Raw genomic sequence first — 54,317 nt, 5'->3', positions numbered from 1 at the left:
GAACTCGATAATTTGAAAAACAAAAAAAATATGCTTCCCTAGAGGATAATCACAACCTCAAACAAGAAAGGGAAGCGTAATGATGTTAACAAAAATTTTTTGTGAAGTTTATGATTTTTTAAAAACAGCTGACTTTAAAAGTCGAATATTGGCCCGTGAAGAAAGAAAAAGCCTTGGTAGAAAACAAAAAATGACAAAAGTTGATGCGATAACAATTCTCATTTTTTATAATTTTTCTAAGCGCTCAACATTCAAAGATTACTATGAAATGGATGTCTTAGGGTGGTTGAAAAGACTCGGCCGCAAGCGACCGAGATTCAAATCTTCAGTTGTAGCCCTTTTTGTTCTTCCTCATCCATTTTTTTTAGCTGATTTTTTACATATTTTCTGATTGCCTCTTCATTTGCATTTCCAATTGTCTCCACGAAAAAACTTTGCGTCCAAAGTTTACCTCCCCAAAAATATTTCCTTCTTATAGTTGGGTATGCTTTGAAAAAATTTCTTGCAGATAGACTCTTTATGATTTGCATTATTGCTGATGGGCAAACTTTAGGTTCTGATCTTACTACCATGTGAATATGATCTCCTGGTACCTCCAGTTCTACAATTTCAATGTTATAGTCATAACCTATCTTACGTATAATATCTTTTAGCTTTGTACGATATAGTTCGTCAAAAATTTTGTGTCTGTACTTTGGTATCCATACAAAATGGTACATTATACGAAACACATGATGCGAATTCCGGTCTAGTTCCATGAGCTTGGATAGCTTTATAATGAGCTTGCGCTCATTATAAAGCTATCCAGCTCGGGAGCAAGCTCCCGAGATTTCCGCTTTACGGGTTAAATTTGACCTGCTAACACAAAAAACATATTCAAAAAGCCTTGATTTTCTTATGTACAAAGTGCTATTCCCTGAGTAGAAACTTTTTTATCTACTCAGGGACCTTTTGCATGAAAATACGTTTTTTAATACTTAGTCTATTTTTTGGAGTATCAGCCTGGAGCACTCTTTTTGGGTATACCATTCCAGCTGATTACATTCATATCGAATGTACTATGAAGCCTTTTGTGCGCAAATCAAAAAAGATTTCACAACCGCGCCGACCTAAACAAGCAAAGCTTGGGAAGCAAGGAAAAGTTTGTCAGACAAATCAAAAGCTTCAAGTAATAAACGAAAAACTCAAGCGCTCTGTTGAGCAATTAAATACCATCTCACATCCAAATATCCCTGGCCCAAAAGTTGCTCGCGTAGAAACTCAAAAAGCGCAGGAAACGAGTACCAATTGGTCTGGATATGTTGCTGCAACTAATTTTAACAATCCAGCACGAGGCTCGGTAACCGGCGCTTATGGATCTTGGATAGTGCCATCAATTATTCCTTCTGGTAGAAATACCTACTCCGCAATTTGGGTTGGAATTGATGGCTACAATAGTCCAACAGTCGAACAAATTGGTACAGCTCATGATTATGTAAACGGAGTTAGATATCACTATGCTTGGTTTGAAATGTATCCAAGAGCCAGTTACACCATACAAGGATTTCCCGTTAATGTTGATGATGTCATCAGTGCGATAGTAGAATATGCTGGAAATGATACCTTTATTCTCCAGATCATTAACAATACTCAAAGAATTGCTACGACTATTCCAACCAGGTATACAAAAATGAGTGGAACTCAACGAAAAAATGCTGAATGGATCTTTGAAGCTCCTTCAAGCAATCGAGTACTCCCTTTAACCAATGTTCAAAGAGTGTATCTATCAGGCTGCATGGCCAAAATAAATGGGATTAAACGGCCATTAAATAGCCCTTTCTTTGCAAATAACTCTATAGAAATGGTAACCAACAATGGAACCTCAAAAGCTATGCCTTCAGCTATCTCAAGCGGAGGAAGCTCATTTTCAGTTACTTGGCTCCATGAATAAACAAATACTCTCTGTTATGCCTAAATAATCTGATGCCAGACTTCCTCGTAAAGCAGCATCTGACGAGTCAAATCAACCGTGCAAAATAAAGCTTTATAAATCTTTTTCAGTGATTATTGACAGATTGAATTTGTAATTGGTACTCTAAAATTAGGTTTTTGGTAAATATCTTAATTAAAAAAATGAAGAGGAGGAGAATGCTATGTTTGGTAACTATAAAAAGATAATTGCGCTCAGTATATTGGCTCTAGGGCTTAATGTCCTAGATGTTCACGCAAAACAAAATAAAGTAAACAAAGTCAAAAGACAGTCCAAAAAGGCACGGAATGAAGCACTGGGGCTTACAAACAAAACACAAGAAGTTCTTTCCTCAGAAGCCAATGCAGCCCGCAAGATAGCAGCTGACGCCGCTGAAGAAGCACAGTTAGCACTTGCTACAGCACAACAACGTGCACAGGAAGCCCTTCTTAAAGAAGAGGAAGCTGTTCAACAGGCCCGTCAAACCGCTATCATTAAAGAGCAAGAAGCGCTCCAGGCGAAGAAAGTAGCCCAAGAAGCTGCTGATAGAAAACGTGATCAGGCACGACAAACTGCTGAAGAAGCCCTGCAAAGAGCTGAACAAGCAAAAATGGTTGCTGAAAAATTGGCTGATCAAGCTCGAGATGAAGACGAAAATTCAGATCCAAAGGTCAATACAAAGATCTTAAGACCTGAAGGAATGGAAAAAAAGGTTCGTAGCCAAAAGAGACTTAAACGACTGAGTGTTATTGCTCCTGCAGCATAAAGAACACGCTCAATATTCTAGAAAACGTCGGGGATAGTTGCAAGACTGTCCCCGTATTAATTTTCTTCAAAATCCCATGATCAAGTCGGTATTACCTTAATTGCTCAATAACAGAGTAAGCAATCATCGCTAACAGTAAATAAAATCACAAATATTTATCCAATTCAACGCCCTTAAGCAGGGCTTTTTCTTATTAAAACACTGCATTCAAAAGGCCTTTGACATAAAACCTCTTTTTGTTAAATTACTTGTCCTACTCATATACGGGGACGGGGCGAATACTCTATCTGAATTTTACACATTGTCTTAAGGGCTCATACATGAACGATCTCGGTCTCATTGGAAAAAAACTTATTGTCGGTTTTTTGATTCTTCTAAATCTCTCCACACTGCAAGCAACAAGCATCAGTAATTATGCTGAAATGGGGCTGGCTCTTGCAGCTATTCCATTTGATATGGCTGCGCAAAAGCATGATCTTGAAAAGGATACAAAAAAGGCCGCATTCCATCACCTCTACGCAAACTCAATCAACATTCTCAAAAATAGTCTTTATCTTTTTAACAACTTTAAATTTCAACGCCAATTGGGCCGCATAAACTTAGGCAGTAGAGATGTACTGGTACACTATGCACTGATAGTTGCTGATTTAAAAAGTTTATATAAAAACTTAAAAGAGCTTGCTCCCGCTCGAAAACAAACGGCATCTCATCAGGTTGGTTCTGAAGATCTGCTTAATTTTGATTTTGATGAAGAAGAATCTATCGAAGATTTTTTTGACTTTGACTTTGATGAAGAAGAATCTATCGAAGAAGCTACCCCAGAAACAACTTTCGATGAAGCTGATGAAATAGTAGATGATGAAAAACTTTCTGAACTTGCTCGCAGAGTCCGCCTATTCATATTGCCAAGCCTTAAAGGGTTAACTTCCTTTGCGCTTGCTTGTGCACAAAGTGGAGCTACCCCGTATGAAAGCATCTCACGAAAACAGGCTCGATACCTTGCTGCAGCGGCTCACCTTTTCACAAGGCTTTTTGCTGAATACTCAGTATCAAAATCAACTGCTCGATATAAAAAATTACTTAAAGCGGCATTAATACTGAATAGTGCTTGGCTTGCTTATGAAGCAACACGCTATGTTGCAACACTCCCAATACTTAATCGACAGCCAGAAGATCTACGAAATCTTAATGAACGACAAGAACCTTTTGTACCTCTCCAAAGACAAGCTGGTGAATGCAGCGTCTGCTATGATGATGCAGACTTATTGCGATTACACTGCGGACATGCCGTTTGCTGTCAAGATTGTTTGGATCATCAACTGAATGCAAATGCGCTCAACACAGTAACGTGCCCTCAACATGGATGTACCGAGCGAATCAACAGAAATGAATTCAGAGACATTACCAATAATAATGAACAAAGACTTGCGGCATATGATGCAGCCATGCAACCTGTAAGGCCAACCACTCCAGAAGCTGCTGCTGCACTGGGAGCTAAGCCTTGCCCTGGTCGTGGATGCGGAGTTCCTATTTACAGAAATGGAGGATGCCAGCATATGACATGCCGAAGATGCGACCATCAATTTTGTTGGGTTTGTTTGGGAAATTGGAATAGAGGCAATGGCCCTTGTAGTTCATATCAGTGCTGGAGACCATTTAGTTTTGAAATTTAGATTTTAATGATTAACACAAAGTTATAGAAAAATTAAGTTATATTTTAACCCGAACTTTAGAGGCTCATAGATGAATTATATCGTACTCATTGGAAGAAAGCTTATTGTTGGTCTTTTGATTCTGCAGAATCTCTCCACGCTGCAAGCTGTAACGCAAAGTAACTATGCTGAAATGGGTTTGGCATTGGCAACCATTCCATTTGATATTACAGCACAAAAGCACACGCTTGCAAAGAATACAAAAAAGGCTGCACTCTATCACATGGCTGCTCACTCGCTGAGTATCGCTAACAAAATATTGTATCTTCATAACAACATCAATGCTCAACAAATCAATGGTCGCCTTAATCTCACTAACAGAGATATACTCGTAAATTGCTCAATTGCGCTTCTTGATCTAAAAAACTTATTTAAATATTTTCGAGTTCTTGTTCCTGCTCCTCAAAAAGTTAATCCGGTAGCCACCGAAGATCTTCTTGATTTTGATTTTGATAACGATACAGATGACCTTCTTGATTTTGAATTTGAAGAAGATGAAGCTGTTCAAGAAGAAATTTTTGATGAGGCTGAGGCTGACGCTGAAGCTGAAATAGCTGAAGAAAAAATATCCAGACTTGTCAAAACATGGCGCACCGTTGCACTTCCAAGCCTTAAAGGCCTCACCGCCTTTGCCCTTGCTTGCGCGCAACAAAACGCAACATCCTATGAAAATTATTCAAGGACTCAAGCTCGAAATATGCTGACCGCAGCTCACTCTTTAACAAAGTTACTTGCAGAGTACTCAGCACTTGAGTCAAATACTGGGTATCCAAAACTACTGATTGCTGCAATGATGCTTAACGCAACATGGCTTGCTTATGAAATTAAGCGCTACATTGAAACGATGCCTGAACCATTCAGAATGCAAACGTCACAAGGACACTGCGAAGTCTGCATAGAAGATGATGTAGAAATAAACCATTTACGTTGTGGGCACGGATATTGCAGAGACTGCTTAGCAGGTACTATCAATGCACGATATGGTGATCGAGGAGCGCAACCATTCAACAGAACTCCATGTCCTCATCAGGGATGCCAGGAAGTGATATCTCGAGATGAAATGGCTATCATCATGAACAACGATAGAACAATCATGGATGCGTATGACGAAGCGCAAGCTCGCTTTGGAAGACCAGCAATGTCTCCTTTGAGTGATGCTGAAATTAGAGCGCAAGGCTTTAAGCGTTGCCCAAATCAAGCATGCAGAAGAACTATTGAAAAAGGGAATGCTTGTCGCCATGTAATCTGCACCTGTGGGCATCAATTCTGCTGGTGGTGCTTAAGAGATTGGCCTCATTATTATTACAATGATTGTGGTAATCAAAATCCTGGACAAAATCCACATGATCGTCACCAACGTTGGGATATAAATGACCCTATGTGGTAATTGTAATTTAATACAGAATTTAAACCGATAATTTTTGCCCGCTTCACCGCGGGCTTTTTTTATGCACTATCATCTTGCTATTCGCTATCTTCGATTTCTTCTCGCGTCACTAAGCCACTGATAGCAAATGCACGCTTAAGCGCCATAGCCTCTGCAACCTTAAGAATCATTGCATTGGTGTATTGCTGCCAAATTGGAGCATCTTTTTTATAATATTCTTTGATGCTGACAAACACCGTTGTTGCTTTTTTACGATCTTTACGAAAAACGCTACAAAATGCTCCAGACAATTTTGATTTATCAAAACTCAGATGCTCTTGACCATAAGTAATCAGGAGACTGCCATCGTCTCGCTTGGTCAGCAGATCACCCTGATACACCACATCGCTTTCAATACCATCAAAATGCTCATTGCAGTTGGCTATTTTCAGGTATCCGTCTCTGCTGGTAATGATCGTAGACTTGCCACCATATTTGATAAAATAGATCTCTTTTTTGAGTGGATCTAAATTGTACATATTGCACAGATACATGAACGTTTTAAATTCATCATCGGTTGCGCCTAGTGCAGCAGTTTTTCTGATGTGATTTTGATCTTCTTGAACAAGATTCGTTTTTGATTTTGTCGTCATTTTCTTTTCAATCTTCTGTGTTTGAGAAGGAGGTAGTCGCTTTAATGTACTTGACAAGAGAGGTTACCGTGAATAGAAAAGAAATCAAATAAGTACGATTTTAAAAGCATTATTGAATCAAAGCAACAGGTGCGAATCCCATACCCCATCAAGCGTCTTCACTGGATTATGAAATACCGGAACACAGTTTTTAAGACCATGATGCGGTAAGCCAAGAGCACTTTGAATAATGCGATACACGCCACCATGACTCACAATCAAAGGAGTTTTTGAACCGGATAATGCAAACACAAGCGCTTGAATTACGCGATTGGAAAAATCGTCATAATGCTCTACATCTTCAACATGGGCACCCTTTTCCCAGCCCTGAACGCGTGGATCAAATAATAAATTTGTTCCTTCCAAAACCCCAAAAAAGCATTCCTTAAATTCATCAACAATCTGAACAGCAGTATCTCTTTTTTCAGCAATAATTTGAGCTGTTTTTAAAGCTCTCCTTAATGGACTTGAAATAATACAATCAAATTGAATATCTTTGAGCAACTCGGCTGCAAGCACGGCCTGCTCGAGCCCATTTTGATTAAGCGGAATGTCAGTATGCCCCATAGCTCGATATTCTTTGTTCCAATCGGTTTCGCCATGTCTAATAAAGTAAAATGGCTTATGAGGAATAATAAGTCGCGTCATAGCTCACAACCAACATCAACGAGGAGTTGCAGACCAACTAACCCTTCGGCAAGTAAATCTTGATCATCAACGTCATGCGCATAAACAACAATTGATAAGGTATGTAAAAGTGCTCGAGCCAAAGCAAGTTGTTCTGTTTGTTCATCAATAGTTCCATAGGTTTCTAAAAATACAGATCGTGCTTGCTGTGGTAAAAAGCTAAAAATAAGTTGTAAATCAACGGCAGGGCTTGCAATGCGAACATCGCCCCAATCAATAACCCCACATATTTCACGCTTTTCGTTAATCAAAAAATGGCGCGCATACAAGTCACTATGAACCAAAACTTTTCGTCCGGTATCAGTAACATTTTTAAGATTTTCAAGCATTGCTTGCAACCTATCACACTGTTGAAATAAACCAAGCTCTCTAATTTTTTCTATATTTTTGAGTGCAAGCGGCAATCGCTTGTGCATATTTAATTTCTCAAGAACGTCAGACCCTGCTCCAAGCTTAAGCGCTTCAGTTTCATCAATTGCATGAAGTACTTTCAAAAATTGTGCCAACGGCTCAGCACAATGAACACGTTCCTGCATGGTTAAACCTGCACCACAGGCAGACTTACCTTCAAGAAAGTAATACCCCAAAAATGGCCACTTGAACAGCTTGCTTGGTTTGCCATAAAACAATGGTTTTGGAATAGGTAGAGGAAGGCGCTGCGCAAGAGCATGAAGCAAATTCCACTCTACATCAACAAGATCTGCACCCATTTGACGACGAGGAAAACGAAAAAGATAGTTACGATTAACGCGGTACGCAACGTTGTCCCAACCTTCTCCTATAAATTCAAGCATAACAGGTTTGAGTTGTGGAAATTGAGATTCGATTAAATGCTTTGCCAAATTGGGTTCAAGCTTAAATTCTGCAGACCACTGCTGACTCATAACGGGCCTTTGTTCTTTATAACTACTCTATTTATTGTATTTAAACCGAATTAATCGAGCAGAATTTACTAAAATAAGAATATCTGAAATAGCGTGAAAAAGGGCTGCTTGGATTGGATTAACCAAGTTAAACAATGCCAATATTATCCCAAGAAGATGAATTAACATAAACCCAAAAAATATATTTTGTTTAATCAAACGCATAATTTTTTGTGAAAGCGCATGGATAAAAACGATGTCTTCTAACCTGTTAGACATAAGCACAATGCCGGCAGCTTGAATTGCAGGCTCCATGCCCATTGCGCCCATTGCAATACCCACATCAGCTTGCTTAAGCGCGGGAGCATCGTTAATGCCATCACCGATCATAGCCACACGGTGGCCCGCTTTTTGTAGATCTTTAATCACCGTTAATTTTTCATCAGGAGCAATCTCTCCATAAGCCTTGTCGATCCCGAGCTGAGTTGCAACATGCTGTGCCACTTCATGCCGATCTCCGCTCAACAAAATAACCTCTTTAATTCCTGATCTACGCAATAAATTAATCGTTTCTTTTGCATCCGACCTAATGGTATCGGCAAGATAAATTTTCCCACACAAAGTTGGTCCACAACTTAAATAAAAAATTGAGTACGGCAAATCAGCCTGCTCTGAAGAAAGGCTTTCTGGAATAGGCACATTGCCATGTTCGGGTGCTTCAATAAAATGCCTACTTCCAAGTAAGTATTTCTGGTTATTGTAGGTAGCTTCAATCCCATGACCTGTTACCGATTCGTAACTTTGAGGCTCTGGAACTTCAATATTTTGTTCCTGTGCTTTTTTTAAAATAGCTTTTGCAAGAATATGCCCTGATCTTTTTTCCATCATAGCAGCAAGCATTAAAACATCGTTGGAGGTGTAGGAACTATGCAGTGCTTCAATTTTAATAACTTGAGGCTCACCAATTGTGAGCGTTCCTGTTTTATCAAAAATAAGTGTATCAACAGAAGAAAACCGCTCAAGCGAAATGCTTCCTTTAATCAAAATTCCGTAACGAAAGGCGGCTGCGGTTCCCGCCAAAATTGCCAATGGAGTGATAAGCGTAAGCTCTATAGGTGAACCAAAAACAAGGAGTGTCGAAACTAACTTAAGATCTCGAGTAAAAAACCAAACAAGCGCTATGAAGGCAACAAGCACTTGCACGATAATTAATGCGGCCTTATTTGAGACGGTAATAATTTTTGCTTTTTCTTGTTCTGCTTGCTCCAATAATTTGCTAATTTTTCCAAAATTCGTTGATTCACCAACTTTTTGAGCAAGAATAATGATAGCACCAGCCTCAACAAATGTTCCTGCAAATACTTGATCCGATTTGCTTTTTTCCTGGGGAATGCTTTCACCGGTCAAGAATGATTCATTAATGCTCGCTTCCCCATCAAGGATAACGCCGTCAATCGGGATCTGCTCTCCCGTTTTAATAATAACCGTCATCCCCTCTTGAACTTCTTCAAGAGCAACAACTTGCTCTTGGTTGCCAACTCTTATCGTTACTTTTGTTGGAATAAGGTTAATTAAACTCTCAATAGCTTTGCCCGTTTTCTCTTCAATAAATCCTTCGAAGTATTTTGCAATAAGCATAATCAAAAGGACAACGGTGATCGCCTGTTTTTCGTTTGCTGCAAAGGCAGCAGCTGTTGCAAGAATAAGAAACAGCTCTGTTGTTATTTTTCTTTCAAAAAGATCTTTTATTGCATCTATGCAGATAGGTATAAATGCTAAAACAAAAGGAATAAGAATAAAAAAATGAGGCGTCTGATTACTCAAAGTAAGAAGAAATAAAAAAGCAGCCGTCAGAACATAAGCTAAGTAGCCAAGACGGTATTTAAAAATTGATAATGTATGCACAAAGTACCTTTTTGTATAAAAATTGCTCTATAAATTTAATAAGCCTTTAGTCTATCTCAGGATCAAAAGAATTAAAGTGGCAACCAGCGAACAAAACACTCAAAATTTGTAATCCCAAAAAATATTTTTATTCTCTTCTTTTAATCGAGCAGTTCACGCTATTATAAAAAATAAATTAAAATCTTTTTGCTTCAGGTCCAATTACGCCAACCAAAATTAATAATTATGAGGGCGATAATGAAGTACTTTTTTTTAGCGCTGCTCTTTATTTTTTGTATAACCTCACTCTACGCCATGGATGATGAAGCAAACAATATTTCAAATAATTACAAGCAAATCAGATGTAGCCTCGTAAACCCCCCTGCCGATAAACGAGAAACATGCTTAAAAGAAGAAAAAGAACTCTTTATACAATTTTACTTTCAATATATCGAGCAATACTCCCAGCAAGCAAAAGATGAATATTCTGGTATTAACGACGCAACCGAAGATGATATTAAAAGATCTGCTGGAAAAGAATTTTTTAATATGATGGTAAAATTTCGTAACAAGCAATTGCTTTTTGCATCAGCTAAAAATGAAATCGGCCAGTTATTAGGTGGATGCTTTTTTTATGCCTACAACACGCAAGTTATTATCCAGAGCCTCTTTATTCAAAATATTTATGACCTTACGCTTTTTGAAAAAGTTTATTATGGAATGATGGCGGTTATTCAGAAAGCATACCCTTACACAACAAGCATTGTAATCTTCAGAAGGACTGTTCCTGAACTATCTATACCTCAATTACAAAGTTATGGCTTCAAACAAATTTCACTACAATTTTATAAATATTATTCCCTCGACGGACACTCTACATGGTCGATTGACGCATACGAACATCATTTGAGCACGTACGAACGCTGGTGCATTATTTCATAATAAATTTTGAATCTACAAACATGTATGTTGAGCAATATAGAGAGCAAGCATCTGCCCATAATCATTCTTTTTTGACTCATCTAAAAAAGAACTTTTAAAAGAATTGCGGGCACACATTACAAGTTCACCACATGAAAGTTTGAGTGCATCAGCAACCGCTTGATAATTGTCTGCAATATAACCACCAAAAAATGCTGGGTCGTCAGAATTAATTGAAACCATCAATCCTGCGTTAAGCATCTGCTTAAGAGGATGATCTTCAAGCTTTTCAAAGCCTCCGAGCACAATATTTGAAAGTGGACAAACGGTTAGAGGAATTTGCTTGTAAACAAGTTCTGTAACAAGGTCTTGATCCGCCATGCATCCAACTCCATGATCAATACGCTCGGCCCCAAGCAAATCTAATGCTTCGCGAATCATGGCCGGACCCGCATCGCCTTTTTCTGCCGCATGAGCAACAACGTGGTAGCCATACGATCGGGCTTGAGCAAAAACACGCTCAAATTTTGACGGTGGATTACCTTGCTCAGCGGAAGCAAGTCCAACTCCAACAATTTTACTATGCTTTGCATGAGCAAGCTCAAGTGCTTTGAATGCATCACTTTCGCTCAAATGCCTGATAAAACACATAATCAAAAAAGCAGAAATTCCAAACTGTTTTTGACCATCAACAAGCGCCAGCTCAATGCCATCAATAATTATTTCTGGCGCAATGTTGCGCGGCATGTAGGTTTGTAAATCAAAAAATATCTCGCTGTGCAACACGCCTTGTTCATGAGCCTTTTTGAGATAGGCCATCGTTACATCATAAAAGTCTTGTTCATGCTGTAAAACATTGGTTGCAAGAATGTAGGTATCAATAAAAGATTGGTAATCATAAAATGCATATTTATTTTCTTGAGTAATCAGATTAGATGGTACTTGTATCTTGTTACGATCAGCAAATACAAAAAGCTGCTCCGGCTCCATGGTTCCTTCAATATGAACGTGAAGCTCAGCCTTAGGAAGCTTTTTTATAAATTCTGAACATGTGATATTTTTCATGATACACCCCTTACTACTCTATGAACTCATGTTTGAAATAAGAATTATTTTACTTTAAGCTCATCGAGTATTTCAATGAAAACTCCATAAAGCTTTTTAGGCTCAATGAAAAATTATGAATGATATTTATGCTTTTTTAAAAGATAACAACATAGCGTATGAACGCTTTGACCACCCAGCCGTTTTCACTTGCGAAGAGGCAAAAGAGCTTTGCCCTCCTATGCCCGGTTGCTCAATTAAAAATTTGTTTTTGTATGACAGTAGAAGTGGACAACACTTTCTTGTTGTTATCTCAGAAGATAAACGGATTGATCTTAAAAAGCTTAAAGATCTTCTTAATGTCTCAAAGCTAAGCTTTGGTTCTGAAGAACGCTTAAAAGAATACCTTGGTGTTGAACCGGGTTCGGTCACCATTTTAGGATTAATGAATGATACAGGTCATGCAGTAAGGGTTATTTTTGATCAGCAGATTTGGGGGCAACCTCTGCAAAGTCATCCACTAATTAATACGGCAACGCTGGTAATTCAACCCCAAGACGTAGAGGCATTTTTGAAAGCAACTGGGCATAGCTATGAAGTTATAGACATTCAAAGTCGAGAGTAACGCAGTCATAAAATTTTATTTTGAATCAGAAAATCAGGTCCAAAAAGTAAACTGCTCTGAAGAGCCATTCTAAAGTACTCTATACGCGTGCAGATTGATGCCATACAACACCTTCTTTTAAAATAACATTACGAAATTCTTCTACTCTCCTATCTTAATGGGATAGATTGACTGGGTTTGGTTTGACCTTGCAGCTTTGCAGGGTGCTTATCACCACTTTAAATTTAGGGGAGGCGCTCATGACTGAAACACAAAAATTTATTATTGTTGTAGCAATAATAGTTTTAAAAAATCTTTTTTTTCTATCAGAACTTGTTGCAATGCTCAGCGCAGCCAGCCTTCAAAAACAGCTTCCACTTCCTATTAATTGGTTACCACAAGAAGTAAGCCAATCAAGTGAAGATAACCAAATTGACAATCCAGAAAATAAAGATGGAGGGTCTTTGGAGCAACATGATCAAGATCCAGATGTTTCAAATATTCAATGCGCAATTTGCATAAGCTGCTTTAAGGTTGGAGATGCTCTGAGCATATTTTCGCAATGTCGCCATGGATTTCATATCGGCTGCATCATCCCCTGGCTTGCAGCATCTCAACTATGCCCTTATTGCAACCAATCTACATCTGACATGCGCATTCTTGTTCTCACCAAAGCACAAGCTGGCATTCCACTGATTATTGCGCAAGGGGAACAAGTATTTCGGACCATGCTTGCAAAGCTTGGAAGTTGGGGGCAACCGCTTGTTCATTATTTCAACGCACTTCCAGCAAAGAAGAAAGCTTTTTATTCGATTATGAGTGTGCTTGGAATTGTTCTTGTGAGCTATCTTGCCTATAAATGGTGGACCAGTGATCCCATTGAAGCTGGAGGAGGTAACGCTCTTGATGTAAATCCTGAATTGGTAGATCTTGCAATATCGTACCAATCAAGCTCATAAAAATGTTTTCTGCATATTGGGAAAAGCCAATACTCGTGCTATTATCGAAGATGGTTTTTTAGATGATAAAACAGATAAAAACATTGTCTTAATTAATTGGAAAAATAATGATATTTTTTATTGTTCTCCTATTTAACTTTATGACAACTTCACTTGAAGCTGAACACTACGACTTTTCGCAACTCATAAAACCACGTTACGCACAAGATATGATCTCTTTTGTCCAGCTACTTTCAAATGATCTTTTGCTTGTTGGTGATAGAAAAAATAGAATAGAAATGTTTGATCTAAAAAATGGTGAATTGGTTAATAAAAAATCGATTACTTGTGGAACGAATCTTCTGGGATATCCTATTAAAGCAATCCTTGAACCACAACAAGGTAGTACGGTTAATTTAATAATCTTAAATCTGTTCTCTGATCACCAGTATTTTTATTTAATCCCTGAGATAGCAACTTCAATCCTTCAATCAAAATATATCCAAAAATCAAAACCTTCCGAAGAACAAGAGAGTATCATTTTAAATATGCCTAGTATTGCCGATGATGAATGTGGAAGCTGGTTTCCTAATGAAGACGCTGTTATAAACAACAGAGAGATAATCAAAGCATCACTAAATATGGAATCCCTAATAAATGCACGTAATGAAGGAAAAATAAATAGCAGTGATTTTTCTCGCTTGGAAGATCCAATTATTTATTCTTATCACAAAACAGCATCTATTCTTTTTTTGGGGCATGATGGAAGTATATCTATATGGAATCTTCCACAAGAATCTTAAAAAATAATAATACTTGCCTTACCACAAGCCTCATTGTCCGCACTTAAAAGATATATCGTGTGCTCTACAAATTTTATTCTTGCTCAATTGCTCGTTCAAATACGTCATATATTTCACGATCAATGAGGCTACCGGTATATTCGCACTGCTTCATTTTTGCAGGATGGATAAAACCTTTGTCCATGACCGGAGTTGCAGCCTTAGGAACTCCTAGAATGAGTACCAGGGAATCGACACAAAAATTGCGTGCAATAATATCCCATACTCTGGGAAGAACTGTAAAAGTGTGTTCTTTTGGAACATCAATTAAACATTCTCCGCAAATAAGAAGTGCTTTATTAAAGGTATTATCTACGGTAAAAAAGAACACGCCTCGCACTTCTCTGACCGCATTTACACAAACAAGAAGCTGAGACTTTCCTTGCACAAAATTTTCATATCGAGCTGTATAATACTTACGAATATAACTTTGTGCATCAACTTCACCCTCTAAAAAGTACTTACAAATGTAAGCCTCTCGATCTTCTTCGTTTAACTCTTGATACTGAGTTCTCAAATAGTTAATTGCGCCTTGCACATTATCTTTTTGACGTGCAACAATCATTTCCAAAATTCGATCAAAAGGCTGTGCATCACCTGACTCTAGTGGAAATAACCGTAAAAGATCTTCTACGGTCGTACAATGAAAACAATTAAAGCTTTCATAATTAATAACAAAACAAGCAACAGGTTCGCCCAAACCAAAAAGGCTTCCCTGCGCCAAAGCAAATGCTAAAACAAGAATACTGAGTAATTTTTTCATACGCATCTCCTTAAACTTGAAAAAACTTCTTTCAAGTTTTACACAAAGCATCTGCGTATTCAAGTTTACGGAAAACAGCAAAAATCCTTTGTACGTTTAAAATTCAAAATCGATTTAATTAAGATCATTGAAGATCCAAACAGGTATGTGACAATGTAAAAATACAGAATATGATCTTGTAATCGAAAATATTTACACATATTTGAGAAAAGGAATGCATATAAAAATGTTTAATACTTCATCAAAAAATCACCCAAAAACTGTTACCAATATAATTGAATTGAGGAGAGCCGATGAAAATATACAAGAACTTAATGATATTTATAGCGACTATATCCATACTCTGCTCAGAATCTGCTTTGCCGATGAAAGAAGCGCAAGCACAAAATCCAGTTATATGTCAGCTCAAGGAGCGCCCAGAAGTGACAAAAATTGGCTACTTGCAGGGCGATGGAGGAGAATTAGAGCTCTTTGAATCATTTATTAAGCAACTCATGCATGATTATTCTGATAATGAAAAAAATATCTACTGTGGCTTTAATAACCACTTTGTTGTTACTCAACAAGATCGTAAGCAAGCCATAGGCAAAGAATTTTTGAAAATGGAAACGCGCTTTAGAAAAAATGAGCTTAATTTGGTTGTTGCATATGACACAACATCAAAACTTCTTGGCGCATCCTTTTTTAAGATTGAAAATAATGGAGCTGAAATTTTTATCGAAAGCTTTTTTATCAATGATATTCATAATTCAGACCTTTTTAAGGCTCTCTACAAAGAGATGGTTACCATCATGGGCAAGAATGCTCCAAATGCAGTTAAAATCAGAATTAAAGCTCGAACAGTGCCTCGGCCTCTAGAGTCTACCATAAAAGAGTTTGGGTTAAGGTACTACAGCGACAAAAGAGAATGGGTCCATGAAGCACAAGAAGAGCAGCAGAATGAAATTCATACTCAGCCTCAATATTGGTATAGCCCATTCACTGCTTTGGTTCCGTTACCAAATTTTTACACCACGTGAGAAATATAATCAAAAATTTTTTGTGCAGCCTGCTCTGGAGTAACAGTACTTGAATCAATAACCAAGTTTTTAACGAATGGAATTTGAGGAAACGAGCGTCTTTTTAAAAGATCGCGCAGCGTTTGAATATCATTTACTTTATAAACATGTTGCTTGCGTGATGGTAAAGCAATTCGCTTTTCAAGCTCATCAAGTGGGCAGGTTACATACACAAAATTAATTTCACCATTATAGCGCTCCATGAGATCGATAAGGCTTTGAATAAATGGAGCATTATCATGATGCGAATAACCATGTGTTAAAATAACCCCAGGTAAATTATCTTGAGCTGCCGACTCAAGAAGCTGACCGCGAAAACTTCTATTGAGTTCGCGATAGCGAGGGGTTCCCATGGGAAACAGTTGCGTTACTGCTGCAAGTGTAAGATTCATATCCATAACGCGAAAGCTCGTAAGCTTTTCAAGCTCACGAGCTATGGTTAATTTCCCAGCGGCCGGTGGGCCATACAGAACAATCAATTTCATTATGTATTCATTTTTTTCTTGTTTTCAATTACTCACTATTATCAAGATATCATCAAAATGTCTTCAGCGTTTTCTTGAAAGCTAAAGACTACTAGTTTTAATTTTTGATTGAGACCCACAACTAATGTCATCTCTCCCGCTTTAAAGCTCTTGTATTTTTTTTGGTGCTGAAGGTTCTTCCGAATGCTTTTTTCTAAGTCACTTTGCAGAAACGGAGAAAGCTCTGTCATTTTTTTATACAATGTAACGTGGTAAAAATCAATGCCTTCAACTGAACCAATAAACTTTGAACAAAATAAAGTGCTTGAATAACAGAGAATCATGCAAAAAACTATCAACTTTATTAGCATTTTCATAAAATCATCTCGAGAATTGATCGAACATACATATTTTTGATGCACAATATTTTATCTTATTTAAGTAAATAAGGAATAAAATACTGTATAAAATACAAAGGCTTATGGGACATAGGAAAGCCTTTTTGAGCAAAGCTTAACCTGGCATTCAAGAGAAAATTCATCATTCATAACGCTACAAACCCAACTATCATCTCTTTTAGACTTTTTAAGCAAAGATTTTTTAAGCGATTGAGCATATTCTGGCAGGTATAAATGTACTTCTTTATCTCGGGAATCTACACGTTTAATGATACAGAGAAGATCTTTCAAGAGTCTCATCAATTTATTTGCTGAATTATTCTTAAAAACTAGATGTGATATATAGAGAGTATGCGGAGTAGAATCGTCTACTTCAAGGAAAAAAAGTATGTTTATAAGTTGATCCAAGCTGCTCACACCAACAAGGATAGACGCTGTGTTGTTTTGGAATTTTTCGCAAAGGATCGTATAACTTTGCTGTAAATCATTATCCAGTAAAAAATAAGAAAGCTTGGGCTCTAAATTCTTTGAAGAAATCATTCCCGATTTAAAGTACTGAAATGTAAATTTTTCTTGCCCAAAAGGGAGATACCCGATACTCAACAATGTCCCACAAAACAATGCACTAATAAAAAAAAAACCAACAAAAGCTTTTTTCATAAAGCTCCCCTTTTTTATGAAAAACTACTTTAATTCTATGCCTTAACAAGATAACTTTGTAAGTTTATCGATTGAAATATTGAAGCAATAACCTTTTTCTTCGATGTTAAACTTAGTAACCCAACCATCAGCATTGAGATATTCTTTTTTTAAAGCACCTTTAAGAAGTACTGCTCCTGTTGGTAAATAAATAACAACTTCAGAATTATTTGTTTTGCTTTTAATAAGTACGCTGATACTTTTTAAAAAAGGTATTAGATTATTACTTGAGTTCAGGATGAGAAGATTGTGCGCCACATGCAAGAGATTAGAACAAGCTATATCTTGACTGATAAAGCAAAATAATTGGAGAACTCCTGCTTTATTCAACCCAACAACAAGCGATGCTTGTCCTTCTTCAAACTTTTTATATGCTTGCTCATAAAAAGTTTGAGCTATTGCTTCACCAGTTTTTTCATCATCACTATCAGGATATGCAAACTCCACTTCAGCAGAACCTTTTATGGTACTGATATTGTCATATATATCAGAAAAAAGAGATTCAAATTCTTTTTGAGGATCTAGTACCTGATCGTCAAAAAGAGAGTTCAGCTCATTATTTAACTGCTCATTTAGGCCAGTTTCTGATATAAATTCTTGAAAATTTTGAAAAAAATAAAAGCTAATTTTATCTTGCTGAAATGCAATTGTTTCAAGCTTTTGCGCTTCAACCGTTGCGCTCAGCAACATAAGAGTACAGAACGCAACACTGATAAACTTTTTCATACTACTCTCCTTCTCCTAAAAACTATTTCAATTGAGTCCCGTTATCAACTGGCCCGATAACTGATGCAAGACGGAAGTTGCCACTGTTATCACCAGCGTACAGCAACATCCCCTCAGAAACGCCGCCCGGCATTTTGCGCGGTGGCAGATTGGCAACGACAATACCCTGCTTACCAATGAGCTCTTCTTGAGTAACATTTTTTCGCACGCCGCTAAAAATTTGCCGAACGCCATGCACACCACAGTCAACCTGCATCTTGTATAATTTGTCAGATCCTGCAACCTCTTCACAAGTGAGGATAGTTCCAACAACAAGCTGACATTTAACCAAATCTTCAATCGAAATAAGATCTGTCTTTGGTCCCTCAGATTGAACCTTCACAGCCTTTTCAGGCTTTACAGCAGGTACTTCATCTTCTTTTGGCACTCGAGTTTCTGGTCGGATAAAAAGAGGCTCTTCAAGCTTGGTAAATTTGAATACTCGGTTCCAATCATTTTTTCTTAAAACTTCATCATAGTTCACTGATGAGTCGTACACTTTGCCCAGAGAACTCAAAAGAGCGTCCATTTTTTTTGGCATAAAGGGAACAAGCATAATTGCTATTGAATAAAGGCTATTGCACGTTGCAGCAATCACTTCGGCAAACAATTCTTTATTTTGTTTTGCCAAAACCCAGGGCTGCATTTCATGAAAGTATGCATTGGTCAACGCAATAAATTTCCATACTTCACTCAGTGCCACATGGAAATAATGCTTGTGCATTTCATCCCAGTAAAAGCGATAGGTTTCTTGGCACATCTCACGCAAGTGGCTTGATTTAGCTTCCCAGCTGACAGGTGCTTCGACTTCATGCAAACCATTATTGAGTGCAAGCATAACCATGCGGTTAAGCAAATTGCCAAGGCTATTTGCCAGATCGGCGCTTACTCGATTTTCAAGGTCCTTGAGATCAAAGTGTCCATCTTGTGATACCGGCATCTGGCGCATGAGATAATAACGAACGGGTTCAACGCCATACCAACTTGCAAGATCTTCAGGGCTTACCACATTACCCAGTGACTTGGACATTTTGCTATCACCCATAAGAATGTAGCCATGGACCAACAGCTGTCGAGGGAGCGGTAATCCTGCAGCAATCAAAAATGCTGGCCAGTAGACGGCATGAAAGCGAACAATATCTTTTGCCATCACGTGTACATCGGCAGGCCACCACTTTGCAAACTCTCGACGAGCTTGTTCGGAATCTTGGCCGTAACCAACACCAGAAATATAATTATTGAGTGCATCGCCCCACACATAAACGGTATGTGATGGGTCACCTGGAAATGGGATTCCCCAACTCACGGTTTTGCGAGAAATACTCAAATCCTTGAGGCCTGATTTCACAAACGAAACCACTTCAGCCATACGTTCTTTGGGCATAATAAAATCTGGATTATTTTCGTAAAAAGCAAGAAGGCGCTCTTCATACGCTGAGAGTCTGAAAAAATAACTCTCTTCTGCTACTTCACGCAAACCTCGCTTGCAGCTTGGACAAACATGATTTCCCTTTTCATCTTTTGGTGAATCAGCTTGAATATTCACAAATGTTTCACACGGTACGCAATAAAGGCCGGTGTATTCAGACTTGTAAATGTCACCCTGTTCTTGCAATTTTTCAATCCAAAAAGCAACCGCTTGTTCATGTTCAGGATCGGTCGTACGAATAAATTTGGTATAATCAATTTCGTACGTTTTCCAAACATCAGTAAACGCGGGAATCATTCCATCAATAAACTTTTTTGGGTCCATCTGCATTTCAGCAGCTTTTTCTTGCAACTTTTGACCATGCTCATCGGTGCCGGTTAAAAAGAAAACTTCTTTGCCCATGAGCTTTGCAAAGCGCGCGGCAACATCTGCAATTAACGTTGAATAGAGCGTGCCGACATGCGGCTTTGAGTTTGGATAATAGATCGGTGTTGTAATATAGAATTTATTCTTTTTTGCCATTGTATTTTCCTAATCCTGTGAAGAAGCGGTTGAGTCGTAATTTCTTGGTCCAAAAATCGATTGGGTGTTTTATGAGTTCAAATAACCATAAAGACTCTTCGCTATCAATTGAATAAATAACAAAGCTTGCTCGTCCATGAACTAAACTTTTATCCAAGAACTGCCAATAGCGACTGTCTCGGCTGTTTTTTCGGCTATCACCCATCATCCAATACTTACCTTCTGGAACAGTTATAGGACCAAAAGTATCAACGCTGTACACCAATTCATGGCCCGTCAGGTCAACAACATAGCAAGGTGATGATGGTTGCAATAAAACTTTTTCGCCCGTTTCTGGATGCAAGACAATTTCATCTTCTGTGAAGCGGTAAAAAGGCTGATCTTCATAAGCAACACCTGGAACATAGGTATAATTAACATGCTTACTTTGTTGTTGCAAAAATGATGGTACACGCAACGGACCGAATGATGCAAAAGGAATAAGTCCTGTTTTTTTGTTCAATCTAATCAATGGATATTGATTAACATAAGGTTCATCAAGCTTTTTCCCATTCAGGTAAATAACTGTTTTGTTATTTTCAATTTTTCCTTGAATGACATCTCCAGGCAGAGCAATAACGCGTTTAACAACATTGTCAGGACCCATGCCAAGCCCAAGCAGCGGAATAGGAAACCCTACATATTTTTGCCAAAAGCGATTGAAGGTACTTGAACGATCGTAGTTAAACTCTGGATTATCAAAAATAACCAACTCACCACGTTTTACATCGCTCATGTAGTAGGCCATTTTATTGCCCCAAATGCGATCACCAACCAAAATATTGTGTTCAGCAGATCCGGTTGGAACATGATAGAGACCAAAAACAAAGTTCCGTAATACAAGTGCCAAACCAAGCGCAATAATTATAGCTTCTGCCCATTGCTGCAAAATTGGCTTTGAAAGCTCATTGAGCTGCTTGTAGGTTTTTTTGAATTCTTTAATTTTTTCAGAAATCATTGCATCATCAACCTGTGTTGACGATGCATGTAAGGCTTCATGTAAAAAGCCAAGAAGATTTTCAGCTCGATCAAAAAGTTCTTTCATTTGACCAGCAACTTCATCATTACCGCTGAGCACCATTTTTTCCATGCGCGCTTTGAAATGATCTTTTTTTTGCTGATATTTTTCTTTCCATGAAAGAAAAGATAGCTTTAATTTTTCACGATTCATTTATAGACTCCCTAGGCTTTTTAAAAAGCGGTTCCAGCGTAATTTTTTTGTCCAGAAATTGATTGGATGTTTGAGTAACTCAAAAATCCAAATCGGCTCTTCGGTATCAATTGAATAAATAACAAAGCTCATTCTACCGCGAATCAGTTTTTCATCAAGCAGCCCCCAGTAGCGACTATCGCTGCTGTTCAGCCTATTATCTCCCATCACCCAGTACTTACCTTCGGGAATGGTCATGGGACCAAATGTATCAATTGATTGTTCTTGATCGTGAACAGAGTAAATAGGTTGCTTGCGTATGCGCAATGATCCAGTCTGCTTATTACGGATCAATTCATGCTCTTCAAGGGAATAAAAGGGCTGGTCTTGTGGTGATTTTGTTGTATCAAAAGTGTAATAAGTTTTTTTTATCTTACGTCTTAAAAAGTCTGGTACTTTAAACGGACTCAGTGCGCGTGCAGAGAAAAATCCAATCTCTTTGCGCACTCTAACTAGAGGGTACGTGTTAACGTACGGCTCATCAAGCCTTTCGCCATTAAGATAAATAACGGCTTTGTCGTTTTCAATGCGCCCTTCAACAACATCACCCGGCACACCAATTACCCGCTTGACCACATTTTCTGGCCCAGCAGGAATGCCAAGCAACGAAACTCCAAAACCGACATTTACTTGCCACCAATACTTGCAGCTATCAAGGTAGCTATCAGATTGTGAGACGTAATCAAAGGTTGGATTATCAAAAATTACATAGTCATTACGCTGTATCGGCTGGAAATAGTAGACCAACTTATTGCCCCAAACCCGATCACCAACCAACAGGTGTGGTTCAGCAGATCCGCTTGGTACATAGTAAAGACCAAATAAAAATTTTTTGATGATAAATAAAATAACAAGTGCTTCGATAAGCGCTCGTGCCCAATCTTTTAGTTCAGATGATTTTGACTGTTTCAAGTATGTATCCTCTATCGCTACAGACATATCTCCAGGAAAATTCTACTCAGACAGCTCAGGAATAGGATACAAAATTATTTTGAAAGCATCGAACAAATAAAAAATCAATCGAGCAATCTCTGGCCAAATGAAAAAAATTCAAAATACTATGAATTGTCAGATTTACTGTTGTCGATAGAGACAAATATATGGCTCGCTTGAAGGCTGCGTGACATCACTAATCAATACCTGCGTACAAACTCCGTCATTATAGTGGTACCAAGCTTGATCGCTATCTTTAACGTACGCAGTATAATGCCCTGCTGTAATCGAGTCTTCATGTCCTGAATGATGCAAAATAACACCACATAGTTGATATGTATTATCGTTTACTACAAGAGTTTCTTGTAGAGAAACTTTTACATTCAACCTTATCGCTTGTCCATTTTGATACGTAAATCGCTTAAAAGAAATTATTAAATTTTTAGGAAGAAAGCTCAACGCAATTGATCTAACAATACCACGTGCATTACATGCTTCACACGTACCATCCTCAATAAATTCTTCTTCTTTAATCTCATTGATAAGTTCTTCAATAGATACAAGATTTGCATGAGTATAAGCAGATAAATGCAATGGAAGAAGTAATTCTTTATGATCAGTACTCTTCCAATCATGTCCACAAGAAGCACATAAAAAGCTTTGCTCAATGTCCAAACCAAAGTTTTTACTGATGTCCTTATCGTCTTGATTCAGCTCTGTTAAAAGTCCTGAAATAAATTCTTGCGCATCGTGCTGACCAAATTTCATTTCTTTAAGATAATCACTTGTCGTTAGATGAGCTCGTAATGTACTTATTCCCGAAACAGGAAGTTTATTATCATGCACATTGCGCATAAAGCTCTCGAGCGCTTGATTAAAACTCGTTTTTGTTTTGAGAACATCTAGAAATTCTGGAATATTTTTTAAAACTTGTAGTGATGAGATTATAAAACAATCAGATCCATTTTCATTCAAAATCCCTTTCTTCGTGCAAAAATCTTCGTCTTGAAAACATGGAGCAATTGGGATCGATCTGATAAAAAAGTCAGAATCATCATTGAGCCCTTGAACGTCAAAGCGCTTGCCTAAACTGGGAAGAACATCATAGCAGCTTGCAGCATAAGCTTGATAGTCTCCACCAAAGTTATCATCATGATTAAAATTATCAGTGTCACTATTTCCTTGAAAGATTACATCTGAGAGATTAACTTCTTTTTTCTCTCTATTCACTCCCTCTGTAAGATTTTGGAATGAATTTAAAATATCATCATCATTACAATCATTGAGCGATTGCTCATTCATTGATAAAAGTGGATTTGCTATCCGTATAAACATGAGCATAAGAATTACTAACTTTTTCATGATCTCAACCCCCAATGCATTAATTGTTAATTAACTATATATTTTTTTAGCTTTACAATAATAGTATATTTATCACATTAAATTCAATCTGTCGATTTTGATAAAACAATGAACATTTAAAGAAGGTATTAACTGCTTATGTTAGAAGGGAAGATTTATGGGGCCATTCAGCCCGTATGAAATATGAAAAAGAGATTTTCACTTTTTAAAGAATTATACGCCCATGATGTATGCCTAAGCTATCCTCAGTTGCCTTCGAGAATATGCTTTGGAACAACGCAAGATAACATTTCATGTATTTTTTGAGTTTTCTCAGTTGGTGGCCTAATGGGCCTAATGCATGTATCACCGCGCATTTTGTAACAACTTATATCCCAAGGGGATTGGCCACCGCCACCATATCTTTTTGATGAATCTGGTTCACGGCCATAACAAATCAGAGGATCTGCACCGCACTTGAGCAGAAGCTCCACCATAGGAACATCACCATATCGAACAGCTCTATGAAGCAATGTATCTCTATCATCGCAACCTTGTCTTAATTGACAGTTTACATCAAAGCCATATTCAAGAAATAGTTCAATAATTCTACTTCCTTTATCGGTATATATCAATTCCCAATTATCAAATTTACAATTTTGATCAGACCAAGCAAGAATATGATTCATAAAAAAATAGGGGTTCTGCAGCAAAAAAAGATGATCATGCAAATCAATTGCACCAAGCTCTGGATAAGTTTCCTTTATATCTTGATGGCATTTAGTAATTTCTTCTTCAATCTCGTAGTTTGTCATACAAGATAATCTTGTCTTCAAATATTTTAAATATGGTATAACTTTCAAAAACTTTGGTAAAGACACCAAGCAACTTAAATTTTTTTTAGTTAAAAAATTCTTATATTTTTTGAAAAATACATCACCAAAGTTATATCGAATTAAAGCGTCTCTAAAATTTATATGAGAGGGATATTCAGAGCCTAGACAAGAAAATACTTTCAACATAAATTGTGGACGGGCTGACCAACAGGTAAGAACAGTCTGTTGCCCGATTGTAAGATTACCTAGCTTATCTTTATCAATGATCCAAGCGTCTATTTCATCACTAACGCAAAGCGTATCAATAATTTTTTCGCTATAAAACCAATGATTCACTAGACTTGCCGCTTTTTCAGCTTCTTGTTCAATATCAAGACGCAATTGAGTGTATTCATCGATATGGCAGCATGGAGCATGCCCGACTCCGAAATGAGGCATCCCATCAAGATTGTTAAAATTTTGTAAAAACAAAACAAGTGCGAGATAAAAGAAAAAATTTTTCATGAAACCCTGATAATAAGAATATCATTTTAAAAACTTATTTTTATGCAAATTTGACGGCCAGCCAGATCTCTTCAACCTTATCCCACGGCAAATTATTATGCGTGTGGAAGAGCTTAGCAAAGCGGTCATCGGTCGGAAAATAGTGAGGGTTATTGGCAATTTCAGGATCAAGCAACTCGTACGCTAAGCGGTTAGTCGGATTAAAACCGTACATTTCGCTATGACGAGCGGCCATTTCTTTTGTGAGCAAGAAGTTAATAAACTTATAAACCATATCGATTTTCTTGGTTTGAGCAGGAATGGCAAAGTTTTCAACAACCAGCATGCTTCCTTCTTTGGGAATCATAAATGCAAAGTTTTTAAATTCGCTTGCCAGCTTGCGCATAAAAATTCCGGGGGTTAAAGCAAGAGGAACAATTTTGCCCAGGAGATAGTAATATAAGCTTGAGTTGCTGTAACACTCTATCCACTCTTTTTGCTTAATTAAAAGTCTTTTAATCGCTTCGAATTCTTGATCAGAAAAATTATCAACTTTTCCAAATAAATATAAACCTGCATACATAAGCGCTTCAAGTGGATCTTCAACCATACAAATACGCATTCCCTTTCGAGTCTGCGCACCAAGCTTCCATGCTTGAGCACCTTCAAAGATGACATCAAGGCTAACTTCATTATTGCGCACATCAAGAAATGAGCGATCAAATGCTATGCCATAAACATTCCACACTGCCGGAATAGAATAGTTATTGTGAGGGTCAAAATAGCGCCCCATCAAGCGAGGATCTATTTCTTTAAAGCACGTTAATTGTTCGTGATCAAGTTTATGCAAGAGTTTTTCATGAGCGAGCAACTCAACCATGTAGTCTGAAGGGGTGATGAGATCGTACCCTTCACCACCAGTCACTTTAAATTTGGTGTACAAATCTTCATTAGTTTCAAAGTAAGTCATGACAACTGAAATGCCGGTTTGTTTTTCAAATTCTTCAATTGCTTCGGGTGAGATAATTTCGGTGAACGAATAAACGTGAAGAGTGTTTTTTGAGCGTCCCATCCAATCAAGAAGACGTGGAAAGTAGAGAAAGAGGGCAAGGAGTGCTAAATAGACGCCGATGATAATCGCCTTGCCTGCAAGGGATTCAATAATTTTTCTACTCTTCGATGTTTTTTCACTCATTAAGATCACCCGATCATTCGTTGTTTATTATAGGCCTTTGTATTCATCATACGCAGGCCACATTCAGCCAAATTTTACTGCAAGCCAAATCTTCTCAATGATATGCATTGGAAAATTATTATGAATTTGATGCAATTTATCAAACCATTCATCTGGTGGAAAGTAGTGCGGGTTACCGATAATAGATTTATCAAGCATCGGATACACCATTCTATTTCCAGGATTCGAACCATACTCAACCGTATGAAAATGTGAAATTTTACGCGAAAGCAAAAAATTCATAAGTTTATGTGCAAGTACAACTTTTTTACTTCGAGCAGGAATTGCAAGTGTTTCAACTCCAAGCAAACTACCTTCTTTAGGAATCATAAATGAAAACCGATCGGTCTCCTCTGCCATTTTTCTCATAAAAAGACCCGAGGTCAATGCAACAGGAACAATGTTCCCCTGTAAGTAATAAAATAGGCTAGAATTAGTATAACATTCAACCCACTTTTTTTGCTCAACCAGCAGCTGTTTAATCCGCTTATAATCTTCTGTTGATAGATTATCAACTCGCCCAAAAAGATAAATTGCTGCCAGCATAACCGCTTCAAATGGATCATCGAGCATACAAATTTTTGAATCAAAACCAATCTTGCCAGAATTCTTCCATACCGATGGTCCCTTGAAAATAACATCAAGACTCAACTCGTCATTTTTTACATCAATCACATCTCGGTCAAATGCAACTCCATAAACGTTCCATGCAACCGGAAGGGAATATCTATTTTTAGGATCATAAAATCGATTGAGAAGGCGCGAATCAAGTTCTTGTATATTTGAAATCTTTGTATGATCAAGTGTGTGTAACAAATTTTCTTGAACAAGGAGCTCAACCATGTAGTCGGAAGGGGTAATTAGGTCATACCCTTCACCACCGGTTACTTTAAACTTAGTATAGAGATCTTCATTTGTTTCAAAATAGGTAATAGAAACTGATATGCCGGTCTGTTCTTCAAATTCTTGAAGAGCTTCGGCTGAAATCATTTCAGTAAAAGAATAGACATTGAGAGTCTTGCTCTGCTTCCATATCAGATCAGTAAAACGTGGTAAATATAAAAATATTGCTATAACCAACGTATACATAACAACAATTCCAGCTTTAATCAGCAATGAATTGAGCATGTGCAAAGTCTTACGTGAAAGATCATTCATAAGGAATTACCTGATCAACAACTTTGAAGTAGCATAATAACAGAACAAGGATACTGCTGATAGCCAGAAAGCATGCTGAAATTGCATTAATTGTGGGCTCTATGCCAGTTCGAACCATTGAGTATACATAAACTGAAAGAGGCTCAACAGTGGGACCAGAACAAAAAAATGAAATTAAAAAGTCATCAAGTGAAAGGGTAAATACTAAAAGTCCGCCCGCCAGCAATGATGGCATTAGAAGCGGTAGAATAATTTTAAAAAATGTCTGAATATAAGTTGCACCTAAATCAAGTGATGCTTCTGTTAGAAATGGATCAAGCTCAATAAAACGAGCTCGCACAATAGGGATCACAAACCCTAACCCAATGAGCGTATGGCCCGTAATTAAGCTTCCATAACCAACCGGTATTTGAAAAAAAGTAAACGTGCTTAAAACGCAAATTGCAAGAATCATATCGGGCAATAAAATGTTTGAATAAAAAAGATTAAACGCCCATGATGACTTCCACCACTTGCTTGAGAAAACAAAAAATGTACCAATAAGCAAACTCAACATCGTTGCGGATGTTGCAACAATGAGTGAAACTTTAAATGCATTTAAAATCTCTGGCGATTGAAAAAGCGCCTTGTACCAACGAAGAGAGAAGCCTTCCCAACGGACTGAAACAGCTGCATCATTAAAAGAAAAAAGTACCAATACAATAATTGGTAAATACAAAAACAAATAGGTTAATGCAACAATAATCGGATAAAAGAATTTTAAAAAGAATTTTTTGTTTTCTACCATAACCGTTACCTGTTTACCAGGGCTCCTTGGAGATGCTAGCTCTTTGTCGAGCATCATTGTTTTTTATAATTTCCCGAATGCGCGATGCACAGTAAAAAAAGAAGATTACCAATGCGGGGAATAGTATACCGATATTTGCAAGCGCTGCGCCTGAGGCCCAATCACGCGATCTCAAAAATTTATCAACAATCAAGTTACCCCAAAAAACATTTTTTGCTCCACCAAGCAATGTCGGTATTGCAAATTCACCAAATGCAGGAATGGTCACCAACAAAACTCCTGCGTAAACGCCAGGAAGCGAAAGCGGCCAAATAATACGCTTAAATGTTTCAAATCGATTTGCCCCCAAATCTGCGGAAGCTTCGATAATAGATTTATCCATACGCTCAAGTACCGCGTAAATTGGTAAAATCATAAATGGTAAAAAACATGAAACCATGCCAACCAAAATTGCAAAATAATTATTCAGCAGATGAACCGATTGAGGCAAAATACCTAATTTATAAAGAAACTGACAGAAGAAGCCATTACGCTCGAGCATGAAGAACCATGCATAAATTTGCACAATCAAACTAGTCCAAGATGGCAATATAACCGAAATCAACAAGAACGTTCTATACCGTTTATTTGCTTTAAGCGCAAGAAAATATGCAACAGGATACGCAATTAAAAAACAAATAAATGCCGTCACAACCGCAGTAAAAAAAGAGTTAACAATCACTTTAAAATAGAGTGAATTAAAAATAATTGCATAGCGCTCAAGTGTGAAGTGATAGGCCTGATCAATCTCTGAAAAATCAAGGATGCTATAACAAAGCAGCATAACCAGAGGCATGTAGAGAAAAAAAATCTGCCACAATATTGCTGGGCATGCAAAGAGAAGCCCGAGCTCTTTAGTAACAATTCTGCTCAAAAACTTCATTAATACTCCAACAATACAACGTTCTCTTTTTGAAAATAAAGATGAACTTCATCATCATAATCGATGGTTTCTTCTGGAAAATGCTCTTCGTTTTGCTCGAATACCATAAGCACCTGCCCACTCTTAAGCTTGACATGGTATTGAGTTGTTCGGCCGTAATAAATCATGTTAATAACTTTACCGGTCAAATGATTAGAAAAGCCTTCGCGTACTTTTTTGCTAATTTCAATTTTCTCTGGACGAATACTGATATACAACCTACAGCCTGGAATCATCCAATAACGCTCAGTTGTGATATCAACAAGAAAATGACCCAAGCCCTCAACTTCAATTTCATATAGATCATCTTTAATGTGCAAAACGCCTTCGATAATATTGGTATTGCCAACAAAATTAGCAACAAAGCGTGATGCTGGGAATTCATAAATCTGCTTAGGAGTACCAATTTGTGCAACACTTCCGCGTTTGTCCATAATCGCCATTTGGTCGGAAAGCGTGAGTGCTTCGAATTGGTCATGAGTAACATAGACAAATGTTGTTTGAAGTTTGTCTTGTAAGTTAACCAATTCAATTAACATCTCTTCTTTAAGCTTTAAATCAAGGGCTGCAAGGGGCTCATCAAGCAGGAGAACATCTGGTTCATTAATAATAGCTCGAGCAAGCGCTACGCGTTGCTGTTGACCACCTGATAAGCTGCGTGGAAGCTTTGAATCAAATCCAGATAGTCGAACTGTTTTAAGAGCATCTAAAACACGTTGTGCAACTTCACTTTCTGAAGTTTTTCTGATGCGAAGACTATAAGCAACATTCTCAAACACTGACAAGTGTGGAAAAAGTGCATAATGCTGAAAAACTGTGTTAACACGACGCTTATAAATAGGAACATCGGTAATGTCTTCATTACCCAAATAAATTTTTCCTGAATCTACACGCTCAAGTCCTGCAAGCAAGCGCAAGAGTGTTGTTTTACCGCATCCACTTGGTCCAAGCAGCGAAAAAAACTGCCCAGCCGGTATTTCAAGATTCAACCGATCAAGAATAAGTTCACCATCAAACGACTTACAAACGTTTTCAAATCTAATTTTCCTCACGCCCGGTTCCTTATTTGAATCTGTAAGATTTATTTTTTACGTCCTAAAGGTCGTAACGCTGCAAAGAGCATAGGGACAACAATATCCGACAATGTGCATGGAATGAGCACTGCTCCAATCAGAAACATAAAAACAAATCCCATTCTGTCCCACCAGTTGTGAAATCCAAAGCTAATTAAATAAAGCAAAGAAGCCATTGAGCTGATAAGAATATGGGAAAAATGGAACCCAATTGAGTAAAAAAGCTGAACACTTGGAGCATGATTACTCATAACCCAACCATTAAGCACTCCTGCAAGTAAAAATGGAGCAACAGTTCCTATATGCTTTAAAATACACCAATGAAAATGCATATCTAAAGCAACAAATTTTCCTCCTACATAGGGCAAAAACGCATCTGAAAAGGTACAGAAAATTATTGGTACCAAAAGACTTGTTAAAATACAGAGGGGAACATTTTTTGAATATTTTCTAAACGTTAAAACAGTTCCAGTTCCTGCAAACAAAAGATGTAAGAAATGAAAATTATGAAACAATCGATATGCAATCGATGTCTTTTTATACCCAACTTCAAGGTTCGGAATAAAACTTAAAAAAATCATACACAAAGCAACTGAAAAAATTGCATATGGAAGATGGCAAAGAATTTCAGACCAGACTGAATGATGATGCTCTAAAACATCATTTTTTTCTACTGGATTATCAACGTGATAATCATGGTTATGATTACTGTGATTATGATGGTCATGATGAGACATTTTGGAGCCTTTTTTTAATTATATATGACTTTTGTTAAGTATATATAAATTGAACTATTTGAAGCTAAAAAATAATGAATTACTACTCTAACTTTTTTTCACTAATTCATCAATAAAAATCACTTTTAAAGCTGAATGATTCTATAGAAACGCCTATAGCTATCTTTCAAGCTATTAGGAATCTTTAACACTGAGTTGTAAAACTAATCGCTCAGAAGTTTTAACAATACTTCCAGCGGCTGGTTGCTGACTGACAACAACACAATCATTACAGGTATGATCAACATCGACTTGCTCATGAAAAATTTCAAGTACAACATTTTCTTGCTTGAGCGAACGCTTAACCTGAACAACAGGTAATCCCTTAAGTCGAGGAACCAAACAGGCATCGTCTTTTTGAGCCGCTATGAGTACTAACATCTTCTTGTGATCAACAAGCTCGCCAGCTTGTGGATATTGCGCCAAGCACTTTCCAGTTATTTGATAGGATGGAATTGAATGCATTGAAAGATCAAGACCTTGCTTATGACAGATGGCCTGAATATTCTGAGCAGTCGCACCACAGAAATCGGGTAACGCGAATGAAAGAGGTTTTTGTGAGAGCGTTACATAAATATTTTGATTAACCCTCATAAGCTGACCGGACTTGGGTAACTGATCAAGAATTACACCCTCAGGAAGCGTTGCATCTTCCCGCACAGAGCGCACACGCATACTCAGCCGTTTTTCAGACAGCAATACAATTGCTTGATAAGCTGATTTGCCGATGATATTAGGCACAGTAAGTTCTGTTTTCTGAACCCAAAGATAACAAATCCAATATCCACCTAAAAAGGAAATAAATGGTACGAGCCAAAGATACCAGGTAATTTTTTGAAGAAGTTTTTTGATCATGAGTAAGACAATATTTCTTTAAATTTTTGTGGAATTTTTGGGTCCGCTTATAAGCTGGATTCTGTGCCAGCACAGCGCGAGCTGAGCTGACGGCAATCATCTATCTATGCGACATACCCGCAGGCAAGAACAGAATACTTATAGCCCGCTGTTTTGTCTTGCTCGAGGCAGGGTTTTCCCACATACCTATCACTAGGCATATGCGTGCGCTCTTACCACACGTTTTCACCCTTACCGGCTTTTTACCACCGGCGGTTTATTTTCTGTGGCACTTTCCGTAGACTTACGCCTCCCTCACTTGCATACCGGGTAAACCCGGCACCTTGTAAGGCGCCTCTTCTGTTATGAGTCCAGACTTTCCTCCATCTATCGAGATGAACTCGACAAACAGCGATTGCCCCGCAAACCCAAAAATATTATGATTCCACATACCCAAGTGTAGCAAATTTTACCGATTGTCACTACTAAAAGTGGCTGTGATACCCCAATAAGAGCTTTGATACCAAGCGCATCAACCAAAATACAGGCGGCTACCAGGATTAGGGGAATGAAAAAGGTACCATGCAGAACAACTCTCCTTGCCCACCAAATTGCAAGTTGCAAAGGCATAAGCCAGAGTAAACCGAGGCCAAAGCGCCCATAGAGCATGAAGTCTTGGATTAGCAGGAGCGCTAGGGGAACATAGAATTTTTTAATGGAATAATCGTATTGAGTATCAAGGACTTGCTGGGCGATAAAATAAAACAAGAGTGAACTGATAATCCACTGCCTGCATAACGTAGCTGCAATACAATCGAGAAGAAATAGAACAATTGATAAAATCATGATCTCTTTAGTTAAGGTTTTAGGGAATCAAAAAGCCACTGCTCGCCAAATTTTAACGTATGTAATCGATCGGCTGCAAGCTGAAAATTACTCCACCAATGATGGAGTTGATTAATTGGGTCAGCAAATGCATCAAAGCCGGATTTAAATGTCCCCCAGTGCATGGGAAGAAAATGCTGCGCATGTAAGTCTAAAAATGCTTGAACTGCTTCTTGAGTACTCACATGAGAATGAACCATAACACTACGTGGTTCATTCGGACCAATCGGCATGAGGGCAACATTAATTGATGAAAATCTTTCTTGAATACGAGCAAAGTGTTCGCCGTACCCAGTGTCACCTGCAAAGTAGAGTGTAAAGTCACCACATTGAATCATCCAGCTGCCCCAGAGTGTTTTATTGAAATCGAACAGACCTCGACCGGTCCAATGATTTGCTGGCAGAAACGAAAAATTTATAGCACTACTTTTGAGCTCATACTCCTGCCACCAGCCCATTTCAACGACTTGCTCAAAGCCACGCGCAATAAACCAACTCTTGTTTCCCATGGGAACTAACATCAAGGGCTGATGCTTTTTCAATGCAAGCAAGCTCTGCTCATCCATGTGATCTCGATGGTTATGTGAAATGAGTATAACATGAATCTGAGGCAGTTCGTCCGATGCAATCGGCAACTTGGTAATGCGTGGGAAAAAGCGTGAAACTTCTTGAAAAACCGGATCGGTTATAATATTGATTTTATTGAGCTGGATAAGAAATGTTGCATGCCCTAGCCAGGTAACCAAAGGCTCTTGACTTGCAGCCAGCGGCTTTAAATCGGCAATCCAGTCATGTGGCTTAGTTTGATAGTCAATAATGCGATACGCTTTTTTCATCAAACGCTTACCCGCAATATGTAGGAGTGATTTAATCTCTTTACCAAAGCGATGAACAAGGCGTTCGTGCGCATGATTAAAAAAACGTCCTCGACGAATATGTGGTTGCATGAGCTACTCACTCTGTGAAATTAACAAATAACCCCTGAGCCCAAACATTCATCCCCATCATAAAAAACTGCAAACTGACCTGGAGCAATGCCTTGATCTGAGCCGTCCAGCACAAGATGAGCTTTTTTTCCATCAGATGAAAAAGTAACTGAACATTGATAAAAATGAGGTCCATGCCGAAGTTTAATTTTTAATGATTCCACATCAGGCCTTGATCCACAAGTCCAATTGAACTGCTCAACATCGCATTGATTTCGCAATTTATCTGAATCATGATATTTGCTTGAAATATAAACGATATTTTTTTCTACATCTTTAGAAACGACAAACCACGGGCCACCAGAAAGACCAATTCCCTTACGTTGACCAATCGTATAGAACCAAAATCCCTCGTGCTGGCCAACTTTCTTGTCGGTCTCAAATTCAATCAAATCACCCTGTTTGGTCCCAACATGATGCTTAATAAAATCACCAAAGTGAATTTTGCCCAAAAAGCAGATACCTTGACTGTCCTTGCGCGCCTTGGTTGGCAAATCAAAGGTGTGTGCAAGTTCACGGACTTCTGACTTCATCAGATGACCAATCGGAAATAGTGCTCGCTGCAGTTGCGATTGAGTCAGACGTGAAAGAAAGTAAGTTTGATCTTTTACTGGGTCTTTTGCTTGCATAAGATGAACCAGACCATCTCGCTCTTCTAGTTGAGCATAATGACCAGTTGCAACTTTTTCAAATGATGGATCAATGGCATTATAAAAGCAGCCAAATTTAATGTGTTCATTGCACATGAGATCTGGGCTTGGGGTCCTCCCCTGTCGAACTTGCTCTATAGCATATGCAACCACAAGCTCATGATATTCCTTTTGCAACGGAATAACATGCAGAGGTACACCAAGTTTATCGCATACTCCTTGGGCATACTCCAAATCTTCGTTCCATGGGCAATTGCCTAGATAGGAGAGTTCATCTTCAAGCCATATTTTGAGGTAAAACGCCTCGATCTCATGACCTTGGTTTTTTAAAAGTGTTAGGGCGACAGAGCTATCAACTCCACCAGAAACAAGTACAGCTATCTTCATAGTTGAATTATAACGTTAGATAAGCGAGCCTGCAATGGCCGGAGAGCAAATCAATTTCTCAATTAATTGGTGGACCTCTACGATGCCACTTTCTCTTCCTATCACGATAGTATTATGATCAATTGCTATTGAAGTTGGCTTATCACTTGAATAAACACTTTCAAGATCAAAAAGATGCTCTAATTTTTTGTTGTATACAGCAACGATGTACAAATCATCGTCTTTAATTTTAACTAAAAAACGATCGCTGCTAACTTCAAGCTTTTTTTGTTTTTTTCTTTTTTGATATTTTGATGCATCGGTATTTTCACACTTTTCAAACGTACCCAAAAAGCATCCATTACTCTTTTTAAATTGTCGCTCTATTTTATCTTTGCTTCTCACCACAATAGTATCACTTGCTATCGTTACCTGAGTTATCGAAGGTACTTCAGGACCAAATGAGCATTCATCATCGGTATAATCTTTATAAGCTCGGTTTCCTCTGATTGTATACGCAAGTTTAAAAAACTTTGATTTTTTAGATTTTTGAGAACGCATTGAATTGATGCTGAAATTGTTAAAATTTTCTCTTAACTTTTCGACTTCATCTTCGTCATCACCCGTATTGTTATTATCAGATGGAACTAAATCTTCATCATCTATCAAATTAATGCATTGTACTTGATTATCCGTAAAATATTCAGGAAAACATTCATCTGGATCTTGAGCCCCAAAAGAAACAAGCTGAGCTAGCAATTGCTTATTTTTAATGTTCAATTCAGCAGCATATCGAAGTATAAAATGCCCCCGATCTTCGATTTCACTCAAAAGCGTTGTAAGGTTGAGATTTTTTTCTTTGGCAAGGGTAAAGAAACGCTCATTGTACGGTGCAACAAAAATAAGCGCTACAAACTTTTGAATTTCATTGGGGATAATAAACCCTTTCAAAAGAGATATATCGTAAGCAAGCAGCTTAAGCAACATTTCAAGTTCTGAATTCTTCACAAATTTTTGATCATAGTATTGTCGAGCATTTGCAAGAATAGATTCTGGTAATCCCGATTCTTGTGCAATATCAAAACCATTAAATGTTGTATAACATCCAGGTAATAATTTAAAACGATTTTTTTTATCATGTGAATCGGCCATTTTATAGAATTCAAATTTAACAGCTTGATCTTGAGCTAGCTCTTGTAGACAAGAATAGTGCGTTGAGGCAATAGAGATAGTACGCTCAAAATCTAGAGAACTTCCTAATTTTTTGAGTGTAGCATAGGCAAGTGCTTCTCCTCCACGCGGATTGGTACCATTAAAAAGTTCATCAAATGTAATCAATGAATATTTAGATTCTTCTTGAGCATCGTTAATGAGTACTGATGCTCGATGAGCGCTTGCTTTAAATAAAGAAATGCCATCTCCTGCATCATCAGTAATATTCAGATACGCTCGTATAGTAGAAAAAGGAGTAAAACATGCCTGCTTGGCAGGAACTATGCCAACTGATTGTCCCAAAAGAACTACAAAAATAATCTCGCGCATTGTCGTCGACTTTCCACCCATGTTTGGTCCTGTTATTAATGCATTGCGTTCTTTTCCGTCAGCTCCAAGAGTCAATGAATTTGGAACAGGATTATGGGCAATAATAGGACTCCAAAAGTCTTTCAAAACTAATGCAGGATGCTTGCAATTATGGTCTTGAACAAAAGATGGATAGCACATTGGATTGCCATTTTCTTGATTTTTCTTAAAAAATCGCACAAGCGAAAGGAACATATCAAGCTGAGCAAGTGCCATTATTGAAGGAAGAAGATTTTCTTTGTTCAGCTCAACAGCTCGGTATGTTGCAATAACACGTCCAATGTAATTACTCTGCCATGAGTTTTCGTCGTCACCAATTGCATACAGCTTGTTAATGAACTGTTCAAATGTTGCAGGACCTCGAAATTCTTGTGCAAAATAAGAAAACAATGAACAAGGGTTACTATTAAGCGTTAGAGCGTTAAGCGATGGCAAAAGTTCTTTGATTCTTGGCACTTTATCAAGACACAGCCCAACTTTTTGCATAAATTTAATGTATGCAGCAATAAGTAAAAGCCGTTTATACATACAAGAATTAAGTTCAGCAACAGCTTTAATTCCCTCGCTCATATTATTATTCATGAGTGAGTCTATAATCATTATCGACATATCAACCATTTTGCCAGCAGCATACCATGCCATAGGAGCAATGATGGGCGCCATTCGATTATTTTCTCCACGAGAAAAAACCGCTGTAATTACTTCGGTAATTGCAACCCGCGAAGCGTTAGCCCAGTTTTCTCCTCGAACACTTTGAATAGCGTTCACTAACGTTTCTTTTATACTCGGGAAAACAGTCCAAAAATCTTTTACTAGCGGATGAGTTCTTAAATTACCCAAAGCAACCTCAGCACCGCTTCTAATAACACCGCTCACTCGATTAACAATCGAATATGAAATAATGTCGCCGCCTTCTTGAATTTGAGTATTTATTTCATTTGTTTGTAACCATTGAGCTATTGCTTGAAATCGCTCGGTTGAAAATTCAGGATACTGAATATACGATTCAAAAAGGTCATTTCCAGACCAAAAAGATATCATGTTATTTTCATAACGCTGGTCTTTAAAAAATTCAGCAAGCAAACTATCTAATTCTTCAAAGACTTCTTGATTTTCAAGAAGCGTCGCAATAATTTTTTGCTTCTGCTCAATCGTTACAATATCATCTGAAGGCTGCAAAAGCTGCGTATACAAGAGAACTTTACCAAGCTCCGATGACGTACAATCAAGTCTTGATGCGAGTGAGCATTCTGGATGAGATCCTGAACCACAAACAATTTCTAAATCTTTCCATGACTGAATATCAATAATATTTGTTGGTATTGCATGAGGATCTTTTTGAGCATACTTTGAAGCAATATCAAAAGCGAGTGTTCGACGCTGCTGTTCAGAGAGAAAAATTTTAGCATTAAGTTCTTCGCGAGCAAAAGAAGCTCGTCCGTTACGCTCAGCGTCTGGAATAAGAGGAGGCGTTTCTGAAAGAGATTTTAGATTCTCTTTTTTGAGTTCGTCATAAAAAACATCCATTCCAAGAATGCTACTCTTTTGCGCAAAAAAGATCCCTAAAAAAATAATAACAATTTTTAAGAATCGATATTTCATCATGATGCAGCTCCGTTTAGTTTTTGATTCCATGATTTGAACCATAGTTCTATCGATATCAGATTAATGACGGTCCAAAGATCATCGTTCTTTCCATGCATTATTTTTTGAAGATGTGTATGCAAAAGTTCAGGATCAATTAAACCTTCTTGCGCAAGACGTCCGTGAAGCACCAACTGTGAAAGCTTTTCAAAATTTTTACGAAAGCCAAGCATAAAAATGCCACTGGTTTCTCCCTTTGACTTTCGCCAGATATAGTCATGTTTTTTTAATCGATACATCCCACGCCGAAAGGGTGCTCGATCTATATCTTCTCCATACAATCCATATGTTGGAACCGATAATGCCAGCTCAACCAATGGCTGTGACAGCAAGGGATTAATCGCTGGCGTGTAAGCTTGAACATATCCCCGATCAATAAAAGCAACCGCTTGATAGATTGCACTTATGTGCGCTTGCTTTGCTGGTAGAATTTTTTTTAAATCTTCTTTGAATGGTAAATCAAAAAGTGCTGGTTGCATACAAGCTTTAAGAGACGACTTCATCCAATTTGTTGTTGGAATTGTTTCTTGCGGTTCACCTTTGCCAAGTTTGTATCTCAGATACGTTTTAATGTTTTTTTGTATCACTTCCATAAGCGGCATGCGGTAATACGCACAGGTCTCTTTTATTTTTTTAGTGATACCTTTAAAACCATTAACCATGAAGTAATCAGTAATCGATTCAACCGGAAATGGCGCCATAAAAAGATGATCTCCGCCTTGTCCTGACATAATTTCATAGCCTGGATACAACTGCATAAAATCAGTGTATCGAAAGAGGAGCAATGATGTTGGTTTGTCAAATTGCTCAGTAACTTCATGATCAAACGGAAGATAATTATTCATATCCAAAAATTCAAGCTGAGTCTTACAATGTATTGCAACTTTTTTTGCATACTCTCGTTCATCAGACGATGCAACTGCAGGATGATAGAAATTGCATGCAACAACTTTTTGATCAGATTCTAAAGCATCTTCAAGCATCATGAGTACCGATGAAGAATCAATACCTCCAGAAAGTTCAGCAACAATGCTAGGAACATTATGTGTCCATGCTTTAACGCATCGTGAAAATGTTTGAATTAAATTATTTTCATAAGCTTCATCGGCTTGTTGATCATGAGTAAGCTCGGTTGGATTCCAGAAAACACTTTGCTTTCCAATTCCTTGGAAAGACAAAGTAACTCCACAACCGGCAAACAATTCAATAATCCCTTTAAATGGTGTTCGAGTTGTTAGGTGTTGTGACCCAACAAGAAACGAGGCGAAGTATTCCCAATCGATTTCTGGTTTATTTGGAAGCAAATCATACAAAGCAAGAAGTTCAGATGCAAAGTATATTGCATCTTCTTGTTCAGTAATAAACACTGTTGCCAAGCCTTGTGGATCTTTAAAAAGGGAAATCGTTTTACCCTCTTGGTCAATGGTGAGAACAATGTACCTGCCCCAAAAATGTTGCGCTAAAAATTTACCGTGTGATGCTTGAATAGCATCAATATCACGTTTGGTAAGCTCATGCGGGGCATATAAATTTTTACTAAATAGTCTTCCCGCAAACAATGCTCGATTGGAAACCGATGTTACTTTTTCAGCATCAGACTCACCAACTCGCTTGCCGGCTACAACAAAACAGTGCGGTTCATGAACTATGATTGACGATTCTTGTGTAATCAGCTTTTGAGCTACCTGAGTGATTGTTGCGATAACAGAGTTATTATTCTTTTTTAAAAAAGCACCAGCAATAAAAGACATACATATTATTCGTTGCTAAAAGGGGTTGCTAAGATAATTGCAAGACGCGATTTTATGATTGAATCATCATTAATGACTAAATCACCAACTTGCGCCCATGCATGTGCATAAAAAGGTGGTGACTGAACGCCAATTACTAAATTGCATTTATAGCCCATTTTAAGCGCCATGAGCGTAAACGCCGAAGCCCAGGCAAGACAGAAAATTTTTTTCGGATAGATACTGCACGCTCTATCAAGTGCGTTTGAGAGTGTTTGTATATCCTGAAGCATCAAGTCTTGATATATTGCATGCTTTTTTTTGTAGACTTCAATTTTTTTTAAAATACCGACAATCCCGTTTCGACGTAAAGCACAATCAACGCGAAAAACGAGATACAAAAATTTAAATGTAAGAAACCACGAAGCTTGAGTTGATTCTACAAATTTTTCTTTTCTATCCCATTGATAATCTGCAAGGCCGCCAGGCTCGAGTGCTTTTTTAATAGAGCGCACAGCGCAAGATGTATCTCGTTTTTTAATGATTTTTTTTTCTAGAAAATAATGAATATCTTGATTGAATGATTCTTGCTGATCGGCATGCACGTCACAAGAAAAAAAATTATCTTGGATGGTAATTGCTTGCTCAACCACTGTTTTAAGAAAAGTTGCCGATGTTCCCGCTATACTGATATATTTATCTTTTTGTGCATCAAGCACAATAATTCCACTATCAGTTTGAGCTGCGTACACTGATTTTGATAATTCAAAAAAAATTTTTTTCATACAACTCTTTTGAGAGTAAGCAAGACAGCAAAAAATACATTAACACACGAGCTTATGCTTATAATTTTAAGTAACGAGCAGTATATTTTTTTTTTACTTTAAAACAACCGTTTTTTTACTTTTATAAAAAATAATCATGAAACAAATCACTAAGAATAATTACCTTAAAAAGCTTATTTTTTTATATTGAAATATTAAATCGCTTATGATATAACTCATCTGAAAATTTTTTTAATCATTTTAAGAAAGATCAATCATGGAAAATAAACATATAGTTGAACTTGGTATGGCTTCAGAACTAACACTTGGCTATAAAAATGGTACTACACAAGAACATGGAAGAATGCTCTTATGGAGCAAAACTGATCGTGATTGATACAAAATAATCGAGAAAAATCCATGAGCAATAAATTAGAAAATACTCAAGAATTGGGGATGGTTTCTGAGCTAACACTGGGAATAAGGACGCGTACATTTTCAGAACATCACCGCCCTACTCTTAATGTTCGAGAATGAAATTTATAGTTCTACAAATAGTTTAAGGTCCAGCAAATTGCTGGACCTTTTTTCTTCTCTTTCAAAAAACGAGCTACACATATGACATCGCTTTTCTTCTCTTTTTTCTCACTTATCTTACAAGACAAAAAGCTCATCATAAAAACTGGCATATCATTTTTTTTAACAATTTTAGGATCACTATTAACCATGAGCTTGCCGCTTGTTTTAAGCGAAATAGTTCGCCAGTTATCTACTCCAAAAACAGATGTTTCTTTATTGTCGCTTGTTTTGCTTGTAGGATACGGATTGCTCTGGATTGCAACACAAGCACTTGGACAAATTCGATCGCTTATCATGGTGCATGTTACAGAAAGCACTATTGCTCAGATTAGTTTACGAGTTTTTGAACATCTGCATGCATTATCGCTTCGTTTTCATTTAGACCGCAAAACAGGAGCGCTTTTCACCGCTCTTGATCGTGCACAGACTGGTTGTGAAACGGTTATGTGGAGCTTTCTATTTTTTTTGTTGCCAGTCTGTTTTGAATTTGCCTGCACGATGCTGATCTTATTTTACTATTATGGATTGCTGCATTGCTTAGGGCTACTCATACTTTTTGCACTGTTTGTCGTAATAAACTATTTCATGATGAGTAAGATTAATACGGCTCAAGCAACCTATAATGAAAAGCGAGGACAAGCTGGAGCTACCATGCTTGACAGCCTCATTAATATTGAAACAAGCAAGTACTTTGCAAACCAGCACGCCGACTATCAACAATGCAAAGCATTATTTGAAGAGCAAAAACAGGCGGGTATCCTACGGCAAGTAATCGAAACATGGTTAAGTCTCTCTCAGGTTTTTATCATTGGTTCAGCATTTGTAATCGTTACGTTTATAACTGGAAAACGAGTATTAAATGGTAGTAGTTCGCTTGCTGAGTTTGTTTTAATTAATGGGTATTTTTTGCAATTTATTATGCCACTCCAACACGTTGTATATGCATTTGGACAGGTACGCAAGGGGCTGCAAGATGTTGTACAGATTCATGATCTTCTGCAAGAAGAACCAGAGATAAAAGATGCTCCTGATGCCAAAGTTTTGTCACCAAAAGAAGTTGAAATTATTTTTAAGAATGTCTCATTTGGCTACTCAGCAGAACGGCCGATTCTAAAAAATATATCGTTTACGGTTGCACCAGGTAAAACAGTTGCATTAGTTGGCCCCTCTGGATCAGGTAAGTCGACCATTATAAAATTGCTTTTTAGGCTTTTTGACGTGAACGATGGAGCTATTCTTATAAATGGACAAGACATTCGAAATGTTGCTCAAGATTCGATCAAAAATTTAATCTCCATTGTTCCACAGGATGTAGTGCTCTTTAATAATACGATTAGGTACAATATAGCGTATGGCAATATAGCAGCAACGCAGCAAGAAATTGAACAAGCCGCACAACAAGCACAAATCGATCAACTTATACAAAAATTGCCAAGCGGTTACGACACACTCGTAGGAGAGCGGGGTCTCAAATTATCTGGAGGTGAAAAGCAACGTGTTGGCATTGCTCGAGCTTTGCTGAAAAAACCATTAATTAATGTCTTTGATGAAGCTACCTCTTCACTTGATAGTTACACCGAGCATGAAATTCAAAAAAATATCTTAGCTCTCTCTTTTGATGTTACAACACTTATTGTCGCTCATCGATTATCGACCGTAAGTCACGCAGATGAGATTCTCGTTCTTGACCAAGGAGAGATTGTCGAGCATGGAACGCATGACGAGTTGCTCAGTAGTTGTGGTTTGTATCAAAAACTTTGGCAAGAGCAAATGATCAATTTTTGCTGAGTTTTTAACCTCTCACAAGGCCATCAAGTGCATTATCGCCAACAGTTGAAACGGTCCTTTTAATTAATTTAAGTTGGTAATGGAAATAGAGATCTTGATATTTTTCTCCATACACACCAACTTTAACATGATCTAATCATCCTCAAGTTTAAAAACATTCTTTCTAAAAAATCATACCTAAAAAAATTGTACAATGTAAATCACATTATACACAAGACTACCCCTTATCTTTGATTTTTGACCAAAAAATTATCGCTATATCCTTGATTTTTGACCAAAATTCATTCAAAATAAGTCTGATTATTAACCAGAAAGGTGTGAGATGAAGCGACTGATCGATTATTACTTGAATTCTTGGAAGAGTGATCCTTACCGAATGCCCCTCCTACTCAGAGGTGCACGCCAGGTTGGCAAAACATTTTCGGTACGCAAGTTAGGTGAATCATTCCCAAAATTTGTTGAAATCAATCTAGAAGAAACACCTGAAGCGCGTATCATTTTTGAAAAAAATCTTGACCCCGATCGTATGATCGCTGAACTTTCTGTCATTACTCAAAAAAATATTATTCCGGGTTCAACGCTTTTGTTTATTGATGAAATACAAGTGGTTCCACGAGCAATTACTGCTCTGCGATATTTCTATGAAAAAATGCCAGAGCTTCACGTTGTTGCAGCAGGATCGTTGTTAGATTTTGCAATTGAACAAGTTGGAATTCCTGTTGGCAGAGTACAATCTCTCTACATGTTTCCGCTCTCGTTTGTAGAATTTCTAGCAGCACTCAACCACACGGTTTTGCTTAAAGAAATTATTCATCATAATCCAGAACAAGAAATGAGTACTGTTGTTCATGACAAAGCTCTTGCGCTTGTGGGCGATTACCTTGCGCTTGGAGGCATGCCACAAGTAGTAGCTCGTTGGCAGGCATCAAAAGAGCCTTTAAACTGCGCAAAGGTTCATGCGACAATTCTAGACAGCTATCGTCAAGATTTTGAAAAATATGCTAAACGATTGCAAATCAAATATGTTGAATCGGTATTCAAACATATACCGGTACAACTGGGGAGAAAATTTAAATACACAACCGTCGAAGGTGATTACCGAAAGCGAGAACTTGCACCAGCGCTTGACCTTCTTGTAGCAGCAGGAGTTGTGCACAAAGTTTTCCATTCATCAGGACAAGGAATTCCTCTTGGAGCACAAGCAGACCCTCAAGATTACAAGGTTATTTTTCTTGATATTGCACTTGCGCAAACACTTCTTGACCTCGACATTTCGGGATGGTTTTTAGATCCGCTTGCACAATTTGTTAATAAAGGTTCTCTTGTAGAAGCATTGGTAGGTCAAGAAATGCTTGCTTATGAAAGTCCTCATGCCAAAAAAAATATTTATTACTGGCATAGGGAATCGCGTGGAAGTGAAGCTGAGATTGATTATTTGATACAACTTAATAATGAAATTATCCCCCTTGAAGTAAAAAGTGGATCGGGCAAAACCCTGAAAAGTCTTCAATTATTCCTTGAAAGCCATATGTCGACGGAGTACGGCATACGCATTTCAACGAACAACTATTCTGAGTACCAAAAAATAAAATCATTACCTTTGTATGCTGTTGCACAGGTTATGAGCAAAAAGAATAAAAATCTTCTGAATGCCATAATGCTGCTGATTGAATCGTGAAAGGATTAATTTTTTTGTTGTGTTCTATACAAAACACCCCACCACAGCAAAGCAAGAAGAGCTGCTGCCCCAAAAAACAGGGGGACCATCCAATGGTTTTGAAAATTTAAAGTATTAGAAAAACAAACACCACCAGAGGCAATACATAATCCCAGTGAATTAACCAGTGCTGATGCATACGACCGTTTATGAGAAGCCGATAGCGCATACGACGTTGCATTTGATGTCACCAATGAATTACCCATAAACATCAGTGGTACTGGGAGAAAAAAGGTCACTAGCGAAAAACCGAAAAGCCAGAAGCCCAGAATAAATAAAATGATTGCGGTAATCAGAGCACATAATCCAACAAACATGGCCTGAAGCTGATGCAGCCGGTAGGCAAAATAGATACTCAGCGATAACCCTGTTGCTTGACCAAGCGCGGCTAAAAAGCTCAATGAGCCATACACATCGGGACGAAGTCCAAGAACATTAATTGCTAAGAATGGCGCTTTTGCTGCAAAGACATATAAAATTGAACAAGTCATTCCTACCTGAAGTGAGCTCAAAATCATGGGCATATGAAAAATTTCTCGAGCATAGCCACGATAAATATGTTTTATGCGCAATGCATCAAGGTCCAACTCTGAGGTTGTTTCAGGCAAACGAGTACTCAAAACAAGTAAAAAAATGCCATATACAACCAATGCATACAACGAACCATACCACCCAACATGCTGTGTTAAAAAACCGCCAACCGTCATGGCAATTGCAGAAGCAACAGGAAAGCCAAGCATGAGCGTTGCAATCTTGCGTGTTGCATGCGCACCGGAATACAAATCGCCAACCATGGTGTAAGCAATTTTAAGCCCAACTGATGCTCCAACAGCAGTAACTAATCGCCCAAATACAAGCAAACCAAATAACTGAAAACAGCCTGCAACAACACTTATCAAGGCGCCAATAATTGCCAAAACTAGTCCCAAATAGAGCGTTGGTTTTCGGCCAAACCTGTTAGCAAAGGGCCCATAGGGAAGCATACCAAGGGCATAACCGGCCAAGTAAACGCTCACAACAAGCTGCACATGCTCTGCGGTTATAGCAAGTGATTGGGCCATCATGGGCAGTGCTGGAGTTAAAAGCATAGCTCCTGCTGCTGCAAATGAGGTCAAAAGAATAAGCGTAATCATTGATGGATTATTCGATAAATGAGAAGAAGAGGCGGGCATGAAATTCCTTATTACTATTTTATATTTCTAATACATTCATATTATCTGATTATAGAATAAAAATAGAGCTCTATTAAAAAATTTTATTAGCTTGTTCCTTAATTCCACAAAACACCTCAATTCAAATAGCAATAACTGAATATAAAAATAATTTTTATTCAAATTTTTATTCATTCAGTTATTATTGTTCTTATGTTTTTTGTTTTGTATTCTTCGTTCATTATTTATAAAGGAGGCAAGATGAATTTTTCATCGCGTCTTTGCACACTCGTTCTACTTGTATTTAGTTATACATTGCAGGTTAAAGCGGTCGTTTATACCGATGAAGATATTCAATCTATTGCTACCAAGATTGAACAAGGAAACAAGCTTGATGAAGATGAAGTTCGCAAGCTCAAGACGCTCAATGAAAAATACCCTGGCCTTTTAACTGAAAACATGTTTAAACAATTGAGAAGTTCAGGAAAATTACGTAGCAGCGGAAATAGCTCATCGAAAAGAGGTGCTCTTGCTCGTCGGACAAATACAGCAAGAAAACTTCGTAATATTCTCACAGAACAAGCTGAAGAACATGCTCAATTAAATAAGAATAATTTAGTAAGCCTTGTTTCGCAGCTGACTGAGGATCTAGAAAAAGCTCATTATACTCATATTCAGTACCTGGTACAGGATTGCGTTAAGCAAATTAACACACTTGAAATACACATTATCTCTCCTGAACATATTGCCAGCGCACTCAGAACAGCTCTGGAATATGGCATACCAGATATTGTTGAATATCTCATCAATAATGGGTTATTGATAACTGAAACTGATATTGCTTATCTAACAGAAGTTGAAGCGGAAGAATTAGATGTCGATTGCGCCTGGTTCAAATCAGGAGCAGATTTTGAAAAATGCAGACAACTCCTTGAAGCTGCTTTAACCGCTTAATAAAACGTAACGTAATTTCCAATAAGAAGAGGGCCGGTTTTGAATCGACCCTCTTCTTATTGGATTATTATAATTTAGATTGTTTTTTACTCATCGCATCGCAAAAAAAATAAGTGAAAAGCCGTAAGCTCATTTTATAGATTAGAATAACAAATCGTTCGGTTTTTCAAATCAGTTATGTTATATGAGAAGCCTGAATTTTTTTTTATCACGAGCTCCTGATATAAGCTTGATAAATAATCCCTAATTACCTTATGGCCAGCATCATGAGCAAGTTCAAAAGCAAGCTTGCCCTTGTGAGTTGAAATAGTTTCATCAGCACCATTTTCCAACAAACATTTTATTACTTGTTCATGCCCAGCAAAAGCTGCAATATGTAGCGGCGTCTGACCTGCGCTATCTTGTTGATTAACATACTGAGAACCAAAGACTTGAAGCAAAAATTTGATAATTCGATATGCTTGAGCTTGACTAGATAGCGACGCAGCGACATGAAGCACAGGCCTCCCATTACCATCTATAAAAGCACCTTTGGTTGAGAGATAGTTTACTATCTGATTCCGCTCTGTTTCATTTCCTACTCGAAAGAACAATTCCATGACTTCGCAGACATCAATGGGATTACCTAACTGGATAATCGAATAGATGACATTTTGACCGGGGTTTTCAACCTCAAGCCCATATTTTATGACACGATATTTATCGTAATCTGATTCTTCGTTTTGTAATACTCCATTCAGAGAAACAGACAAGAAAATACATGCAATGGTCAAAACAAAAAGATTTTTTAGTAACTTCATTACTACTCTCGTTTCTTCAAACTTATTTAAATAAATAAACCTGCAATTGATGCATTGAGTAAGTTAGCAAGCGTACCACCAAGCAGCGCCATCAAACCAAGTCGTGTCAACAGCTCACGTTTTTCTGGGCAAATAGCACCGATACCACCAATCTGAATTCCAATGCATGAGAAATTTGAAAATCCTGCAAGCGCATAGGTCAAAATAGCAATTGATCGAGGTGTTAAATTTGATGCTATGAAATGTGTATATGCAACAAATTCATTAATCACAAGCTTTTCACCAAGCAATACGCCAGCAGCTTGGCAATCAACACCAGGAATACCGATTAAGTAAGCAACACCGTAAAATAGCTTTCCAAACACAGCACTTAAGGTAAAGCCGGTACAGAATTCAAGTATTGCACTTGCCATTGCCATTAAACTAATGAATGCAATAAGCATTGCAGCAACGTTAACAGCTAAACGCAATCCATCGGAGGTGCCAGACGAAAGTGCATCAAGTACGTTTTTAGTTGCAGGCTTCATATCAATTTTATTACCGGCGAGTGTTTCAGGCGTTTCAACTTCAGGCATGAGGATTTTTGCAATCAAGATTGCACCAGGAATTGCCATAATGCTTGCTGAAAGAAGATGTACAATAGGAACACCCATCAAGCCATAAACGGCAAGAATTGAGCCGCTCAAGTGCGCCATACCACTCACCATGACGGTAAGCATTTCAGACTGCGTCATGCGTGCAAGATAATTTTTGATTAGGAGTGGAGCCTCAGTTTGTCCAAGCATACTGTTTGCAGCGACTGACAACGTCTCTGCACCAGAAGTTCCAAGGAGTGGGCGAATTGCAAACGCTAATCCTTTAACAAAAAGCTGTACAACACCAAGGTGATACATAAGTGCCATGAGTGCACCAAAGAAAATAATGATTGGGACAACCTTGATGGCAAAAACAAAGCCCCATGGACCTTCTAAATTTGCAAGGTTACCAAAAACAAAGGCACAGCCTTGATCTGCAAAGCGGTAGAGCGATTCAAAGCCATGAGCTATGCCCATAAACATTGATGCTCCAATCGATGTTTTGAGAATGAAAAATGCAATACCAAACTGCATTGCAAGTGCGGTCAAAATTTGTCGTGGACGAATGCGATTACGATTGCGTGAAAATAAAAACGCAATTCCCAAAATAGCAACTATACCCACCAAACTCATATATCGATTATCGGTCATTAAGTATTCAACGATACCAAACATCTATTCTACCCTTCTTAAAAATGAGACTGTTGTAAAACTATTGGACCAATATACACACCTCATAAAAAACTTCAGCAAATATTTAAGGCGTCTCTTTCAAGTTTTTTAAGAACTATCAAAAATTTTTATTACTTGAAAAAATAAAAAGTCGCAGCAAAATATTTTTGCTGCGACTTTAAGAATTTATAGCTTAAAAAACGATTGTTTATTTCGAGCAGATCAAAACAATAATCGCGTCGTTATTACGTGGAATATTAGTCCTAGGCATCAGCTTCCTGGTCTACAAGTTTTGCCTGATGAAAACAACGATGCACACACGTGTGATCATGTTTTTTGAAAATGAAAACAAAAGCTCCTGCAAAAACACCAGGTTCTCCTGGTTGATTTTGATCAAGCACGCGTTCTCTTTCTTCTGCGCTTAAGCTGTTCGGATTAAAGCATAAAAGCTTACCTGGGATAAGAATTGCATAGCAATCTTGAGGGAGCTTAAAATTTTTCAGACTTAAACAAAGCTGGTTATGTGCAGCCTCTTCAATGCTGGCAACCAGAAGACCATACTCAAGGTAATCTTCAGTTCGATATGAAAAATCATGAAAATTATCCTTTTTGTTGAGTATATGATTTCGAGCTTTTCTTATGCGAGCATAAGATTTTAAATGCTTAATGTGAGGAGCTTGATTTTTTTCTTGTAAATAAAGAACTACTCCAATTTGCTTATTAAACGATGAAGGTGGTTGATTGATGATTGCACAATTATATCCCGAATGAATAACTTCATCAGCAGAATAAAAGAAGTCTGAAGATATTGATAAAGATTCCTGAAGACTCTGAATAAACTTTTTATATGGACTTAATTTCTTACACTTTTTTTTCTTACCAACAAGTACCCATTTTCCAGATTGAGCAAACTCTTCTTGGCAATCACCTATCAAAATTTTCTCAACAGTTTCATCCAAGACCGAATCATTTTGTTCTTTTAAAGTAGACAGCTCTGACTCAACAATTACTAAAGAATCTTCTTGAATAAACGAATGCGAAGAATCTTTAATAGACGAATCATTTTGAATATCGGAATCTAAATTATCGTGCGCATCAGGATAAGGCAATTGGGAATCCTGAGAGCCCTTATCAATACGCATTTTTGAACGCTTTTTTTGACCCGAACTTTTTTTCTTTTTTTTCTTTGTTTTTTTAGGTTCAGCAGCAAACGCATTACTTTTAACAAGCTGCTTTATTCGGTCTTGAATTCGTTCTAGATAATACGCATGAACCACGCGTGTATAAAGATCAGGAATACGCAAAAAACCATTATCACCAATATCAATACGAAGCTTTTCAGAAGTACTTTTTAATTGAACAAGATCTTTTTCCGTAACCTCTTCTTCAAGCGATGATAGGCGATACCTCAAATAGCACGATAGATTTTCTCCGTATTTCTTACCTAAAATAACACCACTTGATAGAAGCAAACAGCGCAAATCATCACATTCAATAACGGCTTGATATAAGCTTTGATCGAGCTTATCGTTAAATGTTACATTCTGAGCAAGGTGATTATAAATAAGATCGTGTAAATTTTGCTCAAATGATTTTACCATTACAACTGATTTTGATTTTTTCTTAGATTTTTTTCCTGATTTAAACCTAGAAAGACGTTCTTGCTGCTCATGATAGTTTATAATTTGATTAACAAAAAATACATTTCGATCAAAAGCCTGTCTCAAAATTTCAAGCTGATCAATAGAGCTATGAGATAACACGTTTTCAATACAAAATATTTTTTGAGGCAATTTATTACTAAAAGGGAGTTCCTGGATTTGCTTATCTTGATTTATGAAAAAATAAGCAAACCAATTTTTAGCCCATTCAGATAAATTAAATGAAAAATTTGAAACCCTCGATGCATGAATTTTCTCAAATACAGAGTCATACACATGAGCGTACGCTTGCTTAAAACCCGATGTCTGATCAATAAAATCGTTAATAAAGCTCTTTGTATCCAAGTCAGCCCAAAGCTCTTTATCTCTTGTCCATAACTGCTTACATTCATTGAGCAAGTACTTGAGCCGTTGAGCTGAACTCATAATACTGGAAAGTTGATGCAAATAAACCTTCTGTTCTGGGCTCACAACGCGATCTGGTAGTCCTGATATTTTCTGACAAGAACTCATCTCTGACTCAAGAACCTTATCGTCTAAATCAAAAATACATTGAATTGGCGCTTCACATTGTAACCAAAATGCTGGAATAATAATTTTTGAATCTAAAAAGCTATATTTATCAAGCTTATTACTAAAGAAATTCTCTGAGCTATATTTAAAAAGAACGAATTGTTCTGACAAATTAATATGATTTAAACATTTAACAAACTCAGTTGATTGCATCTGCTTTACGATATTTTTATTTGTTAAAACATTCAATCCCAACGTATAAAAATTTTCAAGCTCATGAAGCAAGCTGTACACTTTACGTGCAAAAAAATGCCTAGAGGCTTGAATCAGCGCAAAGCTTTTAAATGAAGAAGAATTTTCACTCAACTCAAAATGTTGGTCAAGCTCTTCTAAGAGTTGTTGTACTTCTAACGGAAGAAGAGCAATAGCCTTCAAATAAATCGTATTTATCATTAAATAAGCATTGTCATAGCGCTCGCTATCTAACTCTTCAGAACTTGAAATCTTTTCGTACGTAAAAAGCTTAATGAGCTGCTCGCGCAGATAAAAAACAGTACAAAGCATTCGACCAGTTTGTGGATCCTTACTACCATCAGCAATCAATTGCTCAAAAATATTTTCAAGCAATTGTGGAGCTTTATTTTCAGGTGATCCAAAATCATCCTGCAATGATTCTCGTGATTGATTACTATCTTGATGACTATGAATATTGGCATCATTGCTTGAAGAACTAGAACTGCTACTTGTTGATAAATCAATAATCAATGAATCTGACTCTGATTTTAATTGAACAGAGCTATGCTCCATACCTGTCAGCGATGTAATTTTTAGTAAAAACATCAAAACTGGAATACAAAATGATTGAATAATTTTTTTCATATAGACCCCTCCACTGATTAATTCAATATTATCAATATTATCAAACAGAAATATTTTGTCAAAACCAGGAAAAACCGGGGGTTTAAATGGTGAAAAGGGGCCTTTGGGCCATAAAAGACTCAATTACCAATTCTCTGTCCTTAATTGGCAAGATATGACTAATATCTATGCTATCGGTCTTAAAAATGATACCGTTAAAAAATTATTTAAGGTCGGTTAACAACCTCATTAAAAACAAGGAGACTGGTATGAACCGTCAGATATTTTTTACATTTTTCATCGTATCACTTGTTACAACACCATTATTTGGCATGCAATCAAGCTGGGATGCAGAGCAATACGACCGAGGTTCTGATGGACAATTTAACCACGGCCTAAAACTTCTTGAGCAAGCAGGCCTTGATACGGAGAGTGAAATATCAATACTTGATATAGGATGCGGAACCTGCAGACTTGCAGCGTACATGGCAAAAATTTTTCACAAGGGATCAGTTGTTGCTATAGACAACGATAAAGGCATGATTGAAAAATCAAATCAAAAGCAAACAGCAAGTCCACTCCCAAACCTTACTATTGAACTCAAAGATGCTCGCAATCTTGATTACCAAGAACAATTCGATGCCGCAATATCAGTACATTGCATTCACTGGTTTGACAATCTAGAGCAACTAGAAGCATTCTTAAGCGGCGTATACGCAAGCTTAAAACCAGGCGGCAAACTTCTTGCAGTATTTAACATCGATCACACAGAATCATACCCAATTCCTGTGCTCAAAGGTGCACGCGAAATAACAGAATTGCCACAATGGAAGAAGTACTATGAAGGGAAGAAAGTTTTAGCTAACAGCATTCCTATTGAACAATATCAAGAAAGCCTTGCTCACGCAGGCTTCTTGGGAAAAGTTTTTATCCAAAATTCTGGCACAGTGAAATTAACCCCTGAAATGCGCATGGCAACCATTTTTGCAATTCCTTTAGGACAAGCAATTCCACAAGAACGCAGAGAAGAATTTTCACGCGACGTTCTTGCAAAGCTTGAAGAGCACGGAACAAAAAACCCTGACGGAACCTATAATCAGGGTCTTGATTGTGGAATCATAATCGCTCAAAAACCACTTAGATAAAAGCTGTAAAAATTTACGGGGGTTTGGTTATAACTCACCAAACCCCCGTAGGTAAAAAGCACTCAAACGTCTTGGAGTTGTATGAAACATCATATATTTTTTTTGATTTTTATCGTATTGCTCAAAATAAGTTCTCTTTATGGAGCAAGTATTAATACCTCCAAGCAATTTCAAATTGGCTTACAAATTTTAGAAACAATTAGCTTTGCAGGATCAGAACATCTCTTAAACATAAGTTATGCTCAAGAAGATTTAAGTGCTTATATTGCGCGAAACCTTCTCCCTCAAGGGTTGGTTTTGAGCATAGAACCGAATGAAAAATTGGCAGAAAAAACAACGCTCGACTACTCTGGAATCAATAATTTACACATTGTTTCTATGGACGCATTTTTCTTCGATTTCCGCAAAAGCTTAGATCTTATTTTATCGATATTTCCCGATGACTGGCTTAAAGCCAATAAATCAATAAAAGAAGTCCTGGGATGCATTGCACAAAGCTTAAAATCTGGCGGCGCGTTGTATCTTTGTTTAGATATAAGGAATGCAAACAAGCGCGCTTTTATTATGCAAACATTGATCGAATCAAGCGAATATGAACATGTTTGTTATGAGCATAATGATCAAGAAAAATTTTACTTAATTACAGCTCAAAAAAAGTAATTTTGTTTTTATTTTGTATAAGGGGATTTAAAAAGTATATGAATTACTTACTGCCAGTCTGGCCAATAAACAGCGAACCGCGTGATCGTCGTTGCTGAATATCCCACTCAAAGAGTGGTTCAATAAGATCTTCAAGATCACCTTCCATCACCAAGTCAAGCTTTTTGAGGGTCACTTCGGTACGATGGTCGGAAACACGGTTTTGGGGGAAGTTATAAGTTCGAATTTTTTCTGATCGTTCGCCAGTGCCAACCTGTTGCTTACGTGCAGCACTTTCTTGCGCTTCATGCTTTGCACGTTCAGCTTCATAAATACGGGCCTGCAAGACCTTCATAGCCTTAGCTTTGTTTTTTGTTTGTGACCGCTCGTCTTGGCAGGTCACCACAACACCCGTTGGAATGTGAGTGATACGGATTGCAGAGTCGGTAGTATTAACGTGCTGTCCACCAGCTCCACTGGAGCGGTAGGTATCAATACGCAAATCACTTGGATTAATTTGCACATCAACGTCATCAACTTCAGGCATTACTGCAACGGTAACGGTTGAAGTATGGACACGACCAGCGGTTTCGGTTTTTGGAACACGCTGAACACGATGTACACCTGAT

General features: G+C 37.6%; 47 protein-coding genes and 1 other RNA gene (1 of these 48 running past the window's edge). 14 read left to right on the top strand and 34 right to left on the bottom strand.

All coding sequences use genetic code 11. The features are described from left to right. Positions 1 to 317 precede the first annotated feature (317 nt). Positions 318 to 758 carry an IS200/IS605 family transposase gene (tnpA, locus tag JST56_07000; protein MBS1988705.1) on the bottom strand — a complete coding sequence of 147 codons (441 nt, stop codon included), beginning with the start codon at positions 756 to 758 and terminating at the stop codon, positions 318 to 320. 197 nt (positions 759 to 955) lie between these two features. On the opposite strand from tnpA, the gene JST56_06995 reads away from it, so the two are divergent. From JST56_06995 to JST56_06980, 4 genes are all read left to right on the top strand, one after another. After that, positions 956 to 1,930, top strand: a complete 975-nt coding sequence (locus tag JST56_06995; GenBank protein MBS1988704.1) for a hypothetical protein — start codon at positions 956 to 958, stop codon at positions 1,928 to 1,930. A 202-nt stretch (positions 1,931 to 2,132) separates the two neighbouring features. Next, positions 2,133 to 2,714 carry a hypothetical protein gene (locus tag JST56_06990; GenBank protein MBS1988703.1) on the top strand — a complete coding sequence of 194 codons (582 nt, stop codon included), beginning with the start codon at positions 2,133 to 2,135 and terminating at the stop codon, positions 2,712 to 2,714. A gap of 320 nt (positions 2,715 to 3,034) precedes the next feature. Further along, the gene (locus tag JST56_06985) at positions 3,035 to 4,387 is read left to right on the top strand and encodes a hypothetical protein (protein ID MBS1988702.1); all 1,353 of its coding nucleotides are present in this window, start codon (positions 3,035 to 3,037) and stop codon (positions 4,385 to 4,387) included. A 70-nt stretch (positions 4,388 to 4,457) separates the two neighbouring features. Beyond that, positions 4,458 to 5,813, top strand: coding sequence for a hypothetical protein (locus JST56_06980; protein MBS1988701.1), 1,356 nt, complete (start codon positions 4,458 to 4,460; stop codon positions 5,811 to 5,813). A 77-nt stretch (positions 5,814 to 5,890) separates the two neighbouring features. On the opposite strand, the gene bet is transcribed toward JST56_06980, so the two are convergent. The 4 genes from bet to JST56_06960 all read right to left on the bottom strand — a co-directional run bounded on the left by bet (position 5,891) and on the right by JST56_06960 (position 9,939). Then, positions 5,891 to 6,445, bottom strand: coding sequence for a phage recombination protein Bet (gene bet, locus JST56_06975; GenBank protein MBS1988700.1), 555 nt, complete (start codon positions 6,443 to 6,445; stop codon positions 5,891 to 5,893). A 117-nt stretch (positions 6,446 to 6,562) separates the two neighbouring features. Beyond that, the gene (locus tag JST56_06970; GenBank protein ID MBS1988699.1) at positions 6,563 to 7,132 is read right to left on the bottom strand and encodes a histidine phosphatase family protein; all 570 of its coding nucleotides are present in this window, start codon (positions 7,130 to 7,132) and stop codon (positions 6,563 to 6,565) included. Continuing rightward, the gene (locus tag JST56_06965; GenBank protein ID MBS1988698.1) at positions 7,129 to 8,055 is read right to left on the bottom strand and encodes a phosphotransferase; all 927 of its coding nucleotides are present in this window, start codon (positions 8,053 to 8,055) and stop codon (positions 7,129 to 7,131) included. Before JST56_06965 ends, JST56_06970 begins: the two co-directional genes overlap by 4 nt. Positions 8,056 to 8,082: 27 nt before the next feature. Next, on the bottom strand, positions 8,083 to 9,939 hold the full coding sequence (locus JST56_06960) for a cation-translocating P-type ATPase (GenBank protein ID MBS1988697.1): 1,857 nt from the start codon (positions 9,937 to 9,939) through the stop codon (positions 8,083 to 8,085). A 237-nt stretch (positions 9,940 to 10,176) separates the two neighbouring features. Here JST56_06960 and JST56_06955 point away from each other — a divergent pair, with 237 nt between their 5' ends. Then, the gene (locus tag JST56_06955) at positions 10,177 to 10,860 is read left to right on the top strand and encodes a hypothetical protein (GenBank protein MBS1988696.1); all 684 of its coding nucleotides are present in this window, start codon (positions 10,177 to 10,179) and stop codon (positions 10,858 to 10,860) included. A gap of 12 nt (positions 10,861 to 10,872) precedes the next feature. Here JST56_06955 and JST56_06950 read toward each other — a convergent pair whose 3' ends face one another. Continuing rightward, positions 10,873 to 11,904, bottom strand: coding sequence for an adenosine deaminase (locus JST56_06950; GenBank protein MBS1988695.1), 1,032 nt, complete (start codon positions 11,902 to 11,904; stop codon positions 10,873 to 10,875). Between the two features lie 115 nt (positions 11,905 to 12,019). On the opposite strand from JST56_06950, the gene JST56_06945 reads away from it, so the two are divergent. The 3 genes from JST56_06945 to JST56_06935 all read left to right on the top strand — a co-directional run bounded on the left by JST56_06945 (position 12,020) and on the right by JST56_06935 (position 14,228). Next, a complete protein-coding gene (locus JST56_06945) occupies positions 12,020 to 12,508 on the top strand; it encodes a prolyl-tRNA synthetase associated domain-containing protein (GenBank protein ID MBS1988694.1) in 489 nt (162 codons plus the stop codon). 239 nt (positions 12,509 to 12,747) lie between these two features. Beyond that, positions 12,748 to 13,446, top strand: a complete 699-nt coding sequence (locus JST56_06940; GenBank protein MBS1988693.1) for a hypothetical protein — start codon at positions 12,748 to 12,750, stop codon at positions 13,444 to 13,446. Positions 13,447 to 13,553: 107 nt separating this feature from the next. Next, positions 13,554 to 14,228 (top strand): hypothetical protein, encoded by a 675-nt coding sequence (locus JST56_06935; protein ID MBS1988692.1) that lies wholly within the window; start codon positions 13,554 to 13,556, stop codon positions 14,226 to 14,228. A 73-nt stretch (positions 14,229 to 14,301) separates the two neighbouring features. Here JST56_06935 and JST56_06930 read toward each other — a convergent pair whose 3' ends face one another. Continuing rightward, positions 14,302 to 15,030 (bottom strand): hypothetical protein, encoded by a 729-nt coding sequence (locus tag JST56_06930; protein MBS1988691.1) that lies wholly within the window; start codon positions 15,028 to 15,030, stop codon positions 14,302 to 14,304. Positions 15,031 to 15,323: 293 nt separating this feature from the next. Between JST56_06930 and JST56_06925 the strand changes: the two genes are divergently transcribed. After that, positions 15,324 to 16,049, top strand: coding sequence for a hypothetical protein (locus JST56_06925; protein ID MBS1988690.1), 726 nt, complete (start codon positions 15,324 to 15,326; stop codon positions 16,047 to 16,049). Here JST56_06925 and JST56_06920 read toward each other — a convergent pair. The 22 genes from JST56_06920 to JST56_06815 all read right to left on the bottom strand — a co-directional run bounded on the left by JST56_06920 (position 16,037) and on the right by JST56_06815 (position 40,657). Continuing rightward, positions 16,037 to 16,573 (bottom strand): AAA family ATPase, encoded by a 537-nt coding sequence (locus JST56_06920; protein MBS1988689.1) that lies wholly within the window; start codon positions 16,571 to 16,573, stop codon positions 16,037 to 16,039. The genes JST56_06925 and JST56_06920 overlap by 13 nt on opposite strands. Before the next feature lie 41 nt (positions 16,574 to 16,614). Beyond that, a complete protein-coding gene (locus JST56_06915) occupies positions 16,615 to 16,929 on the bottom strand; it encodes a hypothetical protein (GenBank protein ID MBS1988688.1) in 315 nt (104 codons plus the stop codon). 102 nt (positions 16,930 to 17,031) lie between these two features. Beyond that, positions 17,032 to 17,610 (bottom strand): hypothetical protein, encoded by a 579-nt coding sequence (locus JST56_06910; GenBank protein MBS1988687.1) that lies wholly within the window; start codon positions 17,608 to 17,610, stop codon positions 17,032 to 17,034. Between the two features lie 42 nt (positions 17,611 to 17,652). Continuing rightward, positions 17,653 to 18,375 carry a hypothetical protein gene (locus tag JST56_06905; GenBank protein MBS1988686.1) on the bottom strand — a complete coding sequence of 241 codons (723 nt, stop codon included), beginning with the start codon at positions 18,373 to 18,375 and terminating at the stop codon, positions 17,653 to 17,655. A 22-nt stretch (positions 18,376 to 18,397) separates the two neighbouring features. After that, positions 18,398 to 20,365 carry a methionine--tRNA ligase gene (metG, locus tag JST56_06900; GenBank protein ID MBS1988685.1) on the bottom strand — a complete coding sequence of 656 codons (1,968 nt, stop codon included), beginning with the start codon at positions 20,363 to 20,365 and terminating at the stop codon, positions 18,398 to 18,400. Continuing rightward, entirely contained in the window at positions 20,349 to 21,575 is a 1,227-nt protein-coding gene (lepB, locus tag JST56_06895) for a signal peptidase I (protein ID MBS1988684.1), read from the bottom strand. Before lepB (JST56_06895) ends, metG begins: the two co-directional genes overlap by 17 nt. Then, a complete protein-coding gene (lepB, locus tag JST56_06890; GenBank protein MBS1988683.1) occupies positions 21,576 to 22,526 on the bottom strand; it encodes a signal peptidase I in 951 nt (316 codons plus the stop codon). A 162-nt stretch (positions 22,527 to 22,688) separates the two neighbouring features. Continuing rightward, positions 22,689 to 23,909 (bottom strand): ubiquitin carboxyl-terminal hydrolase, encoded by a 1,221-nt coding sequence (locus JST56_06885; GenBank protein ID MBS1988682.1) that lies wholly within the window; start codon positions 23,907 to 23,909, stop codon positions 22,689 to 22,691. 245 nt (positions 23,910 to 24,154) lie between these two features. Beyond that, a complete protein-coding gene (locus tag JST56_06880) occupies positions 24,155 to 25,228 on the bottom strand; it encodes an ankyrin repeat domain-containing protein (GenBank protein ID MBS1988681.1) in 1,074 nt (357 codons plus the stop codon). 40 nt (positions 25,229 to 25,268) lie between these two features. Further along, positions 25,269 to 26,402, bottom strand: coding sequence for a spermidine/putrescine ABC transporter substrate-binding protein (locus JST56_06875; GenBank protein MBS1988680.1), 1,134 nt, complete (start codon positions 26,400 to 26,402; stop codon positions 25,269 to 25,271). A 63-nt stretch (positions 26,403 to 26,465) separates the two neighbouring features. Then, a complete protein-coding gene (locus JST56_06870; protein ID MBS1988679.1) occupies positions 26,466 to 27,599 on the bottom strand; it encodes a spermidine/putrescine ABC transporter substrate-binding protein in 1,134 nt (377 codons plus the stop codon). Then, positions 27,592 to 28,386 carry an ABC transporter permease gene (locus tag JST56_06865; protein ID MBS1988678.1) on the bottom strand — a complete coding sequence of 265 codons (795 nt, stop codon included), beginning with the start codon at positions 28,384 to 28,386 and terminating at the stop codon, positions 27,592 to 27,594. The genes JST56_06870 and JST56_06865 overlap by 8 nt, the downstream gene beginning before the upstream one ends. 13 nt (positions 28,387 to 28,399) lie before the next feature. Then, positions 28,400 to 29,308: an ABC transporter permease gene (locus tag JST56_06860; protein MBS1988677.1), complete on the bottom strand. Its 909-nt coding sequence runs from the start codon at positions 29,306 to 29,308 to the stop codon at positions 28,400 to 28,402. Then, a complete protein-coding gene (locus JST56_06855) occupies positions 29,308 to 30,399 on the bottom strand; it encodes an ABC transporter ATP-binding protein (GenBank protein ID MBS1988676.1) in 1,092 nt (363 codons plus the stop codon). The genes JST56_06860 and JST56_06855 overlap by 1 nt, the downstream gene beginning before the upstream one ends. Before the next feature lie 29 nt (positions 30,400 to 30,428). After that, positions 30,429 to 31,157, bottom strand: coding sequence for a hypothetical protein (locus tag JST56_06850; GenBank protein MBS1988675.1), 729 nt, complete (start codon positions 31,155 to 31,157; stop codon positions 30,429 to 30,431). Positions 31,158 to 31,331: 174 nt separating this feature from the next. Continuing rightward, on the bottom strand, positions 31,332 to 32,051 hold the full coding sequence (locus tag JST56_06845; GenBank protein MBS1988674.1) for a PASTA domain-containing protein: 720 nt from the start codon (positions 32,049 to 32,051) through the stop codon (positions 31,332 to 31,334). Between the two features lie 34 nt (positions 32,052 to 32,085). Further along, positions 32,086 to 32,461, bottom strand: an RNA gene (gene rnpB / locus JST56_06840) — RNase P RNA component class A. Between the two features lie 426 nt (positions 32,462 to 32,887). After that, positions 32,888 to 33,862 carry an MBL fold metallo-hydrolase gene (locus JST56_06835; GenBank protein ID MBS1988673.1) on the bottom strand — a complete coding sequence of 325 codons (975 nt, stop codon included), beginning with the start codon at positions 33,860 to 33,862 and terminating at the stop codon, positions 32,888 to 32,890. Between the two features lie 20 nt (positions 33,863 to 33,882). After that, on the bottom strand, positions 33,883 to 34,938 hold the full coding sequence (gene mnmA, locus JST56_06830; protein MBS1988672.1) for a tRNA 2-thiouridine(34) synthase MnmA: 1,056 nt from the start codon (positions 34,936 to 34,938) through the stop codon (positions 33,883 to 33,885). Between the two features lie 15 nt (positions 34,939 to 34,953). Continuing rightward, complete coding sequence (locus tag JST56_06825; protein MBS1988671.1) at positions 34,954 to 38,103, bottom strand: hypothetical protein; 3,150 nt, start codon at positions 38,101 to 38,103, stop codon at positions 34,954 to 34,956. After that, the gene (locus JST56_06820; protein ID MBS1988670.1) at positions 38,100 to 39,893 is read right to left on the bottom strand and encodes a hypothetical protein; all 1,794 of its coding nucleotides are present in this window, start codon (positions 39,891 to 39,893) and stop codon (positions 38,100 to 38,102) included. Before JST56_06820 ends, JST56_06825 begins: the two co-directional genes overlap by 4 nt. Positions 39,894 to 39,898: 5 nt before the next feature. Beyond that, entirely contained in the window at positions 39,899 to 40,657 is a 759-nt protein-coding gene (locus JST56_06815) for a lasso peptide biosynthesis B2 protein (GenBank protein MBS1988669.1), read from the bottom strand. Positions 40,658 to 41,254: 597 nt separating this feature from the next. Between JST56_06815 and JST56_06810 the strand changes: the two genes are divergently transcribed. Next, a complete protein-coding gene (locus JST56_06810; protein MBS1988668.1) occupies positions 41,255 to 43,003 on the top strand; it encodes an ABC transporter ATP-binding protein/permease in 1,749 nt (582 codons plus the stop codon). 322 nt (positions 43,004 to 43,325) lie between these two features. After that, complete coding sequence (locus JST56_06805; protein ID MBS1988667.1) at positions 43,326 to 44,681, top strand: ATP-binding protein; 1,356 nt, start codon at positions 43,326 to 43,328, stop codon at positions 44,679 to 44,681. A 5-nt stretch (positions 44,682 to 44,686) separates the two neighbouring features. On the opposite strand, the gene JST56_06800 is transcribed toward JST56_06805, so the two are convergent. After that, on the bottom strand, positions 44,687 to 45,892 hold the full coding sequence (locus JST56_06800) for an MFS transporter (GenBank protein ID MBS1988666.1): 1,206 nt from the start codon (positions 45,890 to 45,892) through the stop codon (positions 44,687 to 44,689). A gap of 240 nt (positions 45,893 to 46,132) precedes the next feature. Between JST56_06800 and JST56_06795 the strand changes: the two genes are divergently transcribed. Beyond that, positions 46,133 to 46,825: a hypothetical protein gene (locus tag JST56_06795; GenBank protein ID MBS1988665.1), complete on the top strand. Its 693-nt coding sequence runs from the start codon at positions 46,133 to 46,135 to the stop codon at positions 46,823 to 46,825. Positions 46,826 to 46,959: 134 nt separating this feature from the next. Here JST56_06795 and JST56_06790 read toward each other — a convergent pair whose 3' ends face one another. The 3 genes from JST56_06790 to JST56_06780 all read right to left on the bottom strand — a co-directional run bounded on the left by JST56_06790 (position 46,960) and on the right by JST56_06780 (position 51,925). Beyond that, a complete protein-coding gene (locus JST56_06790; protein MBS1988664.1) occupies positions 46,960 to 47,625 on the bottom strand; it encodes an ankyrin repeat domain-containing protein in 666 nt (221 codons plus the stop codon). Between the two features lie 26 nt (positions 47,626 to 47,651). Beyond that, positions 47,652 to 48,875, bottom strand: coding sequence for a NupC/NupG family nucleoside CNT transporter (locus JST56_06785; GenBank protein ID MBS1988663.1), 1,224 nt, complete (start codon positions 48,873 to 48,875; stop codon positions 47,652 to 47,654). Positions 48,876 to 49,135: 260 nt separating this feature from the next. Further along, a complete protein-coding gene (locus JST56_06780; protein ID MBS1988662.1) occupies positions 49,136 to 51,925 on the bottom strand; it encodes a hypothetical protein in 2,790 nt (929 codons plus the stop codon). A gap of 248 nt (positions 51,926 to 52,173) precedes the next feature. On the opposite strand from JST56_06780, the gene JST56_06775 reads away from it, so the two are divergent. Together JST56_06775 and JST56_06770 are read left to right on the top strand one after the other, a co-directional pair. Then, positions 52,174 to 53,049, top strand: a complete 876-nt coding sequence (locus JST56_06775) for a methyltransferase domain-containing protein (GenBank protein ID MBS1988661.1) — start codon at positions 52,174 to 52,176, stop codon at positions 53,047 to 53,049. An 81-nt stretch (positions 53,050 to 53,130) separates the two neighbouring features. Beyond that, a complete protein-coding gene (locus tag JST56_06770) occupies positions 53,131 to 53,709 on the top strand; it encodes a hypothetical protein (protein ID MBS1988660.1) in 579 nt (192 codons plus the stop codon). 43 nt (positions 53,710 to 53,752) lie between these two features. Here the strand turns inward: JST56_06770 and prfA are convergent, their stop codons facing one another. Continuing rightward, positions 53,753 to 54,317, bottom strand: partial view of a peptide chain release factor 1 gene (gene prfA / locus JST56_06765; GenBank protein ID MBS1988659.1) — the 3' portion only. 518 nt of this gene lie beyond the right edge of the window; 565 of the gene's 1,083 nt are visible here — the last part of the coding sequence; its start codon lies beyond the right edge, outside the window — the gene reads right to left on this strand; its stop codon occupies positions 53,753 to 53,755.

The organism is Candidatus Dependentiae bacterium (assembly GCA_018266175.1).
In the GTDB taxonomy this organism is placed as follows: Bacteria; Babelota; Babeliae; order Babelales; family RVW-14; genus JAFEAY01.
Note: the sequence above shows the minus strand (reverse complement) of the source record. Positions and strands in the feature narration are given on the sequence as shown.

Bases quoted from the DNA above. Each gene is read 5' to 3' on its own strand.
- tnpA (MBS1988705.1), bottom strand. From the start codon at position 758: ATGGAACTAGACCGGAATTCGCATCATGTGTTTCGTATAATGTACCAT.
- JST56_06995 (MBS1988704.1), top strand. From the start codon at position 956: ATGAAAATACGTTTTTTAATACTTAGTCTATTTTTTGGAGTATCAGCC.
- JST56_06990 (MBS1988703.1), top strand. From the start codon at position 2,133: ATGTTTGGTAACTATAAAAAGATAATTGCGCTCAGTATATTGGCTCTA.
- JST56_06985 (MBS1988702.1), top strand. From the start codon at position 3,035: ATGAACGATCTCGGTCTCATTGGAAAAAAACTTATTGTCGGTTTTTTG.
- JST56_06980 (MBS1988701.1), top strand. From the start codon at position 4,458: ATGAATTATATCGTACTCATTGGAAGAAAGCTTATTGTTGGTCTTTTG.
- bet (MBS1988700.1), bottom strand. From the start codon at position 6,445: ATGACGACAAAATCAAAAACGAATCTTGTTCAAGAAGATCAAAATCAC.
- JST56_06970 (MBS1988699.1), bottom strand. From the start codon at position 7,132: ATGACGCGACTTATTATTCCTCATAAGCCATTTTACTTTATTAGACAT.
- JST56_06965 (MBS1988698.1), bottom strand. From the start codon at position 8,055: ATGAGTCAGCAGTGGTCTGCAGAATTTAAGCTTGAACCCAATTTGGCA.
- JST56_06955 (MBS1988696.1), top strand. From the start codon at position 10,177: ATGAAGTACTTTTTTTTAGCGCTGCTCTTTATTTTTTGTATAACCTCA.
- JST56_06950 (MBS1988695.1), bottom strand. From the start codon at position 11,904: ATGAAAAATATCACATGTTCAGAATTTATAAAAAAGCTTCCTAAGGCT.
- JST56_06945 (MBS1988694.1), top strand. From the start codon at position 12,020: ATGAATGATATTTATGCTTTTTTAAAAGATAACAACATAGCGTATGAA.
- JST56_06940 (MBS1988693.1), top strand. From the start codon at position 12,748: ATGACTGAAACACAAAAATTTATTATTGTTGTAGCAATAATAGTTTTA.
- JST56_06935 (MBS1988692.1), top strand. From the start codon at position 13,554: ATGATATTTTTTATTGTTCTCCTATTTAACTTTATGACAACTTCACTT.
- JST56_06930 (MBS1988691.1), bottom strand. From the start codon at position 15,030: ATGAAAAAATTACTCAGTATTCTTGTTTTAGCATTTGCTTTGGCGCAG.
- JST56_06925 (MBS1988690.1), top strand. From the start codon at position 15,324: ATGAAAATATACAAGAACTTAATGATATTTATAGCGACTATATCCATA.
- JST56_06920 (MBS1988689.1), bottom strand. From the start codon at position 16,573: ATGAAATTGATTGTTCTGTATGGCCCACCGGCCGCTGGGAAATTAACC.
- JST56_06915 (MBS1988688.1), bottom strand. From the start codon at position 16,929: ATGAAAATGCTAATAAAGTTGATAGTTTTTTGCATGATTCTCTGTTAT.
- JST56_06910 (MBS1988687.1), bottom strand. From the start codon at position 17,610: ATGAAAAAAGCTTTTGTTGGTTTTTTTTTTATTAGTGCATTGTTTTGT.
- JST56_06905 (MBS1988686.1), bottom strand. From the start codon at position 18,375: ATGAAAAAGTTTATCAGTGTTGCGTTCTGTACTCTTATGTTGCTGAGC.
- metG (MBS1988685.1), bottom strand. From the start codon at position 20,365: ATGGCAAAAAAGAATAAATTCTATATTACAACACCGATCTATTATCCA.
- lepB (MBS1988684.1), bottom strand. From the start codon at position 21,575: ATGAATCGTGAAAAATTAAAGCTATCTTTTCTTTCATGGAAAGAAAAA.
- JST56_06885 (MBS1988682.1), bottom strand. From the start codon at position 23,909: ATGAAAAAGTTAGTAATTCTTATGCTCATGTTTATACGGATAGCAAAT.
- JST56_06880 (MBS1988681.1), bottom strand. From the start codon at position 25,228: ATGAAAAATTTTTTCTTTTATCTCGCACTTGTTTTGTTTTTACAAAAT.
- JST56_06875 (MBS1988680.1), bottom strand. From the start codon at position 26,402: ATGAGTGAAAAAACATCGAAGAGTAGAAAAATTATTGAATCCCTTGCA.
- JST56_06870 (MBS1988679.1), bottom strand. From the start codon at position 27,599: ATGAATGATCTTTCACGTAAGACTTTGCACATGCTCAATTCATTGCTG.
- JST56_06865 (MBS1988678.1), bottom strand. From the start codon at position 28,386: ATGGTAGAAAACAAAAAATTCTTTTTAAAATTCTTTTATCCGATTATT.
- JST56_06860 (MBS1988677.1), bottom strand. From the start codon at position 29,308: ATGAAGTTTTTGAGCAGAATTGTTACTAAAGAGCTCGGGCTTCTCTTT.
- JST56_06850 (MBS1988675.1), bottom strand. From the start codon at position 31,157: ATGTCTCATCATGACCATCATAATCACAGTAATCATAACCATGATTAT.
- JST56_06845 (MBS1988674.1), bottom strand. From the start codon at position 32,051: ATGATCAAAAAACTTCTTCAAAAAATTACCTGGTATCTTTGGCTCGTA.
- JST56_06835 (MBS1988673.1), bottom strand. From the start codon at position 33,862: ATGCAACCACATATTCGTCGAGGACGTTTTTTTAATCATGCGCACGAA.
- mnmA (MBS1988672.1), bottom strand. From the start codon at position 34,938: ATGAAGATAGCTGTACTTGTTTCTGGTGGAGTTGATAGCTCTGTCGCC.
- JST56_06825 (MBS1988671.1), bottom strand. From the start codon at position 38,103: ATGATGAAATATCGATTCTTAAAAATTGTTATTATTTTTTTAGGGATC.
- JST56_06820 (MBS1988670.1), bottom strand. From the start codon at position 39,893: ATGTCTTTTATTGCTGGTGCTTTTTTAAAAAAGAATAATAACTCTGTT.
- JST56_06815 (MBS1988669.1), bottom strand. From the start codon at position 40,657: ATGAAAAAAATTTTTTTTGAATTATCAAAATCAGTGTACGCAGCTCAA.
- JST56_06810 (MBS1988668.1), top strand. From the start codon at position 41,255: ATGACATCGCTTTTCTTCTCTTTTTTCTCACTTATCTTACAAGACAAA.
- JST56_06805 (MBS1988667.1), top strand. From the start codon at position 43,326: ATGAAGCGACTGATCGATTATTACTTGAATTCTTGGAAGAGTGATCCT.
- JST56_06800 (MBS1988666.1), bottom strand. From the start codon at position 45,892: ATGCCCGCCTCTTCTTCTCATTTATCGAATAATCCATCAATGATTACG.
- JST56_06795 (MBS1988665.1), top strand. From the start codon at position 46,133: ATGAATTTTTCATCGCGTCTTTGCACACTCGTTCTACTTGTATTTAGT.
- JST56_06790 (MBS1988664.1), bottom strand. From the start codon at position 47,625: ATGAAGTTACTAAAAAATCTTTTTGTTTTGACCATTGCATGTATTTTC.
- JST56_06785 (MBS1988663.1), bottom strand. From the start codon at position 48,875: ATGTTTGGTATCGTTGAATACTTAATGACCGATAATCGATATATGAGT.
- JST56_06780 (MBS1988662.1), bottom strand. From the start codon at position 51,925: ATGAAAAAAATTATTCAATCATTTTGTATTCCAGTTTTGATGTTTTTA.
- JST56_06775 (MBS1988661.1), top strand. From the start codon at position 52,174: ATGAACCGTCAGATATTTTTTACATTTTTCATCGTATCACTTGTTACA.
- JST56_06770 (MBS1988660.1), top strand. From the start codon at position 53,131: ATGAAACATCATATATTTTTTTTGATTTTTATCGTATTGCTCAAAATA.